Origin of the sequence: Bifidobacterium intestinale (genome assembly GCF_023656765.1) — a bacterium.
GTDB classification, from domain to species: Bacteria; Actinomycetota; Actinomycetes; order Actinomycetales; family Bifidobacteriaceae; genus Bifidobacterium; species Bifidobacterium hominis.
On the sequence record NZ_JAMOKR010000003.1, the window covers coordinates 115,343 to 173,013 of the forward strand.

Consider the following 57,671-nt stretch of genomic DNA (forward strand, 5'->3'; position numbering starts at 1 on the left):
GAGCGCTTCTTGAACTCATCAAGGTCGTTGACCACTTCGGAGCCAAAGAAGGTAGAGCCGTTTTCGAGCGTGGGTTCATAGATGATAACCGTCGCACCCTTGGCCTTGATGCGCTTCATCACACCCTGAATGGAGCTCTGGCGGAAGTTGTCGGAGTTGGACTTCATGGTCAAGCGATACACACCAACCACGGTCTCATGTTCCTTGCTGGCATCCCATTCGCTGTTGGGGCCATAGGCACCAGCAAGCTCGAGTACGCGGTCGGCGATGAAGTCTTTACGGGTGGTGTTCGAATCCACGATCGCCTGGATGAGGTTCTCCGGCACGTCCTGGTAGTTGGCGAGCAGCTGCTTCGTGTCCTTCGGCAGGCAGTAGCCGCCGTAACCGAAGCTCGGGTTGTTGTAATGCGTGCCGATGCGCGGGTCGAGGCACACGCCGTCGATGATCTCGCGCGTGTTCAGGCCCTTCGACTCGGCGTAGGTGTCGAGCTCGTTGAAGTAGGAGACGCGCAGTGCCAGATACGTGTTGGCGAACAGCTTCACGGCCTCGGCCTCGGTGAAGCCCATGAGCAGCGTGTGGATGTTCTCCTCGATGGCCCCCTGCTGCAGCAGCTTGGCGAACGTCTCGGCCGCCTCGACGAGATGCCGGTCCTCCGGGTCGGTGCCGACCACGATGCGGCTCGGGTACAGGTTGTCGTACAGTGCCTTGGATTCGCGCAGGAACTCCGGGCTGAAGATGATGTTCCTGGAACCGGTCTTCTCACGAATCGACTTGGTGTAACCGACCGGGATGGTGGACTTGATGACCATGATCGCGGTCGGATTCACCTTCATCACCAGGTTGATGACGGCCTCCACCGCAGAGGTGTCGAAGAAGTTCTTCGTGCTGTCATAGTTGGTAGGAGTCGCGATGATCACGAAATCGGCGTCGCGGTATGCGCTTTCACCATCCAGCGTGGCAGTGAGGTCCAACTCCTTCTCCGCAAAGTACTTCTCGATGTAATCGTCCTGGATCGGGGACTTACGGGCGTTGATCATGTCGACCTTCGCAGGAACAATATCCACCGCGGTAACCTGATGATGCTGCGCCAAAAGCGTAGCCAAGCTCAAGCCAACGTAACCGGTACCAGCAACGGCAATCTTCAATGAATCAAAATCCTTCATCTCTTTTTTCATCCCTTCTTGTAAAATGTGTTATGAACTACGTGAATGACTGGAATAGCGAATCGAATGCCCTATTTATCAGAGTCATCGAGGTAGAAGGTCTTGTACCACTCGGCAAATCGACGCAAGCCTTCACGCAGCGGAGTTGAAGGTTTATAGCCAAAATCGCGTTCTAAGGCCGCAGTATCCGCATACGTGACCGGCACATCGCCTGGTTGCATGGGGACCAGCTCTTTATGAGATTCGAAGTCGTAATCTGCAGGAAGCACTTTGGCTCGTAGAAGCTCCTCCTGCAGAATAGTGACGAATTCGAGCAGGTTTTCCGGATGCCCGTTACCAATGTTGTACACCGCATAAGGCGGAACCGGCAGACCATCTTCTCCTGTCTGCTTCGAAGGCGCACCTTGCATCACGCGCAGAATGCCCTCAACAATGTCATCAACATAGGTAAAGTCACGTCGGCAATTGCCATAGTTGAAAATCTTGATTGTTTCTCCTGCGCGAAGCTTATTGGTGAAACCGAAATACGCCATATCAGGGCGTCCGGCAGGTCCATACACGGTAAAGAAACGCAGGCCCGTAGAAGGAATGTCATACAGCTTTGAGTAGGCATGTGCCAACAGCTCATCAGACTTTTTCGTAGCAGCGTATAGGCTCACTGGATTATCTACCTTGTCATCCGTGGAATATGGAACCTTCTTATTGGATCCATATACGGAGGAGCTAGATGCATACACAAGATGATCCACCGGATGATGGCGGCAAGCCTCAAGAATGTTATAAAAACCAATCAGATTCGACTGAATATAAGCATCAGGATGCGTGATGGAATATCGCACACCAGCTTGAGCGGCAAGATTCACCACAACGGTAGGGCGGTATTGCTCGAATACATCATTTACTGCGTCTTTATCTGCCAAATCAGCTTTGATGAAAGTGAACCCTTCATAATGAGAGAGCTGGTTAAGGCGATATTCCTTAAGACGCACATCGTAATAATCATTTACATTATCGAAACCGATAACATGAATCCCCTCAATGGAATCAAGCAGTTGCTTTGCAAGATTCGAGCCGATGAATCCCGCAGCGCCAGTGACCAGCACAGCGGCATTATGCAAATCAATTGTGTTCTTCATTTCTCCTCCTCGACATCCCTTTGCTGGGTTGGAATCTGCAAACAGCGCATGTATAGTTCCCCAAGAGAACGGATATAAAGGCTTTGTTGAGCTCTGCGATTGATATAGTCGCCGCATTCCTGTTGCATGACTGCATATTCATCACCATTGAGTGCTGACGCTTGCAATAGATGGTTTGCCAAATCATCTAACTGCCCGGATTCAAACCTGAATCCGGTTTTCCCTTCCACCACAAGCTCGGGAATTCCTCCGATATTCGCGCCGATTATTGGAGTCTGCGCTGCCAGGGATTCCAAACCTGAATAAGGCATGTTCTCCCGCCATTCGGAGCACAGCACGCTGAAGCGGGCATTGCCGACCTCGCGCTGAAGATCCTCTCCGGTCTTGTAGCCAAGAAGTTTGATACGGCGTTCAGCTTCAGGGCCGGCTGATTTGATGAGATTTTCGATAGCCTGGCGCTCAGGACCATCGCCGACGATATGCAAGGTCCAATTGGCTGGGAGTTTGCTGCCTGCAACCCCACTATTCATCAAGCCTGCAGCCCGCAGGAACGCCCTCACCAATGTAAGGATGCCTTTTTCTTTGGAAAGTCGACCAAAGAACAAGAAATACGGCTCAACGGTATTGAACTTATTCGTGTTGGCTACCTTATGCGCCATGTCCATTTGGCTGGTGGTCAGGAAGTTCTGCATGGCCACGGTTCTGCCGGCATATCCACCCTCATCCAGCTTGTGCTTCATGAATTCACTGGGGGCGATAATTTTGTCGATCTTGTCGTAGGAATGATGGTTCTTCAGGAATTCCGCTTCAAGGAACGCCAGACCACTCTTCGCTTTCGATCCTTTCACACAAGTTTTCTTCACCGCATGGAAGAAGTGACGGTCAAGGCAATCGTCGCAAACCTTGCCGGAACCGTCCACCATCGTGTAAGCCGGGCACAGCAGAATATAGTCGTGCGCTGTATACACCGCCGGAACACGGTGCTTCTTCAAATAAGCCGCATCCAGAATCGACAAAGTGAGCTGGCGATGCACATTATTTATATGAATAATGTCTGGCTGGAATTCTTCGAGCAGCGCCTCAAACTTGCGCTTCGCTTCGAAGGAATACACCAGCGTCGCCGCTTCCTTCACTTTTTTGAACGCGGAAATTTTGCCGACGTAGTCCTTTTCGGATACGAAATACTTGCTCCAATAACTCAGCTCATTGTTTGGGTGCTGCATGGAGAAGAACGCAACCTCATGGCCGAGTGCTTTCAATCCCTCCGCAAGCGCGAAGAAATATGTTTCAGCACCGCCTTTGCGGTAGAAATATTTGTTGACCAGTAAAATCCTCATTTATCTGCTCCTCGGTAGAGCTTGAGGGTCGCTTGAACAACCTTGTCCCAGCTATAGCGACCAGTGATATAGCCGGCCGCGCCGGTCTTGATTTTTCGTACCTTACCCACGTCTACGAGCAACTCACCGAGTTTGTCGGTCAAATCGTTCACATCGCCATGTCGGAACGTGACTCCATGCATCATTCCGGACTCATCACACAGCACATCAGCGCATTCAGCAATATTGGAGGTCAGGCAGCAGCAGCCGTAAGCCATTGCCTCCAATAGGCTCATTGGCATACCTTCCAAATCACTGGGCAATACATATATGTATGCGTTGCTATACAGTTCTTCGAGTTCACGTCCTTCAATAAACCCGGTCAGAATAATGCGCTGATCTCCGGTAGCGGCCTGCTTAATCGACTCGTAGTATTCGGCGGAATCCGATGCGCCGCCCGCGATCACGAGCTTCTTGTCAGTGTCTAATCGCTTGAACGCTTCGATGAGGTAATGCACGCCCTTTTCCGGTACGATGCGTCCCAAGAACAGAATGTAGGAATCCTTCTCCAGACTCCACTTGTCAGCAATCACGTCAGGAGAAACGGATTCTGCCGGCGCAATGCCGTTGGGAATGAAACGTGTCTCCCGCCCGTATGTGTCTTTGAAATACTGCTGCACACCACGGCTCAGCACGATTACCTCGTCCGCGCACGTGGCCGCAGTCCGTTCGCCAAGCTTTAAATACAGAGAGGCGAGCCTGCCCCATTTGGCTCGCTGCCAGTCCAAGCCGTGAATCGTGGCGACCGTTCGAATGCCGGCCCAGTGTGCGAGACGAAGGGGAACGCATGGGCCTTCCGCGTGGTAGTGAATCACGTCCGGCCTTGCTTTGAGGGCCTTCAACGTGGCGAAGAACGAGGACGATAGCGCGGCCAGCCCCTTGGCCTCGATGGTCGTGACGGGCACGACCCGCACACCCTTATATAAATAAGGTGCGTCCGAGATGTTCGACTCGTTGTCAAACTCCGCGCCGGCGACGTTATGCCCCTTGCGGCTATACGCCACGACCTGCTCGCCCAACGCGGCCATGCGCGTGGCCAGCTCGTCCACCACGATCTCGACCCCGCCCTCACGAGACGGAATCCTCTTATGCCCAATAAACGTGATCTTCATGTCCGACACCCTGGAGAAAAATCACGCCAACCAAAAGCTGACATAACGACCGTTATTTGCAATCGATCGACCTGTGGTCGGCATGCGAGTCCCGTCCTTTCCCTCCAAATGAACCCCGAATTGGTGTTTTTTTCACGCGCAACGCGAACCGCGCAGGAACTGCCAAACCCCGTTCATTATCTGCCAAAGTCAATTTTGGCATCCCCCTTAGACACACCCAGCCCCCCTCGCGCACTTAGGGGGTTATTCTTCACGGGTTTCCATAAACACTTTGCTTGTTCGTGACTTAAAAACTGTGTTTGAAATCTGATCCTGTCGGTTTTCCAGACATTTCTGAATGAGAAAAAAGAGGCCTTTCGCTGTTTGTGGTGGGTGGTTTGGGTGTGGGGTGATGCCGGTCGGGTAGGTTGGAGGCATGGACACCTCTCACCTGTTCACCGCCGCGCTCCAGTTGCAGTCTCCCTGGAAGGTCGGATCCGTGGATTTCAGGGACGCGGGAGACGGCCGTCAGGAGCTGCACATCGTGATCGGTTTCGAGCCCGGTGCGCTTCCATTGCCCCGGGACGGGCTGCCGGGAGGACGCCTACCCGGTGCATGACACGAGGGAACGCGTGTGGCGGCATCCGGACTTCTTCCAGTACAAGGCGTTCATCCACGCCGGACTGCCCCGCGTCACCTGTCCCGTGCACGGGGTGAGGACGGTGTCCGCCCCGTGGACCGGGCCCGGCAGCGGGTTCACGCTCCTGTTCGAGGCGCGGGCCGTGGAGATGGCCCGCCACCTGCCCGCCGGCACGCTCGCCGGACAGGTCGACGAGACCGACACCCGCCTGCGGCGGTCCGTCGCCCGCTACGTCGACGAGGCGAGGAGGCTGGAGGACCACACGGGAGCGGAAGCCGTCGGCATCGACGAGACCGGCCGCAAAGGCCACGACTGCATCACCGTGGTCGCCGACTTGGTGGAACACGACGCGACCGACGTGGCCCCCGGCAGGGACCCGGCCACGGTCGAACGGTTCGCCAGGGATTTCATGGACCACGACGGAGGCCCGGAGTATGTGCGTCCGGCCGCCTGCGACATGAGCCTGGGTTTTCCGGAAGGGCATCCGCGAGCATCTGCCCCATGCGCGGCGGATCGTCGCCTACTTCGAGCACCCGTGCCAACGCCGTGCCCGGGGCGTCGACAGCGTCATCCAGAACGTGAAGAAACGGGCCCGCGGCTTCCGCAACATGGACTGCTTCGCCACCATGACCTACCTGGCCTGCGGCAAACTCGGCCTCAAAGCCGTCACCACCACCTGACCATCACCCACCACAAACAGCGAATAGCCCTCTTACTCTTAGCCTGGAAAGACAAATCATCCATGCAGTGAAGGCACCTTCTTCTTAAGAATGATCTTGTCGTCGGCCACGTCCTTGAGGTGCTTGCCGTACGGGCTCTTGCCGTACTTCTCGGCGGCCTCAAGCAGCTGCCCGCGGGTGATCCACCCGTTCTCGTACGCGATCTCCTCGGCCACCGCGATGGGCAGGCCCTGCGCACGCTGCACGGTGCGCACGAACTCGCCCGCCTCATACAGGGAATCCATCGTGCCCGTGTCCAGCCACGCATAGCCACGACCCAGCGTACGCACGTTCAGGGAACCATCCTCCAGGTACATCCTGTTCAGATCGGTGATCTCCAGCTCGCCGCGTGCGGACGGCTTCACCCGCTTGGCGAACTCGACCACACGCTCGTCGTAGAAGTACAGACCGGTCACCGCGTAATTCGACTTCGGATGCTTCGGCTTCTCCTCGATGCTCACGGCCTTCTTGTCCGCATCGAACTCGACCACGCCGTAACGCTCCGGATCGTCCACGTAATAGCCGAACACGGAAGCGCCCCCGCCGTTCTCCGCCTTCGCCTTCGCCTTGCGCAGCGTGGCACCCAGTCCGTTGCCATAGAAGATGTTGTCGCCGAGCACGAGCGCGCACGGCTCGCCCGCGATGAACTCCTCGCCCAACAGGAACGCCTGCGCCAGACCGTCCGGGGACGGCTGCACCTTGTAGGAGAATCTCACGCCGTACCGGCCGCCGTCGCCAAGCAGTCGTTCGAAATTCGGCAGGTCCTTCGGCGTGGAGATGATGAGGATGTCCCGGATGCCCGCCATCATGAGCACGCTCAGCGGATAGTAGATCATCGGCTTGTCGTACACCGGCAGCAACTGCTTCGATGTCACCGTCGTCAACGGATACAGCCGCGTGCCCGAACCACCGGCCAGAATAATACCCTTCATAGGGACCCGCTTTCCTCACAGTCGTAATCAGCACACACCAGCTTAGCCAACATACCGTGGAAACAGAAAACCGCGCAGACCATTCTGCGCGGTTTCCCCACTGGAATTGGCGTGTCGACGGCATGTCGCCGCACACGCCAATCGGGCTACCTATCGAGTTCCCCGCCCACGTATTCCCTGAGCGTCTCCTCCCAGTCGGCGGGCGTGTACCCGGCGGCCTCGATTTTGCCGAGCGCCAGCGCACTGTGCACCGGGCGCGGGCTGACCGAGTTCCCCGCGTTCGCGAAATACTCGGCCGTCGAGATCGGCTTGACCTTGTCGCCGTTGCCGTTCGTCAGGTCGAACACCTCCGCGGCGATGTCCGCCCAGCTCCTGACCGCGCCCGAACCGGTCAGGTTATACGTGCCATAGGGAGCATGGCTGTCGAGCAGGTGGAAGATCGCCTCGGCCATGTCCCTGGTGAACGTGAGGCGCCCGTACTGGTCGTCCACCACCGTCACCTGCCCCAGACCGTCGTTCTCATCAGCGACGCGGTTCGACAGGCCCATCATCGTCTTCACGAAGTTGCGGCCCTCGCCGATCACCCAGCTGGAGCGCAGGATGTAATGCTCGGGAGCGTTCGCCACGGCGATGTCGCCGGCGGCCTTCGTCTGCCCGTACACGCCCAACGGGGCGAACGCCTCATCCTCCGCATGCTCCTCGGCGGTCCCGTCGAACACGTAGTCGGAGCTCACGTGCACGAGCGTGATGTGATGGTCCTTCGCCACCCGGGCGAGCAGGGCCGGGCCCTGCGCGTTCGCCTTCCACGCAACCGGACGTCCCTCCGCGGTCTCCGCCCTGTCGATCGCCGTGTACGCGCCCGCGTTGATGATCGTGCCGTACAGGCTCCAGTCGTACTTGTCGTACGCGGCCGGATCGGAGAAATCGAACTCGTCGATGTCCGTGTACTCGAAACCACGCAGACCATGCGCCTCCGCGTACGCGCGGACCGCATGGCCCAGCTGGCCGTTGCAGCCCGTAACCAGAGTGCGCTTCGGCTCCATCGGCCTGGCGTCCCTAAGCATCGGATGATGCAGGTCCGCCTCGGAGCGTTCGGACTCCTCCAACGGAATCGGCCAATCGATGTCCAGTTCCGGGTCCGCGAGGTTCACGAACGTGTACGTCTTCTTCTGCTCCAGGCTCCAGTGCGCGTTGACCAGGTACGTGTACACGGTCCCGTCCTCAAGCGCCTGGAAGCTGTTGCCCACGCCACGCGGCACATAGATCGCCTTGCTCGGGTCAAGACGCGTCGTAAACACCTGGCCGAAGCTCTCGCCAGGCCTCAAATCCACCCACGCACCGAAAATCTCACCGGCCGCGATCGAAATGTACTTGTCCCACGGCTCCGCGTGAATACCTCTGGTCACGCCCTTGACCGCATTGAAACTGATGTTGTTCTGCACCGGACCGAAATCAGGCAACCCCAACGCGGTCATCTTCGCCCGCTGCCAGTTCTCCTTGAACCAGCCACGGTTGTCGCCGTGCACCGGAAGGTCAAACACCAACAGGCCCGGGATGTTCGTCTCCGTGACCTTCAGTTCCTTCTCGAATTCAAATGCCATACATTCCCCTTAATCCCTGGCTCCCCTCTCCGAGGGGGAGCTGTCGCCTTAAGGCGACTGAGGGGAGCCACCAAACGGTAGAACTCCCCTCTATCTACTCACTGTCCCTGCTGCTTGTACTTGGCTTCGGTAGCGGCCTTCGCGGGCTCCCACCAGGCACGGTTGTCCGTGTACCACTTGATGGTCTGCTCCAGACCCTTCTGGAAATCCGTGTGCGTCGGCTTCCAGCCGAGCTCGGTCTGAAGCTTTGTGCTGTCGATCGCGTAGCGGCGGTCGTGGCCGGGACGGTCCTTCACCCAGTCGAATGCGTCAGGATCCTGGCCCATCACGGTCAGGATGTCACGCAGCACCGTGATGTTGTTGCGCTCCCCGTTCGCGCCGATCAGATACGTCTCACCCAAGCGGCCCTTGGTCAGGATGGTCCACACGCCCGTGGAGTGGTCGTCCGTGTGGATCCAGTCGCGCACGTTCTCCCCGTTGCCGTACAGCTTCGGGCGCAATCCCTCGAGGATGTTCGTGATCTGGCGCGGGATGAACTTCTCCACGTGCTGGTACGGGCCGTAGTTGTTCGAGCAGTTGGAGATGGTGGCACGGATGCCGAACGTGCGGTGCCAGGCGCGCACCAGCAGGTCGGAGCTCGCCTTCGTCGAGCTGTACGGGCTGGACGGATGGTACGGGGTCTGTTCCGTGAACTTCGCCGGATCGTCCAACGCGAGATCGCCGTACACCTCGTCGGTGGAGACGTGATGGTAGCGCACATCATACTTGCGGGCCGCCTCCAGCAGGCGGAACGTGCCCTCCACGTTGGTCTTCAGGAACGGCTCCGGGTTCGCGATCGAGTTGTCGTTGTGGGATTCCGCCGCGTAGTGCACGATCGCGTCATGCCCCGGAACGATTTTGTCGAGCAGCTCGGCGTCGCAGATGTTGCCGTGCACGAACTCCACGCGGTCGCCCAGAATGCCCCTGATGTTCTCCAGGTTGCCCGCATACGTCAACGCATCCAACACCGTCACATGAACGTCGGGATGATTGTTGTACACGTAATGCACGAAATTCGACCCGATGAAACCACAGCCACCGGTCACAATGATGTTACGAGGAGTAAACACTTCATCAGTCATACGGGCAATCATAGCGTTGCGGCCGTACGGGACCTGATGGCCCGAATTCAATTTGTAAGTGCAACACTCCGATCATCGGATTGAAGAAATTCGTATCCGATGGCCGGAGTGTGGTTTCATGTCTGCATTACTTGCGTTTTGCGTCTACGCAGCTCAAGAAAAGGACGGAAAATACTAGTTGTGCAGACGAGACGACCGCAGACGGGCCGCTGCGTATACGCAAATTGCGGAAGCGATCACCAGTAGCAGCGAGATGATGGAGAGCGCCTGCACTGCGGATCCGGAGCGAGGCATTTCCGGCTTCGCTGGCTTTCCTGGATCGCCGGGTTTGCCAGGTTCTTCTGGCTCTTCTGGCTCTTCTGGCTTGGCGACGGCTTTGATGGTTGCCGTCACTTGGGCGCTTACGCCATCATGATCGGAGGTACGCAACTGTGTGCCTGCTCCCCCACTCGGGTCGGCAATGCCACGCGAAGAAGCTCCGTTCGGCATCCCGGAAGACCGGACCGCATTTGCATCCGTAAAGTCTTCATCCGACGTGTTGCGCACGGCGGTGATGGTGATGTTCTGGCTCACGGCTTCGAAGGCTTTCCTCTTCCCAACCGCTTGCATTGCGCGATCGATCTGATCGTTCAACACCTGCAACTGGTCACTATCCACCACAAGACGGTAGTCGGCAATGCCGTTCAGTTGCGTTCCTGTCAAGGTCAGTAGGTCGTCAGCACTCAGCTGCTGAAGGCCGCTCGCCGGATCCAATTCAACCGAAGTCTGCTTGCTGGAGATCGCCAGATCGCCGACATGGAACATTCCGTCGCCCGTACCGTCACCGCTAGTATCGTCTGGAATCAGCCCAAGCGAGTCAGCCAAGTACGGCGCAAGATTCGACGAGTCGGAGAACGAGCCGCTCAACAAGGCGAGCGTGTTCAGTCCAGCTGGAATCATACCCCGGTATTCGCCACCGCGAACGGTCACATAGCCAAGATCTTTAGCGTCATCCAGCAAGTTGAATAGCGTCGGCGCGGTGAACGTTCCGCCCGAAAAACTGCCTTGCGCGGAAGTCTCATCCGTTTCGGCGAAGCGCATCAGCGTCGCATCTGAAGTGAACGTGCCACTTTCCACGCGCAATGCGCCACGGCAATTGACCGCAGGGCGGCTTCCACCAGCAACCGTTCCCGGACCGACAATGGTAAGCTGCATGTTCGCAGGCACAGTGATCGCAGCAAGCCCGGCAGCTCCACCGGATTCAGCGACTTGCAGCGCATGCCCGTTCAAGTCAAACGTTACGCTTCGCACGCCTCTCGATGGCGTAATCGTAACGCTTTCCGTCACGTCGGCCAGCAATGTGACCGTCGTGTTCTTCAATGTTGTTCGGCCGATCGCCTCCTGCACGCTCGCGTAGGTTGCGTTGCCCACTTGCGCGACCGCCTGAGATTCGGCGGCATCGGCAACCGCATCTGCAGAGAACAGCAACGCTCCAAACAGCGACGCGATCGCGAAAACAGCGGTCAGCACCACCGAAACCAAATACTTGCTTTTTGCTTGCGGACACATGTTCGCCCGCTTCTCATGACTGCGCATGATTATTTCCTTGTATAGGTTCTGTTGCATATTTCAATCCGCACCGAAGTGCGTGGGACCACCCTCAGCTGTGAGGGATGACGTTACAGAAATCATGGCGCCATGTTGCATTAATTATCTCACAATGCGCAAAGGAAAGCAAATTACATATTTTGAAAATCCAAATCTTATATGAGATATATCAAAAGACAATCTTTAGTTATAGTGGACCTCATCACATAAGTTGAATCTGTTTCACATGAGTATTACAATATTCCCCATAAAAATAAATTCATCATATAAAATGAAAAAAAAATACGTATGACAAATAATTGTTTCCCATCAAGAAGCAAGTGAGGCTGAATCCAAACAAGCAAAGCCATGGCTAAAAACAGCGCGGTCGCAACCAAACAAACTCCACCACACAAAAACACATCCCCCGCCTGCACAAGTCAGGAAATACAAAAAGAGCGCTCCGGGAGGGAGCGCTCTGATTTGCACGACGATTCGTGCGAAAAGTACTGCGGAATTTAGTAAGATCCGGTGCCGCGGAAGACCACGAGCACGGTTTTTGCGAGAATCGCAAGATCGCCTGCAATGGACCAATTTTCGATATAGGAAACGTCCAGATATTCGCTCTGTTCCTGCGAAAGATCCGAACGGCCAGAAACCTGCCACGGACCGGTAATACCAGGCTTAACCAGCAGTCGCGCGGAATAAAGGGAACCATAGCGGGCAACCTCTTCCGGTAAAGCCGGGCGAGGACCAACCAAAGACATGTCGCCCTTCAAAACGTTGAAGAACTGTGGGAATTCATCCAACGAAGTCTTACGAATAAAACGACCAACCTTCGTAATTCTCGGATCATCCTTCATTTTGAAGATGAAACGATCGGTCTGTCCATTTTCTTCGGCAAGTTTCTTCTTCAATTCTTCCGCATTGGTAACCATGGAACGGAATTTATACATGGTAAACGGCTTGCCATGCAAACCGATACGCTTCTGCGAGAAGAAAATCGGACCACCGTCATCAAGCTTGATGGCGATCGCCGTACCCAACATCAGCGGCGAGGAAATCAGCAGCGCGAAAGCCGAACCAACGATATCCAGCAGGCGTTTAATCACGTACGTCGTATTCGTATACTGCGGCAAACTTGCCAGCAATACAGGCTGTTCGACGGTATTACGCAAGTACAGTCGGTGACCGCTCACATCTGCCAGAGACACGGCCAACGCAAGCTCCATGCCAAGGGATTCGACCGCAAGCGAAATGCCATGCAGCATTTCGGAATCACGGGAAAGCACGTCGGCAACGTACACTTCCTGTGCACCCAAGCTTTCGCACGTACGCGGAAAAGCGGCATTGAACGGGATCACCTTCAGTTTGTCGGCACCTTCAATGGAAGGATCAGGGTCGAACGGCGTGACCACATAAGCGTCTTTCTCATTACCGTCAACTTCGATCGGACACACGGCAATCGGCGAATAACCCCAATTGGAGTAGTCCCGCATGGTACGCAACGCACGATTGATACCGTCGGAAGAGCCGATCACCACGGTCTTATACTTGCAGGCGCCCTTCTGACGGCTGCGATGCTGCCACTGACGCATCTGCCAACGGGCGATGACTTCTAGGAAGAATGCAATGATCGGAGCGACAATAAGCGCGGTTCGCGGCAAGGAAAGATTGAAAATAAAAGCAAGCGAGCAGTAAGTGATGATGGTGAGCAGCGACGCGTTGATGATTTTCGCATACAACTCGTAGCCTTCCGCCATCACATGACGATGGTACGTTCCAGCAAAAGTGAGGCTCAACACCCAGATGAGACTGAAGCAGATGAGGAACAGCCAGAACGGCATGGCCCCATTGATGGCATTATATGCGGCATCATTGGCCCAAAGACTGATGGACAGCGAAATCAGCATGACCGCAAGATCGACCATCACCAGGCAAATGACAAAAAAATAACGCCATGCGGGCACAACCTGACTCCGCCTGCCCTTGCGCCTCTCATCTTCACCAACGGAAAATGGCGTGTTCGAAAACGTCATCGGCTCAAACTGAGGGCTGTTGTTTTGCGACTGATGCCGCTCCTGCTTCTGATCCTGACGACGAGAGTCAGAAGAAACGATATGGATTTCCTGGGTTCTCACTACTTGATCCGAACCCTGCTCAGAGCGGCGGAAACCGCTTTGCATGACTTTTCTCCCTCTACTAACCACATCGCCCTCCCCCGAAAAGAAGGGGGTTCCCTCTATGAAGAGATAGTATCATAAGCCCTGTTAAAAAAGCAGACCCCCAACTCGCCTTTGCGGTTAAATTACTATTGGAAACACTTGCTTTTGAGCAGATAACGCGAAACGCGTGGCAAGAACGGATGAAAAGTTGGTGTCCGTTTCACGAACGTGAGATTACATACGCATATACCCGCATATACCCGCATACTCACCCATACTCACCCTGTTGCAAGATGACTTGTCTAGCCTCTTGCTTGACAATTTGACCGTTTGCCGGCCGCCTGTTTGGCTGCTTAAGCTGCCTATAGAACTGTCTAGCGACCTTCAATCAACGGGGTCTGACGAAGGGTGAGCGGCTCATCCGTATCCGGGGCGGACTGCACGTGCACGGTGATCTCATAGGATTCGCCGGGCTGCAAGGTCACATCGCCTACGCCCACGGTCAGGCCATTATGCAAAGTCACACCCTTGTAATCGTCGGCATTCTGAAATTTCCAATCCACCAAACGACCGTTCGCAGGCGCGTAAATGAACAATGCCGTCTTGATCTGGCCCTTCGGAACGATATTTCCGCCACCAGTCACATATTCCGCTTCGGAAGCCGCTTCTTCCGCCGTCATGGTGTTCTGCAACTTGATATGCACCGTATACTGGTTCGCGCCGTTTCGCGCGACCTTCTGGAATTCAGTGGTCACTTCGCGATGCAAATACCAGTCCATTTTCGACTCGGTTTCGTCGGAAATATACACGCCGACCTGCGGTTTTGCACCTTCCGTAATCAATTTGCCGGAAATAGCGGAATCGGCAATCAGATTCTGCTCATCCTCATGCGCGCTCCACACCATCACGTGCCCCTGCTCAACAGACGTGGAAAGCGCCTTGACATACGATTTGAAATTGCCCGCATTCTGCATGATATGGTCGAACGCAGCTTGCGCGGCAACCGCGAAATACTCGTCCGTCTCCTGCGGAGCCATGCGCGCATACACGTCATGCAGCAACGTTTGGGCAGTATTCGCACCATCCAACGTCGAACCGTCAGGCATGGCAACGCCACCGGTCACCGCCAGCATGTTCTGCAGGAACAGCGGATCAATGGCAATCACACCATCAACCGCAACGCCATACTGGCGATTCCACATGGCGCTCACAATCTCGCCGGTACGCGGAAAATCAGGCGTGAAATTCACGTCGCGAATATCCTTGCCAAGCTTGTCGGTAAACAGCAAACGTTCCTCGGCAGTCAAATCCACAACCGGCTCGTCGGCATTCTGAATTTCCGAATCGGAAACGAACGGTTGCAAGCTCACGTGACCACTCTGCACCGTGGCCAGACCGAGTGATCCTGTAAGACCGCCGGACGGGCGCGCCTCCGCATTCGTTTGCGCAAGAATCAAATAATTGCGCGGAGCATCATTCGCATGGCTTTCCGTACCCAACATGCTTGGCAACACCCGCACGATGGAATTCAAGGAATGCACCATGCTGTCAAGTTTTTCGCAATACGTTTCCGCGGTTTTCAAGGCGTCCGCGATCTGCGCGATATGCGGGGTTTTCACGGCTTTCACGGTTTTCACTTCCCGCGTGGCCTTGTCGATTGTATCGTCCGCGATTTGGAGCGGCCGTTGAGACGCTTCCAATCCGGAAATTTCAATCGTGCCATTTTCCACGTGAACATTATTCAGATCAATATTGTCGGCCGCCTGCAATAATTGCGGCAATGCCTGCGACGAAACATTCTCCATGGCAGCCACCATGGTACGCACGGCGGAAATATCATCGCCCGCATACGGTACGACCGACGCCAACTGCCAGAGCGGCGAAGACGTCTGCTTGTAAGCCTTGCTCACGTGATCGGAGAACGTGTTGACCTGTTCCTCACGCTTGGATTTGTCGGAATCGACGATTGTCTGCTGCAAGCCTTGCGCACTCGACACCGCCTGCCGCAACTCGTTTTTCGCCTGCAACGCCGACCATACGAACGCGCCGGCGAAAACGGCAAGGACTGCGATTATCACGAGCACGCCGATTAGGATCTTGCGACGGCGACGTTTGCGCTTGATTTGGCGAATATGCTCGGCGCTCATGCGGCGGCGCACGCGGCGGGAATGCGGGGCGGCTGAGCTGGAGCCGGCGCTGGCGTCGGAGTCTGCGCTGGCGGTGGCGTCGGTGCCGGATTGCGGTTCCTCCTGACGGTCCCGTTCAGGATGGACACCGAATTCTTCAGGCTGGTCAGACGCGCCGTTCATATTCCGTTTCGCTCCCTAATTGTTTGCAAGCACTTCGGATTCCCCAGTGTAATAGTAGGGGGAGTCGACGCAGCCTACGGAGCAATAACGGGGTAAACGGAAGTATTACCGCTCACAAATATCTGAAGCACGCATGTAGGATGACGCCTTCACAAGAGTGTCACTATATGGACACTTTCCGGCATTTAAAATCGTTCTGATACGTTCATCCGATAATCTATAGGTTGCAAAACGGTGCTTAACAAAAGAGGCAATCATGAGCGAAGAAGCAATACGAGAAGAAGTGGCGCAAGCTGTGGAAGTGGCCGCAAACAAGGCTGCCGAAGAGGAAATCAGCAAGCTAACCGAATTCGAAAGTGCCATCGACGAAACGCTCGCCTCCGGATATTTGGACGACACGCTAACAGTCACCGACGAAGACGGCGTGGCACAGGTACTGCCGGTACTTGATTCCGAGCCGATCTCCCACTTGGTGGAAGGCCTTGAAGCTGTGGGCGGTCGTGCCAACGTGTTCGTGCACACCAGCGCCGGCGTGGTGGCCCTCAGCGTGGTGGGATACAAGCCCAACGAGGAAGAATAGCCGTCGCAGCATGCGCAGCTAGACGGCACGCATGCGGTTGAGGGCGCGCTGCACGGTTTCATGGGTGGAACCGGCACCCTGGCCGCGCACGCCGAAGAACACCATCAGCACCATCACGAAGCAGATTGCCGCACTGACACGAAGCGCCCACTGAATGCCGAACACGTTGGCAGCCGCATACACGGCTTTTTTGCCACCGAGCGCAGCCCAACGCAACGAAGTGAACGTCTCCATCAGAATAACCAACACCGGGGCGCCAATCGCGCCCGCAATCTGACGAACCGTATTCGTCACCGCGGATCCGGCGCTCACCTCTTCCGGTTCCAAACAGTTCAGCGACCATGTGGTGATCGGCATCAACACGAAACCCATGCCGATCTGGCGCACAAACTGCCAAATCGATACCCACCAAATCCACGAGGTCATGGAAATCAAACTCATCATGACCGTGCCGAAACACAAAGTAATCGTGCCGACCAACGCCACCGGGCGTGCGCCGAAACGGTCAAGCACTTTGCCGCCGAAAAACTGCGAAATGCACTGGCCGAGCGCGCCGGGAAGCATCACTAGGCCGCTAATTGCAGCGGAATAGCCGCGGCAATCCTGAATATACAGGGGCATGATCACCATAATCGAACTGAACGCGAAGAACGAAAGCGCGGCCGTTATCGTGCCAACAGTAAAACTACGATTCTTCAACACGCTCAAATTCAGCAACGGCGGCTGCGCTTCAGGATTTTCACTCTGCCTGCGAGCGCCATGAATCTGGCGGAACACAAACCAAATAATTCCCGTGATACCAATCAACATTGGCAGCCAAACCATCGGATTTGCAAACGAATACGATTCAATATTCGTAAAGCCGAACATTAAGCCGCCAAAGCCGAAAACAGACAGTCCAACAGAAAAAAAGTCAGCCTTCGCGGTTTTATCGTTCTCACCGAAATTATGCAATCCAAAATAGGCAAGAAGCAGCGAAATTACGCCGATAATGGTCAACGTGAGGAAAATTGAACGCCAACCGTTCAAATCCGTCTGCACGCCGCCAAGCGTCGGGCCGATCGCCGGAGCCACGCTCATCGCCATGCCAACCGTACCCATTGCGAAACCACGGCGAGACAGCGGATAAATCGAAAACACCGTGATCTGCAACACCGGCCACATCACACCCGTGCCAACCGCCTCAAGCAAACGCCCGATCAGCACCATCAAAAAAGTTGGACCAAGCCAAGCGAACAGTGAACCGATCGTGAACACGACCATGGAAACAAGCACGATTTCGCGCGTCGAAAAACGCCTCGTAAGGTATGCCGTAAGCGGCACCATCACGCCCATGACCAGCTGAAAAATCGACGTCAGCCACTGACCGGTCGTAACGGAAATACCAAAATCGCTGACAATCGTCGGCAACGCGGCGCTTAGCTGCAATTGCGTGAAATTACCGACGAACGTAATAAATGTAAGAATCGCAATGGAAATGAACGCCGTGCGCGTTAAATGACCGTTCTGATACGATTCCTCGCGAATAAGCGCTCGGGACATGTTCCGCTTCGCTGACATCAATCACCTTCTCCACATTCAAACGCAAAAAACTATATGACAGCCCATATGACATGGATGCTTGAGGACTGCGAAATTGCGCTTACTGAGTGGATTGTGAGGCAGCGTGGCGGCACATGGCAGCATTGCGGCACATGGCAGCATTCCGGTGGCGTTCCTCTGGATATTCGCTTACGAATCCCTGTTTTTGTCATTTCGGGGTAACACTCCCCCATTTAGAGGCATCATGACACGCAAAACGGTAGGCAAGTTTTCGGCGTAGGCAGTGCCGGAGGGTAATGATGACAATTAGAGCCATGTTCCACATCTGCATGGAGTTGTGGGGCATTTTCATATGCCTGATTTGCACAGGCGGAATTCTCATTGCCACACCACAAAAACCAGACGCACTCGCATCAAAATACTTATGCAGATCGCCTGCATGCTTCTTCTTGGAGCCGACGCGCTCAGCTAGTATTTTCTCAACAATCCCGGAGAAACCGCATACTACATGGTGCAACTCGTTAATTTCTCCGTATTCTGCATTAATTATATTTTCATGAGTTTATTCACAACCTATATTTGGTTGACAGTAAGCAACCATAATCATCGCAAACCAGCCGCATTGTATGCCGTCTACGCATTGTCCGCAAGCGGAATTCTTTTACTCATCATCACACAATTCACTGGTCTTTTCTACTATTTCGATGACCACAATCGTTACCATCGCGGTAACTACTATCTTCTTTCGCAGGCAATTGCGGTCTTGGGAATCGCATTATGCCTCTTCATGTTGATCTCATATCGCAAGAATCTTGATCGCATTATTTTCCTTTCCATGATGTCGTTCTTCGTGCTTCCGGTATTGGCGACCATCTACCAAGCACTGGCATACGGTTTTTCATTGCAATGTTTGGCGGCCGTAATCCACACAGAAAACGGGATGTGCATCAGGAGCGGCCGGAAAGTGTGAGGAAGACGAGAATCACATTAAGCGCAACAATCAGCGAAACAACTACCATATTGATCGCGAATTTCACCGGACCATCCACATAGTCGCCCATTAATGAGCGATCGTGAGTGTATTTCATCAGCGGAATGATCGCGAACGGAATACCGATCGACAGTATCACCTGCCCTATGATCAGCGCCTCCGTCGGATTCTTCGCAAACCACAGTACAATCAATGCCGGCACAAGCGTCACCACGCGGCACGCCCACATCGGCGCTTTGACCCGCAACAGTCCATGCATAATTTCGGCGCCGGCATACGTGCCGACCGATGTGGAGCTCAGGCTGGAAGCCAACAGTCCAATCGAGAAAATCGTGCCGATCACAGGGCCCAGAGCGGCTGCGATGGCATGCTGCGCGCCTTCGATCGAATCAGTGCCGGTCACGCCATACAGCGAATTCGCCGCGAGAATCAGCAGCGCCAGATTCACCGTGCCGGCCAGAAGCAACGCCCATACCACATCGACCTTGCTGCCATGCAGCAGCGTCTTGATGTCGGGCTTCTTTTGCCCCGCGGAATAATGGTCATTGACGAGTGTGGAATGCAGGTAAATCGCATGCGGCATCACCGTGGCCCCCAGCATCGAGGCGGCCATGAGCACGGTCGCGGACCCTTTGAAACGCGGGATCAAGCCCGTTGCCACCTGCGTGGGATTCGGCGGGTCGATGAAAAGACCCGCGATGAAGCCGAACGTGATCACCAACAGCAGCGCGATGATCATCTTCTCGAAAAGACGATGCGTAGGCCCCTTCTGGAAAATCAGCAACACCGTGGAAATCGCGCCGATAATGCAGCCGCCGACGAACAACGGCAGACCGAACAGCAGTTTCAGTGCAATCGCTCCGCCGATCACCTCCGCCAGATCCGTGGCGATGGCGATCACTTCAGCCTGCATGAAGAACATGAACCGGCCGGCATCCCCCAGACGTTCGCCCAGAATCTCCGGCAGACTCCGGCCCGTGACGATGCCGAGTTTGGCTGACTGGTATTGGATGAGCACGCTCATACAGTTGGCCAGAACGAGCACCCATACCAGCAGATAGCCGTATGTGGCTCCGGAAGTAACATTCGCAGCCACGTTGCCTGGGTCCACGTATGCCACAGCAGCCACAAAAGCGGGGCCGAGGATGCCGGCGAGCGCGTGCCCGTAATGCTGGTGAGATTGTGGTTGCGGAGTAGTCATTGCATTCTTTGAATCCATATTGTCCTCCATATCCGCGCAACGTTATAGCGCGCTTACCTGCATGGAATTGTTACGGCCGTTACGCCTCCCGCTAAACTGGTGTGGAGAACATCGCATATTCGATTCAAGGGGTTGTTTCCATGGCTACTTTCCATACTCCGATGGTTACGCTTTCCGACGGCAATCTGATTCCGCAGATCGGTTTGGGCGTACTGCGCATCGACGATGAGGGCGTTACTCCCGTAGTTGAGAGCGCGCTGGAAGCCGGCTATCGGCACATCGACGGTGCCGCGGGATACAACAACGAGGCCGGTGTGGGGCGTGCGCTACGCAATGCGGGCTTCACGCAAGGCAAGCATCGCAAGAATCTGTGGGTGACCACGAAGCTGCGCGATTCGGAACAGGGGTACGATTCCGCGCGCAAGGCGTTCGACCGGCAGCTGGGTCTGCTGCAGCTCGACTACGTGGACATGTACATGCTGCACTGGCCGACGCCGTTCAACTGGCGTTCCGGCGAAACGTGGAAGGCATTCCAGGAGTTTCGTGCGGAAGGCCGCGTGCGCACACTGGGCGTGTGCAATTTCATGCCCGAACATCTTGACCGCTTGTATGAGGAAACCGGTGAGTATCCGGCCGTCAACCAGATCGAACTGCACCCGACCTGGCAGCAGCGCGAGGTTGTGGAATACTGCAAGGCGCACGGCATTGCAGTGGAAGCGTATTCGCCGATGGCCCGCGGCGCTGATTTGAACGCTGGAAATGGCACGATCGAACGTATCGCAGCCGCGCACGGGGTCACCCCGGCACAGGTGATTCTGCGCTGGCATATCGAAAATGGAACAATCATCATCCCCAAGTCGACGCATGCGGAACGACAGAAGCAGAATCTCGATCTGTTCGGTTTCGCGCTTGCTCCTGAAGAGCATGCCGCGATTGACGCGCTTGATGGTCCGACGCGCGCAGGTCATGATCCGATGACGTTCACTTACGCCTGATATTCCCAATTCCGCAATTTCAGTGTGTTGCATGTATTATTTCAATACTTATGGCACGAAAGAATAATCGTAATTCTTATAATTATCGGAATATTGAGCAAGATGTGCGTGATATTCAGCGGGCTGGCAAACGGTTCAAAAAAAGTTGGATTAATGCTGACGGCCCGCTAGAACGCATTCTCATTCTGCTGGTCGTCGTTGCGGTAATCGGCGTCACTATCGGCATGCTTCTGCCGAAAGTCAATCCGACCGTAGGTGAGATTACCGGCGAATACACGGCAACCGGCACTGCCGCGGAAACGTTGGAAAAACTTACGGTCGATGACAATCCCAGCAAAGCCGGATATGATCGCGACGCGTTCGGATTCCGAGAAACCGACGACGACGGCAATGGTTGCGACGTACGCGAAGATGTGCTCGCCCGCGATTTGACGGACGTGCAATATAAGAACAGCCGCAGCTGCCAAGTTGCGTCGGGTACACTCGATGACCCATATACCGGTCAGACCATTCAGTTCGTGCGCGGAGTGAAAACGTCTTCGGCAGTGCAGATCGACCATGTGGTCGCGTTGGAGAATGCATGGCAGTCGGGCGCGAACACGTGGGATCATACGAAGCTGTACCAATTCGGCAATGACATGTACAATCTGCTGGCCGTGGATGGGCCGGCGAATCAGCAGAAGGGTTCCGCTTCGGCCGCATACTGGCTGCCGACGAACAGCGAATACCGTTGCGATTACGTGGCTCGGCAGATTGGCGTGAAAGACAAGTACGGACTGACCGTCACCACGCAGGAAAAGCGAGCGATGCTTGCCGTGCTGCACGGCTGCCCCGCACAGGAATTGCCGGCAAATTGAAGCTAATTCCTGTCTGAACAAGTCCTGTTCTGCGTCTGCGCAAGTCCGGAATTGGCCTTGAAATCGGAGTTGTGCAGGCGTCAGGTCAGCTACACGCGAGTGGTGGCGCGGGCGATCACGTGCGACTGGGTGGTGATGCAACTCGGCTCCAGCACACGCGTGCCGTCGATCCGGTCGAGAATGCGGCTGACCGCAGTCGGCGCGATCCAGTCGAGACAAGAATCCATGGTGGTCAGCGGAGGCTGGAAATATGCGGCTTCTTCAATATTGTCGAAGCCGATCACCTGCATCTGTTCAGGCACGGAAATGCCGTTCGCAGCCAAAGTGAACAGCGCACCCAACGCAAGCTGGTCATTGAATGCCACAATCCCGTCGAAAGGAATTCCGGAATCGATGAGCTGTTGCGTAATTCGAGCGCCGGAGCCGATCGTCCAATCCTGGCCCGTGTTCATCACCAATCGCGAATCGAATTCGATACCTCGCGCGGCGCATGCTTCGAGCACGCCGCGGAGTCGCAGTTGCGCATTGCCTTCCACTGCTTCACGCACGGAATCGATATGCTCCGGTTCGGTTCGCGATCCGACCACCGCGAGCCGGGTTGCGCCATGGTCGAACAGGTATTCGGCTGCGAGTCGGGCTTCCTGAATATCGTCGGGGGTAACGTGGTCGGCTTTGCCGTGTGTGGAACGCGCGCCCACGCATACGAGCGGATAGTCCACGTCCAAGTCCGCCGCTTCAAGGTTTTCGACTTCGGAGATCGACAGGATCATGCCGTCCGAGACGGTGGTGTTGAAGTTGCGCAGGAGTGATTGCGCTCCTTGTGCGGATCCTTCGGCGTAGGTGGTGACGTATACGGAGTAGCCGTAGCCGCGGGCCGCGGCGATTACGCGGTTGGCGAGCTCCGACAGGTATGGGGCGGTCAATGTTGGTACGGCGAGTGTGATGAAACCGGTTTTGCCGCGGTTGAGATTGCGCGCGGACACGTTCACGCGGTATCCGAGTCGGTCGATGACTTCCTGGACTTTTTCTCGCGTGGAGTCGGTCATACGGCCGGAATGGTTGATCACGTTGGATGCGGTTTTGAGTGAAACGCCTGCCTCTTCGGCCACGTCTCGTAGGGTGACGCGTTTTTTGTCCGGCTTCGGCTCCGGCTTTGACTCGCCCATGTTCATCTCCAGGATCGTTCGATATGCCGATGAAAGTTTACCAGTTATAGCAAGCCCGCCACCTGAAGTTTCAGTATGGCGGGCCTGGGTTATGTGAGATTGCATGAGATTGCGTGAGGTCACGCAATCAATCACACGGGATCACGCGCGCTTTACGACGAGCACACCGTTGCGATGCACGGTATAGCTGCCCGCCTGCTCCCCTGCTTCCGTTTGGAACAGGTAGACCGGCTCACCGTCGATGCCCTGCAATGCGATTTCTTTCTTGCCTCGCGGAAGGTAGAAATCGAAGGTTGCGTCTGCGGACTTGCGTACGGTGTGCAGCACGTCGGGATTGACCGGATCCGTAGAATCTTCCACGATATTGGCGCTCACGAATTGCGTGAGATCGGCCACGTTGAGATCGCATCCGACGAAATATGCTTCGCCGGAACCGTACGGATTGCGGGTGATTGCGGCGGTGCCGTCGAGTTCCCATTCGTCGGCTTCCTCGCCTTCGTAGGTGGCCAGCACTTGCGCGCGTTCGCCGTCGACGTTCACGTCGTTCTGCCACAGGCGAGTGACCGCTCCGGAACTCAAACGAATCTCAGCGGGCTCACCTTCGGCTTCCGCACCGAGAATGTTGAATTCTTCGCCGCGAATGCCGAGCATTTCGCGCAGCAGGCCGTCTCCGGCTCCCGGGTATCCGCCGAGCCAGGTGTGGAAGTTTTCGTCGATCAGTCCGGTTGCGTAGCCGATGACCACACGGCCGCCTGCGGCTGCGAAATCGGCCAAACGCTGCGTGTCTTCGGCGCTGAGCATGATCACGGTCGGCAGTACGACGGTCTTGTATGCGCTCCAATCGTATTTCAGCGGCACAATGTCGGCGCGGGTGCCGGCGTTGAGGAACGCGCGGTACCAGTCGCGCACGTCGTGCCAATGGTTGAGTTTCATGCTTGGCAGGGTTTCGGAGCGTGTGGCCCATTCGGATTCCGCGCTGAACAGGATCGCCGTGTCGGAGAGTTCCAATTCGGTGCCCTGCACGCCAGCGTCGCCGAGGGTTTTCAGCGCTGCGCCCAGTTCGCACACTTGGCGGAACAGTTTGGTGTCTTCGCCCGCGTGGGGCACGAGTGCGGAGTGGAAGGATTCGGCTCCGAATGCGGAGGCACGCCACTGGAAGAAGTTGATGGCGTCGGCGCCCATGGCCACGTGCGCGATGGAGTCGCGTACGGTTTCGCCCTTGCGCTTGCGTGCGTTGAGCGGCTTCCATTGCACGGCCGAAGTGGAGTGTTCCATCACATACCACGGCTTGCCGAGTGCGAGGGAATCCATCAGAGCGTCGGAGCAGAACAGCTCGTCGATATGGGATTCGCCCTCGTGGAAGTAGTGGTCGTTCGACACGAAATTGACTTCTTCGGCCCAGTCGGCATAATCCATGCAGCACTGGTCGGTGGAGACCATGAAGTTTGTGGTGAACGGCTTGTCGGGGCAGATTTCGGCGATTGCATCACGTTCAGCCTTGTAGAAGTCGAGCAGCATATCGTTGCCGAAGCGTTCGAAATCAAGCTTTTGACCGGGGTTCACCATGGAATCGGCACCCATGAAGCGCGGGATGAGCACTTCGTGGAATCCGTTCATTTCCTGACCCCAGAAGGTAGTGCCCCACGCCTTGTTGAGGTTTTCGATGGTGCCATATTTACGCTCGCACCACAGGCGAAATGCGTTGAGCGCGTTGTCGGAATAGTCGTAACGGTTGTTCCAGCCGTATTCGTTGCCCATATGCCATGCGGTGACGTACGGGTTGGTGCCGTAACGTTCGGCCAGCTTGCGGCACAGGGTGAGCGCGTATTCCTTGAATACCGGGCTTGTTGGGCTCCAGGATTGGCGGGATCCAGCATTGACGGGGTGACCGAACTTGTCTTGCGGAAGCACTTCCGGGTGCTTTTCGTACAGCCACAGCGGTGCAGTTGCGGTTGCGGATGCCAGGTCAACCGCAATGCCGGCTTTGCCAAGCTTGTCGATGATACGGTCGAGCCAGCCGAAATCCCAACGGTTTTCTTCCGGCTGAATGCGATCCCAGCTGAAAATGGCCACGGCCACGGTATTGACACCGGCCTGTTTCATGAGGCGGACGTCTTCGTCCCACACGTCTTCCGACCACTGGTCGGGATTGTAATCACCGCCGTATGCGATGCCTTTGCCGTTGTCGGTCAGCAGTTCCGGCCATTTGAAGGGCTGGCGATTGGGGTTATCGGAGTTACTGGTATGGCTAGGTTCTTTGGATTTGTTGTTTTCCTTGCTCTCATCATTGAAGATCCGCACATTCTCACCTTTCCGAACATACTTGATACAACTGTGTATCTATTGACAATACTTTATAATAGATACTTCTGCAATTCTGTCAATTTCGATTGCGTGTCCGATAGCATTCCCATACACGAAAAAGTCAGATTCTCCGCATTCTTCGCATACGACAGGCCACCTTTCTCCACGGAAGCGGCGTGCTCAACGCAATCGGACGTCCCAACTTGCGTGCACGGATGGCGGCGATATTCATCGCAAACGCAGCACGGTGCGGCTCATCCGACAAATCAAGCTGAGTAACCGAGACGACCGTCCATCCCATGCTTTCCAACTGTCTGCGCTTCCATGCGTCACGACGCCATTGCGTCCGGTCCGTGCGGTGATGGTCGCCGTCATACTCGATGCCGATCAGCAATTCCGGATCGGCCAAATCGAGCGTAATCGCGGCGCCATTATCGAATGAGATTCCCGGAACAGTGTAATTCGATGTGAAACCCCACAATCCGTAAGAATATAAACAAAGCCTCGTCTGCGTCTCTTTAGGTGAATCGCTGCGCGAGTCCATCAACGTAAGCGCGTCGTAACATTTTGCCTTGCATTGAAACGTCTCATGTTCCACGAAATCACGCAACTTCGACTCGGTGGTCCTGCCATGTCGAATCATCGATTCCCCCAATTCCGTCAATCCGTCAACCTGCGTGCCTTTCGCCATCAACGCCCATGTCGTTTCCGCATTCAGGACTCCAATGCCATCAGTCGTATATCGAATATGCCTTGAATCAAGCCCCGACCAGCAATGCACATAAGCATCCGGCGACGAAAGACGACTCAATCGGGGGTCCGAAACGGTGACATGTAGCTTGTCCGAAACAAAATTCGTTTGCGACGGCCGTTCGACCTTCCACATATCGACAGCCGAAATATGGCTGACTGGACCAAGCAACACAGCCTCACGGCACGCTTTCCAAGTGATGGACTGCCTTTCTTCAAGGGATCGAGCCATCAAAGGTTTGTACATCTCATTCATGTTTCGACGGTATTGAAGCACATTCGTAGTTGTCCAGCCGAACCGGGGTTGTGGTCGGAGAATGCAAAAACGCGCGATAAAGGCGTGTCGGCTGTGGATAACCCATGGCAGAATCCATTTGGGTCAATGAATGTGGATATTCCTGTGGATTGATGTGAGTCTATTTCTGAGCAAGTTCCCCATTTTCGGACGGGTTGCGAGCTCATCGGAAAATCCACGCATCAGTTCTGAATGCAAGGCGAATGGCTACCTATGACTTTTGTTGCCCCTCCTACGCGAAAAAGTCGAAAATGGTAAAAAATACGGGACCTTTCACAAACGGGGGTATAAAATCGGCTTAAAGTCGTTTGAACAGTGCCCCCGTATGCGAAAAAGCCAGTTTCCCGCCTGGAAATTCGACTCTTTCGAAATAGACAAGGCAGCCAAGGCATGCCCAGAGGCATCGGAATCCCGAGGATATCTCCGAAGAGGACCAGAGAGTCCCGAATAAACCCAGATAAACCCGAACAACCCGCAAACCACGTATAAAAACGGCGGCTTCCAAAACAATACCCTTGAAAGCCGCCGATCGCTTGGTCAAGCCACGACATGGACCACAGGCTACGGATTTACAGGCCCAAGAACAGCTCGTGAATGCGGGTATCGTCGGTCAGTTCCGGGTGGAACGCCGTAGCGAGAATGTTGCCCTGGCGCAAGCCGACCACATTGCCGTCGACCGACGTTTCGACCGTGGCCCGCTCGCCAACCTCAGCCACGAACGGTCCACGGATGAACACCAGCGGGAAATCCTTGAGCACAATAGACTCGGAAGCGGCACTTTCCGGAACGCGCTCCCCCGGCGCAACCGAAATGGCGAAATCGCCAGTAGCGGAACCGAAATCGGCGGTCGCAGCGAACGAACCAAGCTGACGTCCATACGCATTGCGGCGCACGACCGCATCCAACGCGCCAAAATAGACGTTCTCGTCGTTATCGAGACGACGAGCGAGCAAAATCATGCCCGCACATGTGCCGAATACCGGCTTTCCAGCGGCGATATGCGCGGCGATCGGCTCAAACAGGCCGGTCGAACGCAGCAATTTGCCCTGCGTGGTGCTTTCGCCGCCAGGCAGAATCACGCGGTCGATCGAATCGTCGAAATCCTCGGCGGCACGCAGCAGTTTCCACGGCGCACCAAGCCGATCCAGCATCGCGGCGTGCTCGGCGAATGCCCCCTGCACCGCAAGGATGCCGGTCACGCCATGCTGTGCGGAAGCCGCACCTTCGGCAACGTCAGTCGATTCTTCCTTCGAAATGTATTCAACGGCAACAACCATCGGATCTCCTTACCTGAACCATCGCGAATCATGCGAAACGGGCTGCGCGCGGCGCGTCGAACAGACATGCCGACAGCCGCACGCAGCGCACAGCGCACGAAAATACAGCGCAATCACTCGCCGCGGGCGGCCATGATGGTTTCGATTTCGTCTTCGTTGATGCCGACCATGGCCTCGCCGAGGTTCTCGGAAAGGCGGGCGAGCAGGTCGGCGTCCTGCCAATTGGCGGTGGCCTGCACGATGGCAGCGGCACGCTTGGCCGGATCTCCGGACTTGAAGATGCCGGAGCCGACGAACACGCCTTCGGCACCCAGCTCCATCATGAGCGCGGCATCGGCCGGAGTGGCCACGCCACCGGCAGCGAAGTTGACGACCGGCAGACGGCCGTTGTCGTGCACGTACTTGGCGAGATCGTACGGCACGGCCAGCTGCTTGGCGGCCTCGTACACTTCGTCGTCGCGCAAAGAGACGAGCTCGCGGATCTGCTTGTTCATGGTGCGCATGTGGCGCACGGCCTGGATCACATCGCCGGTGCCCGGCTCGCCCTTGGTGCGGATCATGGACGCGCCCTCGGCGATACGGCGCAGCGCCTCGCCCAGGTTCTTAGCACCGCACACGAACGGCACGTCGAACTGGTTCTTGTCGATGTGGTACACGTCGTCGGCGGGGCTCAGCACTTCGGATTCGTCGATGTAGTCGATTTCGATGGCCTGCAGAATGCGGGCTTCGGCAACATGGCCGATACGAACCTTTGCCATGACCGGAATGGACACGGCTTCCTGAATGCCCTTGATCATGGCAGGATCGCTCATGCGGGAAACGCCGCCGGCAGCACGAATATCGGCCGGAATACGCTCAAGCGCCATCACCGCGCACGCGCCCGCATCCTGTGCGATCTTCGCCTGCTCCGGGGTGGTGACGTCCATGATCACGCCACCCTTGAGCATCTGCGCCAGATTCTTGTTCAGTTCGTTCCTGTTGTTGGCCATCGCCAGCCTTTCGTCGAATCGTATTCCACCCTTCTGCAGAGCGGATATCTCTTGACACAGATACTAACGATTTTTCGTTACAAAATCATGTGAACTGAATATTTGCACGTCTCAAAAAGTTGCTTTTCTTAAATTCTGACTATCATTTTCATAATTGTTTCATTTTCTTACGATTTCGATTCCGCCGACGATTCCGCAATTTCGTTCGCTTTTCTTGCCTGATATGCGCCATTCGCTTTCGATTCGCGCGCACGGCTCCTTTCGACCGCACTTTCGATGCACGCTATAAGAAATACGAATGACGCATGATTTTCATACGACCACATTGCGGACGGGGGTGCAAATGGATTCGCGTATTGCGCACTACATACGCAGTATGCGATCAGCGATGCGCATGGTGGAATCGCGGTGCGACACCAGCACGACGGCGCTCCCCCGCTCAGCAAGATCATTGATCGACCCGAGAATCACCGACTCGTTATAGGCGTCAAGACGGCTCGTCGGCTCGTCGAACAGCACCAAATCGGCGTCACGAAGAAACATGCGGGCCAATCCGATGCGCTGTTTCTCGCCCTCCGAAAGGCGCCCGCCCAACTCGCCGACCTGCGTATCCAAGCCGTTCGGCAGCGCATCGACCAGTTCGAGCGCGGACGCCTTGGCGAGCGCTTCGCGCAATACGGAATCGGGAATGGCAGACGCTGCGGAATCGGCAGAATCGCAGGCAATAGCGAGATTTTCGCGAATCGTTCCGTTGAACAGATACGTCTCCTGCCCCATCATCGTCTGCACACGGCGACGCCAGCCAGCGTCAACCTGAGGCAATGGAATATTCGACAGCGAAATCGTGCCGGAATCCGGATCCCAGTAGCGCATCAGCAGTTTCAACATCGTTGATTTTCCACGCCCGGACGGGCCTTGAATACCGAGAATGCCCTGCCGTGAAACATCGAGTGAAACATGGTCGAGCACCGGTTGCGAGGCGATGCCGGCACCTTGTTCGCCGGAGGATTGCGCTTCCGCGGAGCGTGCCGGACTCATGCCAGTCGCATACTCCGACCGCCCGTTTGGCGTGCGTTCGCCGGAAATACGGGCGCCGGATCCATAGCCGAATGTGACGTCGCGCATTGTCATGCCTTGATATTCCGGGCGTTCGGCACCCTGCTCAACCACAGCGGGAACCTCATCCATCAATGCGAACAGGCGACGTGCCGAAGCAAACGTTTGCGTCAAATTCGCCGGCAGCGCGCTCAATGCAAGCGTCGGACCAAACGAGCTGACAAGCAATACAAAAGCCGCAACCAGCGCAGGGGCGTTCGAATCCGCGGAACCCATCCAAATCAGGCCTTCCGGCATATCGGCGGCAGTGGAAACCACGGTGCACAACGTCATCACAAGGAAAGCTGCAATTGCGGTAAACAGCATCACCAACACCGCGCCCAATCCTGCAAAATCGCCATTCTTCGCACTCAATCGTAAACGTTTGCCCCACAATGAAAGAGTGCGCCGCGTGATGGAAGCGAGCCGGGCATCGCCTTGGCCGAAGCGGATGATTTCGCCGATACCGCGCATATCGTCAAGCATTTCGTCGTCAAGGGCGGCGGATTCCTCGCGGAGTTTCGGACCGACGCCTCGCACCGCCGACGCGAACAACTTTGGCAGTATGACGCCGACGGTGAGGTGCGCGATGACCAACGTCACAGCGAGGGGTGCGCTTAGGGTGAGCAGTGCGAGTGTGTAGACGACGGTGGTCACAACGGCGATGACGATCGGGCTGATGGTGTGTGCGAAGAAGATTTCCAGCAGTTCCACGTCGGTGGTGACCAGTGCGATCAGGTCGCCTTTGCCTTTGCCCGCAAGCTTGGCGGGGGCGAGACGGCGCAGGGCTGCGAAGGCTTTCGCACGGAATAGCGCAAGCAGACGGAACGCCACGTTATGGTTCATGAACTGTTCAGCGTAACGCATGCCGCCGCGGATCAGCGCGCACACGGCCATGGCTGCGAGCGCCGCGGGAACGCTGAGGTTCCAGACCGGCGAGCCGACTGCGGCGAAGGCCGCCGCGATGCCGAACACCGGCAGGAAAGTGGCGGCGAGATGGCCGAGCGTGCCGCAGACGCACGCGACGATCATGTACTTGCGCTGCGGCCCAACCTCTTTGAGCAAACGCGCAATCACCCGCGCCGTCGGCATTGCCTTCGCGTCCGATTCTGCCGAATCGGACATACGAACGCCCGTTTTCGCACCCTGTGCGTCCGTTTCTGCAGAATCGGACACTTGGAGACCCATTTCCGCACGCTGCGTGACTGATTCTGCAGAATCGGACGCTTTAAGTGCGTGGGATGCAGAGGTGGAATGGGTTGCGTTATTGCGTAGACCTACGTTTTCCACGGTTTGCTGGGCTTGGAACAGTTTGGCGTATGTTCCGTTGGCTCGCATGAGTTCGGCATGTGCGTCCTGCTCCGTCACGCGCCCGCGTTCGAACACCACCACATAATCAGCGTCGGCCGCATTCGCCATGCGATGCGTCACCATGATCACGGTTTTGCCGCGATCGGCAAGCGCACGAATGGTTTGCAGAATCAGGGTTTCGCTTTCCGCATCGACGCTGCTGGTGGCTTCGTCGAAAATGTAGACGGCAGACTCCCGCAGCAATGCGCGAGCGATGGCGATACGCTGTTTTTGGCCTCCGGACAGGTTGCTTGCGCCCTGTTCGATGGCCAGGTCAAGTTCTTGCGATTGTGCACGCACGAATTCGTCGATATGTGCTGCTTCCAGCGCTTGCCACAGTTCGTTTTCGGTGGCATCCGGCTTGGCCATCAGCAGATTGTCGCGCAACGTCCCTGCAAAAAGGTGGCTTTGCGCCGCCACGATGGCGATTTCTCTCGTAAGGGATTCGATGGAAAGATCGGCGATTTGGTACCGTTGCGTCGGGTTATTTCCTGCGTTTCCGGGCCGCAGCCACATACATCCTTCATATCCGGAAAGATTTCCGGCGAGCAGTTCGACGGCGGTAGATTTGCCGGATCCGGACGGACCGACGATGGCGGTCACCTGCCCGCGCCGCGCAGTGAAAGAGACGCCATGCAATGCGACGACCGAACCATCGTCATCTTTCGGCATGCCTGTTTTTCCGGCACCAACCACACCGGATTTTTCCCCGGTTTCCCCGGTTTCCCCGGTTTCCACATCCGCCACAGCCGTATCCGCAGCCACGTCCGCATATCGGAACGACACGTCATCAAAGCACACGTCCACACCGTTATCGGAAGCGCCGAATTCCGGCATTCCCTGCATTCCGTGCGCAGGAATCGGCGTATCAAGCAATGCGAAAATACGCTTGGTTGAAGTCATGCCGTTCATCGCAACATGGAAGAACGACCCCAATTGGCGCAGCGGAATGAAGAAATCCGCGGAAAGAAGCACTATCAGCAGCACGCCGGCAAGCGGCAATGCGGCACCGCTCGCATACTGCCAGATCGCCACGCCCACGCCGGCCGCGGCACCCCCGTATGCGACGACGTCCATGGCGGTAAGCGAGCGCAATTGAATTTGCAGAACATTCATGGTCATTACGCGGAATTGTTCCGCTTGCTCGCTCATTTTCTTGGCGGCATGCGCATCGGCGTCAAAAGTTTTCAGCGTTTCAAGACCTTGTACATTGTCAAGAAACACAGATCCCATGTCGGTGTATTTTCCCCAATATTTTTTGAATACTCGGGCTGCGCGCATTGCGACCATGCCAACAATCAATACAATCAACGGCGCGCATACAAGCAATGTAACAGCCGTCGGCATATTAATCGGCGCAACTATAAAAAATAACGTTACCGGTGCGAGAATCGCATAAAACAGTTGTGGTAGGAATAATTCGAAGAAGCTTTGGATTTGTTCAATGCCTTCACCGGCAGATTGCACCACATCGGCAGTACTGATATGTTGCGAATACGACGGTCCAATCGCAAGCATTTTATTGAATAATTGTTCACGCAAAGCGAGTTTGACACGCTCGGCCGCTTCTGCGCCGAAATAGGCCGCGGCGCGCATCATCAGAAAACGCAGAACCGCACAGACCACAATCGCCAGCACGCATCCGATATACGTTTCCGCACTGAATCCGCCGTAGCCAAGGCCGACGAACATGCGGGAAAGCAGGCCACTATCGCCCATGGAGAACATTGGATCGAACGCCGATTCCACCACGGCAAGCACCGGCGAAAGCATGACCACCACCGTCACCACGAATACGACGTTGGACAGCAACCCGATCCATTGGCAGAACACTTTCGCCGCAACCAACCTCCCCACGCCGGGAGCGAGGGAAAACAGCCTCTTGTCAAACATAAACACCTTCCGTCCAATGAGCGCGCTCGCGTTGCCAGCTCGCCTACGGCCCAAAGCGCAATCGCCATGCATCCAACGAACGAATCGCAACAGGCCAATACGGGAAAACCGGTGCGTGGCAAACCGTTTTCAGCCTATCCAAGGCAGCTCGCAATCGTCAAGGGCGCATTGCATACAGCGAACCGTCGCAATCGAATTGCCATAATCGACCTCAAATCAGCAACGTTGAAAAGAGAAAGGCTGGATGTTCGCCGTTGAGCAGGCAGCCCTCTGACGCAAGGGGTAAATTGCGTCACTCGTGAGTGTACTCGATAAAAATCGCTCGCACCACCATTTCTTCGCATTTCGCTGATTTTACCGTCGTTTCGGGGATATTCGGGAAGCATGGCAACACCCCCGCAACCGTTACGTCAAACTTTTTTTGAACAGACACAGCGCGACACCCATCGTTTGACTTTTGACGATTTTCAATCGTTTGTCAGTTCATACAAAGTTGCTCAAATATTTCTTGTCGCTTCTCACAATGCAGACTTACGGACCCGTAACTTACCATATACGAGGTGCGCAAGGGGTAGGAAACGCGGACACACGGTTTGTATCGCTCCCGCACGCATCACAAGCAGAAATACGCGGAAATAACGCAAAAACCGCGAGAAAGAGAACGCTTCATGCTCACCGAGTACACCACCCCGGGAACTTCCGTTGAGGTACGCGACGACGAAACCATCTACTCCCTGCTCACCGAACGCATCGAACGCACCGGAGAAAGCACCATCATCGCGGAACGTAAAACCGGTCCGGGCAAATGGGTCGAGGTGACCACCGGCGAATTCCACAATGACGTGATCGCCGCAGCGAAAGGCCTCATCGCATTCGGCATCAACAAGGGCGATGCCGTCACCATTTTCTCCACCACCCGTTACGAATGGGGTGTGCTCGACTTCGCGCTGGCCGCAATCGGCGCGGTGAACGTGCCGATCTACGACACCGATTCCGCGGCGCAGGCCGAACGCATTCTCAACGATTCCAGCGTGAAGCTCGCCATCGCCGATGATCGCGAACGTTTCGACCGCTTGGATTCCGTGATCGACCACTGCCCGAACCTGCAGCACATTCTCATGCTCGACTCCAATGCGATGGGCGCGTTGGAAGGTATGGGCGTGACCGTTTCCGACGAGGAGCTCGAGTCGCGTATCACGTCGGTGAAAGCCGACGACCTGGCCACCATCGTATACACCTCCGGTTCCACGGGGGCTCCGAAGGGCGCCGAACTTTCGCACCGTAATTTTGTGAGTATCACGCGCGCAGGCAGCATCGCATTGCATGAGATAATTCTTGACGATCAGCCGCGTTTGCTGCTGTTCCTGCCGCTTGCGCACTGCTTCGCGCGTTTCATTCAGTATGCGTCGATCGCTTCCGACGATGGCGTGGTCGGCTACCTGCCCGACACGAAGACGCTGCTTCCGGACGTGCGCTCGTTCGAACCAACGTACCTGCTGGGCGTGCCGCGCGTGTTCGAAAAAGTGTATAACGCGGCCTCCCGCAAGGCTGGCATGGGCTGGAAGGGACGCCTGTTCCTCAAGGCAGCCGAAGCTGCACGCGACTGGTCTCGCATGCAACAGGCCGGAGAACGTCCGACCGCCAAGCAGATCGCACAGCATCTTTCATATGAGGCTTCCGTGTATCGCGCCGTTCGCGGAGCGTTGGGTCCGAAGATCAGGTTTGTTGCCTGTGGTGGTGCTCCGCTCGACGTGTCACTCGCACACTTCTTCAACGGCATTGGACTGCCGATGATCCAAGGCTACGGCATGACGGAGACCGCAGCACCGTTCGCCGCGAACCGCGTGACAGACAATGTGATCGGCACCGTTGGCCAGCCTGCCCCGGGCTCGTCGATTCGCATTTCCGAAGATGGCGAACTGCAGGTGAAGGGCCCGAACGTGTTCATGGGATACCATAATCTGCCGGAGAAAACCGCTGAAGTGTTCACCGAAGATGGCTGGCTGCGCACCGGCGATTTGGCAACGATCGATGATGAAGGCCGTATTACGATTACCGGACGCAAGAAGGATATTATTATCACCGCCGGCGGCAAGAACGTTTCCCCGATTCCGATGGAGCAGGAGATTGCAAAGTGCCCGATTGTGGAGCATGCGGTGGTTGTCGGCGACAATCGCCCGTTCATCGGTGCGCTGATTACGCTGGATCCGGAAGGATTGGCAGCTTGGCTGCCGTCCGTAGGATTGTCTGCAGACACTCCGCTCGACCGCATCGCGACCGCCGCTGCCGTACATGATGAGATTCAGAAGTATGTGGACAAGGCGAACGCAACGGTTTCGCGCGCTGAATCCGTACGCAAGTTCGTAGTGCTCGACACCCAGTTCACGCAAAGCAACAAGTGCCTGACTCCGTCACTGAAAGTGGTGCGTCCGGCAGTGAACCGCGTGTTCGCCAACGTGATCGATCAGCAGATCTACAACGGCAAGCGCTGAATCGCATAATGCATAAACGCGTGGGGTGCGAGAGAATATAAACGTTCTCTCACACCCCACGCTTTTGTTCTGTCTGTACAACTTTCGAGGAATACAAACGAGCGCCGGCGATCGGAATTAATCCGACCTGCCGGCGCTCATATGGCAGAGATTAGTGATGAATCCAGAATGTCTAACGACACTCCATCAGCCATTGTCAGTAAAGCGACAATCAGTGACGGTTCCGTCAGTGCATAACGCGTGCGGTAACGGTGCGGCAGAAGGCGAAGGCGTACGAGGGTACGTCGAGTCTTCTGCCGTGCCGTTAACGCTCCGTTATGTCAGTGACGGTTGTTGAGACGGTGGTACATTTCGGAGATCTCAAGGTCGCGCTCGAATTCTGCGGCCTTGGTATTCGCGTCGATGGTGGCGAGTTCGACACCGGCGATGCGGGCGAAGTCTTCCCAAGCCTCGCGGCCGACGGAGGTGGTCATGCAGGTGTGGTGGGATGCGCCGGAACGCAGCCAGCACTCGGCGGAGGTCTTGAGGTCCGGCTGCGGCTTCCATAGGCCACGGGCGCACGGCAGCTGCTTGAGTTCGCCAAGCGGCTCGACCACGTCAACGAGGTTCATGGTCAGGCGGAAGCGTTCGCGCACGTCAGACATGGACACGACGACGGCGTCCTTCTTCGGGGCGACGGTGAAGACCAAGCGCACCGGATCGGCCTTGCCGCCGATGCCGAGCGGATGGATTTCCAGCTTCGGCTTGGCGATGGTGCCGACGGACGGGGAGACTTCGAGCATGTGGGAGCCCATGATCATCTCGTTGCCCGGGGTGAAGTTGTAGGAGTAGTCCTCCATGAGGGAAGCGCCACCTTCGAGGCCGTAGCCCATCACTGCACCGATGCGCACGAGCACTGCGGTCTTCCAGTCGCCTTCGGCGGAGAAGCCGAAGCCGTACTCGGACGGGAAGCGCTGAGGGCCAACGCCCGGCAGCTGCGGGAGGGCGCCCAAGTCTTCGAAGTTGTCGACGCCGGCGGTGCAGCCATTGGCGCGCATCATGTTGACCATGGCGGCTTCTTCCTTGGCCGCGATGAACAGGGAATCGTACTTGGCGTCAAGCAGAGCCGGATCAACGTCGTACTTGGCCTTGTAGTCTTCGATGATGCTCTTGACCTGATCGTCCTTGACGGCTTCGTAGGCTGCGACGAGCTCGTTGACGGCCCAAGTGTTGATGGATGCGCCGAACACGCGCTCGGCTTCGGTCTTGTCGCCTTCGGTGACGGCCACGTTGCGCATGTTGTCGCCCCAACGCATGACCTTCATGTTGTTGGAAGCATCCCAGCCGGCGCAGGCGCGTGCCCAAGTGCCGATTTCTTCGGCAACGGCCGGATCGGTGTAGTGGCCAACCACGATCTTGCGGTTGATGCCCAGACGGGTCAGGATGTAACCGAACTCACGGTCGCCGTGTGCGGCCTGGTTCAGGTTCATGAAGTCCATGTCGATGGTTTCCCACGGGATTTCGAAGTGGTGCTGCGTGTTGAGCTGCAGCAGCGGCTTGGTGAGCACTTCGAGGCCGCGGATCCACATCTTGGCCGGGGAGAAGGTGTGGCACCAGGTGATCACGCCGATAACGTTCGGGTTGGCAGAGGCTTCTACCATGAAGGCCTTGACGCCGTCGGAGGACTTCAGGGTCGGCTTAAGCACCACCTTGACCGGGATCTTGCCGGTTGCGTTGAGCGCGTCGACGATTTCGCCGGACTGCTCGGCCACCTGACGCAGCGCTTCCTCGCCGTACAGATCCTGGGATCCGACGCCGAACCAGACTTCCTTGCCTTCAAACGGGTTTTCCATTGCCATTTGATTGTTCCTTTACTTCGTTGTTTATGGAGTTTTTAAATTATTATTTCGATTGCGATCGCTGATTTGCAGCTCAGTGTTGTCCGTAGACGTTGGTGTAACGGTCGTTAAGCTTGTCGATGTCTTCCTGGGCAATCGGGATGATGTCGCCGATCTGCTTGGCGGCCCACATGGTGCGGGCGACCTCTTCGGTCATAGCGGCCGCCTTGACGGCGCCTTCAGCATCCTTGCCGATGGTGAACGGGCCATGGTTCTGCATGAGCACGGCCGGGGACTTCGGATATTTCTTCAGGGTTTCCACCACGCCTTCGCCGATGGCTTCGGAACCGATAAGACGGAAGGGACCTACCGGCACCGGACCGCCGAATTCGTCACCCATCATGGTCAGACCGCAAGGAATGTTCTGACCGGTGGCCGCCCATGCGGTGGCGTAGGTGGAGTGGGTGTGCACTACACCGTAGACGTCGGGCATGTGGCGGTAGATGTAGGCGTGGGAGGCGGTGTCGGAGCTCGGGGCTTCGGAACCGTCCACCACGTTGCCGTCGAGGTCGCAAACGACCATCGAGCTCGGGGTGAGGTACTCGTAACGCAGGCCGGAGGGCTTGATGACCATCAGGTCGGCGGTGTGCAGACGCTGGGAGACGTTGCCGGCGGTCCACACCACGAGGTTCCACTTGATGAGCTGCTCGTGCAGGGTGGCCACGACTTCGCGCACCTGCTTGACTTCGGCGCGTACTTCCGGGCCGTAATCAGCCAAAGTTGCCATGATATGTTTCCTTTCTACAAAACTTACTTGGTTTCCAAGGGAATATTTGCGATTGCCGTGTGCTCAATCGGCAGTCCCTTGCGGAAGCGATCGAAGAATTCCTCGAATCCTGCAACGTCGTTTTCGTCCGGATTTTCCGTGGTGGAAGCTGCATCTGCGAATACGCGAGCGTCAAGGAATTCGTCGAGCGGCTGATCGGCGTGCCACAGGTAGTCGGCGAGTACGGCCATGCCCCATGCGCCACCTTCGGCTGCAGTAGACATCACCTTGATCGGCGTATCGAATGCGGCTGCGAGGATCTTCTGGGCAACCTTCGGGGTGGTGAAGATGCCACCGTGACCAACGAGGGAGTCAACGGCAACGCCTTCGTCTTTGGTCATCACGTCCATGCCGATCTTCACCGGGGAGAAGGCGCTGAACAGCTGGGCGCGCATGAAGTTGCCGAGGCTCATGCGGGCTTCCGGACCGCGTGCGAACAGCGGACGGCCTTCGGGGAGTCCTGCAAGGAATTCGCCGGAGCGGAACGGGTAGTTGATGAGTCCGCCGCAGCTGGAATCGACGTCGTCTGCGATGGCGGCGCGGAACAGCGTGCCATACAGGGTGCCGGCGTCGACCGGAGTGCCGATCGCGGCTGCGAATTGGCCGAACAGGCCAACCCATGCGTTGAGGTCGGACGTGAAGTTGTTGGCGTGGCTCATGCCTGCAAGATCGCCAGCCGGAGTGGTGACGAGGTCGACTTCCGGATGCAGGCGTTCCAGCTTGTGTTCGAGCACGACCATGGCGAAGATGGAGGTGCCGGCGGAAACGTTACCGGTGCGCACACGCACGGAGTTGGTGGCCACCATGCCGGTGCCCGCGTCACCCTCCGGCGGGGCGAAGGTAATGCCCGGCTGCAGCGTGCCGGTCGGGTCGAGCAGCTTGGCGCCCTCCTCGGTCAGCGTTCCAGCAGGAGTGCCGGCGACCAGCGGCTCCGGCAGCAGGTCGGCGAGTTTCCACGGCTGGGCTGCGACTTCCGGAATCGCGTTGAACTTCTCGATGAATTCGGTTTCGTAGGTGTGCGTGGTCGGGTCGATCGGGAACATACCGGATGCGTCGCCAACGCCGAGCACCTTCTTGCCGGTGAGCTTCCAGTGCACGTAGCCGGCGAGGGTGGTGAAGAAATCGACCTTGCCAATGTGCTCTTCGTCGTTGAGCACGGCCTGGTACAGGTGTGCGATGGACCAGCGTTCCGGAATGTTGTACTGGAACAGTTCGGAAAGCTTCTCGTGCGCTTCGGAAGTATTGGTGTTCTGCCAAGTGCGGAACGGCACCAGCAGTTCGCCGTTCTTATCGAAGGCGAGATAGCCGTGCATCATGGCGGAGAAGCCGATGCGTCCCACGCGGGTGAGCTTTTCGCCGTAGGCGTTTTCGACATCTTTGGCGAGCGCCGCGTATGCGGTCTGTAGCCCGGTCCAGATTTCTTCCTGCGAATAGCTCCACAGGCCGTCTTCCAAGTGGCTGGCCCAGCCGTAGTCGCCGGCTGCGATGGTGGTGTACGTGTCGTCGATGAGCACGGCCTTGATTCGGGTAGAGCCGAATTCGATGCCCAGACTCGTCTTGCCAGCGCGGATTTTCTCGGCGGTCAGCGCGATGCGATCGTCAAGTCCCTGCTCTTGCGCCATAGTTTCAAACTCCTTGCATCCGAGCGCCTCACAACCACATTGTCGACGGAATGTTAGCGCTCACTGTTAACGCTCACTATTCTAAACAGAAAATGGCGACTATACAAGTTCGACGTGTCACGCAATCGTCAACGTGCTACCAGCAGATCGTCAGCCGATTTTCTTGATATACCGGCATTGCGAAATCCGGCAATCGCAGCACATGCGGCAAAAAGAGATACGAGAATCGCAGGAAATATTCAGCGACGGCTGGCGGTGCCCAAAGATGTACGCCCGATCACCTTTGCGGAAATCAGACCAACGCCATGCTGCGACGAGGCGAACGAATTCTCATCGCCCTCCCCCAGCAAAAACAGCGTCTCACGCATAGCGGCAATGCCGAGCTGTTCAAAATCCGGACGAACCGTAGTCAGCGGCGGGTACATGTTGTCCATGGCGGGCATGTCGTCGAAGCCGACCAAGCTCACATCCTGCGGAATACGCATGCCATGCTCGTGCAGCGCGCGAGCCACGCCAACAGCCTGGCTGTCGTTCGCACACACCATGCATGTCGGCAGATTTCCGCCGGTTCGACCGATATTTTCAAGAATATGGTTCATCTTGCCGTACGCTTCGGTCGATTCCCAGGTTTCGCATTGCACGGTGACGGAACTCACCGTATTGGCCGCGCACAGCTTATTCCACGCCATCAAACGCGTGGCGGCGTCACGCCATTCCTTCGGACCTGCGAAATAAAGCACGGAACGATGCCCATACTCAACCACCAAATGCATCACGTCGGCCATGGCAGCCCACTGGTCCACGCCCACAACGGACACGCGGCGACGGTCAGCGGGCTTCATCAGGCGCAAACCGTCTTGCACACTGACATTGCCATGCGTGGAGGTAACGATCACGCGCGGCTGCGTAATCTGCGCACGGCAGGCGGCAGAGAACATAACATCCGTCGGTGTGAGGAAAATAAACGCGTCCACGTTCATCTCATCGAACGTCGAGCACAATTCGTCGAATTCCGTCTGCGAGCAGAGCGCTTCGTGCACCATGCTCACCGACATGAACAGGCCATGCTGCCTCGCCATCGCCTCAATCGAGGAAATCGCGGAGATCGGGCCATAAAAACGCTGCCCACCCGCAATCAAACCGATAGTGCGGGATCGATGCGAGGCGAGCGCACGCGCGGAATTGCTGGGGCGGTAGCCGAGCGCATCGATGGCCTTCTGCACTTTTTCGCGGGTCGCGTCAGACACGTCGGGGGAATGGTTGATCACGCGCGACACCGTTTGATGGCTGACGCCAGCCATTTTCGCCACTTCGAACATCGAGGGGCGTTTGTTCGCCGCATTGCGCTTGCCTGCCATGCTCCGTCGCCTTCCGCACACTACCGTTGTTACTTTCGACTATTCTACACGCAACCCCGGTTAGCGCTAACAGCGGCTATTTTGCAGCCATTTGCGCGAGTCGCGCGGCGAAATTCGGCCAGTCGGTACGCATGGCGGTCAACAGTTTACGATTGGGGACTTCCTCAATCGGCACCCATTCGATTTCCATGCTTTCGTCGTCGTTGGCCTTCGGCTCTACGCGGTGCCCCGGCTTTTCGAAAGCGAACACGGTGGTGTAGGCCCACGGGCCGTGATCCTCGCAATACGAGCCGACCACGTCGATATCTTCCGGCGTGATGTTGGCTTCCTCGTACGATTCGCGCAGCGCACCCTCGATCGGGCTTTCACCGTCGGCAGTGGCACCTCCTGGAATGCCCCATGTGCCACCTTCCGCGCTCCACACCGCGCGATGCTGCATGACAACATGCGTCACTTCGCCGGTCTGTTCGCTTCGGCGGGCCAGCAGCACGCCGGACGCGCCATTGGTGCCCCAATGCTTGCGGCCGCAATCGCAATCAATCCAACCATCACCCGGCTGATGCACGTTTTCCTTGGGAGGAAGCGGTTTTGCGGCACCGGTTCGCGAATCGTGTTCAACGTTCGGTTCTTGATCGGCTCGCGTCACATTCCACAGGTCCGTCCATTCCACACCGAGTTCGGCGGCCAAGCGGCGCGCCAGCGGAAGGCTCAAGCCGATAATGCCGTGCGGATCGCCTTCGATGGAGTCGATGAATGCTCCCCCAAAACCTTCGAGCGTGAAGGAACCAGCCACCTCCAACGGCTCTCCGGTGGCGATGTACCGTTCGATATCGGTGTCGGAATACTCGCAGAAATGCAGCGTGGCCCTGCTTGCGCCTCGCGCGATGCGCCCGGTGGCGAAGTCGATCAGGCAATGTCCCGTCCACAATTCGCCGGTGGCGCCGCGCATGGCGCGCAGCCGTTCCCGCGCCACGTCAGCGCTATGCGGCTTGCCATAGCATTCGCCGTCAAGAAGGAACATGGAATCGCAGCCGAGGATCAACGGACCGACTTTCGCACGGGTCAGGCTCGGCTTGCCATCAACGAAATCAGCAATCGATTCGGTGATCGTAGGAATGGTGACTCCCGAAAAATCGCGGGTCTTCACATCGGAAGCAGACTGCACTTCGTCCGCACGCAACGTAACACGATGATGTTCTAAAGATTCGGAATCTCCAGTATTTTCAGCATTATTTGAATATTCGGAAGATTCAGCAACGGCTTTCAGCGGAAATCCGACCACACGATCGCCGTGCGCAGCCGCGGCGGTGGAAGCAACGTTACGATACGCCTGATGCACGGCTTCGGCTTTGGCCGTAGCGAGAATCATCACCCGCTGTTCCACGCTCAGATCGCTTACGGCAACGCCCATGGCAGCCGCTTCGCGCTCAAGCGCTGCCGGCTCGTCCACGTTCGATACGCGAATCGTGGGGCAAATGCCCGCCGAGAAGAGCACATCACGGCGAGGCTTGGATTTGGAAGCGAGAATCAGCGGAATGGAGTTGTTCATGCGCGTTCCACCTGCACACCCTTGGTGTCGACGCCCAAATGCAGCACACGCCAATGGCCGGAAGCGAGCTCTTCGGAAGCAAGCTGTTCCAACTGTTCGCGGGCGTCGCCATGATGCAGCACGAGCACGCATGGGCCGGCGCCGGAAACCATGGACGCGAAACCGCGGGAACGCAGCTTTTGGATCAGCGCCCACGACGACTCCATCAAAGGAGCGCGATACGGCTGATGCAGACGATCCTGCGTGGCGGCGAACAGCAACGCGTTGACGTCCTGACGCTGACCAGTCGCCAGCATCGCAGGATTCATGGCGGCCGGCAGCAGGCTCACGCGAGACACATTGTGCACGGCATCCTTGAACGCCAGCTGACCCGGCAGCGCCTGACGCGCCTTTTCGGTGGACAGTTCATAATCCGGCACGAACACGGCTGAGGTCAGATCGTCGGCAACACGATAGTTGATGGTATGGAAGCCCTTGTGCAACGGCTCGCCACCTGGAATCGGCACGGAACCGACGCCTTCGGGGGTTTCCATGTCCCAAGACATGGTGAGCCCGCCGTACACGGCCGGAGCCACGTTGTCCGGATGGCCTTCGATGGCCGCAGCAAGCTCAAACACGGCATCACGGTTGAGTTCGTCGTCCTGCGCGAAGGCGGCCGCGGCTGCGATGCCCGCCACAATGGCCTCTGCGGAAGAGCCCATGCCTCGTGCCTGAGGAATGTTGTTGTGAGCCTGAAGAATGAAGCCCACACGGCCCAGACCAAAGGTCTGGCATGCGCGGCGGAACGTGGAAACCACCAAGTGGGTTTCGTCACGCGGGAGAGTATCGGCGCCTTCGCCTTCGATCATCACCTGAGCCGCAGTGTTCACCGGATCGGCGCTCAGTGTGAATTCAAGTTCGTCGTGGTAGTCCAGAGCAAGTCCGACCGTATCGAAGCCAGAACCAAGGTTGGCGCTGGTGGCCGGAACACGTACGCGTACTTTACGAGTAACTGGAGTCATCTCTCGTCGTCCTTCGTCACATATTCTTTACAAATGTAGCACCGTATACCCGAAAGGGTACAAGAGTCAAATTCAAGCCCATAATCGGCAGGTAATTCAGCAAACAATCGGCAAGCAATTGCCCAACACAGCAGCCGGAATATGAACAAAGAGACGGCTGCCCAATCGCAACGATTTGAGCAGCCGTCTCATGACTGTTAGTTAAGCACGCGGAGGATGGAAGGCTCTCCGACCACGCAGTCGAGTGCACACACGTCTTCCACGGTTTCGCGCAGGGTCAATTCGTCGGTCATGTGCGTGACCAAGCGCAGCTGCTGCAGTTCGCCATCATAACCCGGATCCTTCAGCGTAGGCTTGAGGTCCTGGTTCACACCATTGATGGACACGCCATGCTCGGCGAACTTGGCCGCAATGGCTGCCAGCACGCCCGGATTGTCGTGAATCACGAAACGCACGGCGAACTCGGCCTTGGAAGCCTCGATCGGAGCCTTCTTCAAATCCTTATACAGCGGAATGGCCGGGCCGGTGCAGCCCTGTGCGATGTGACGAGCCTCGGTCACCACATCGCCGACCACCGCGGAAGCGGTCGGAGCGCCGCCAGCGCCACGGCCGTAGAACATGAGATCGTCGGCCGCTTCGGCCTTCACAAACACCGCGTTGAAAGAGCCGTGCACAGAAGCCAGCGGATGATCGTTGGAAATCAGCGCCGGATACACGCGGGCAGACACGCCGGCCTCGCCGTTCTCCACCACGGCCAACAGCTTGATGACCTTGTTTTCGGAGGTTGCGGCGGCAATATCGTCGGCGGTGATCTTGGTGATGCCCTCAACAGACACATCGTCGATGGTCACGTTGGTGTGGAAGCCAAGCGTGGCCATGATGGCCGCCTTGTTGGCCGCATCGTAGCCCTCGATGTCTCCGGTCGGATCGGCTTCGGCATAACCCTTGGCCTGAGCGTCCTTCAACACGTCGTCAAAGTCGAGGCCCTTGGTGGTCATTTCGTCAAGAATGTAATTCGTAGTGCCGTTGACGATGCCGAGCATACTCGTCACCTTGTCTCCGACGAGGGATTCGCGCAGCGGCTTGAGGAACGGAATCGCACCGCCCACGGAGGCTTCGAAGTAAATGTCAACGCCCTTGGTTTCGGCGGCCGCATAGATTTCCGGACCATACTTGGCCAGCAACGCCTTGTTGGCGGTGACCACGGAAGCGCCGGATTCGATGGCCGCAAGCACGAACTTGCGGGCCACGCCGGTTCCACCGATCAGCTCGACCACAATGTCGGCATTGGTGGCCACGCTCATGGTGTCGGTGGTCACCACGGACTTGTCGATCCACGGGAACGGGTCGGTTTCCGACGGATCAAGGCAGGCGACGCCGGTCAGTTCGATCGGTCGACCGATGCGTGCGGCAAGCTCTTCCTTCTGCTCCACCAGCAGGCGTGCGGTCTGAGAGCCGACCGTGCCCGCGCCCAACAATCCAACGCGAATCGGCGCAACATCTTCCTGTGCCAAGGCATCCTCCCTTGAATGTGAAGTATTGGTGTAACCCTGCCTATTGTACGGTCCCGATATGACGTAAGACCGCGAAATCATACGAAAATGGACGGTTTCTGAGCTTTGCCCCGAAAACCGTCCATGCTGCATCCATGCTGCGTCCATGTTGCGTCCGCAATTTGAGACGAATCGCCATGAACAATACGAAACACGAGCGAAACGCCACGAATCGCTATTCGCTCACATCCCAATCCAGCAGATCGTCGACCGTCTGACGGCGGATCATCACATGCGCATCTTGCTCGGATACGGCAACAACCGCAGGAATCAGCGCCTGATTGTAATTGCTGGCCATCGTGCGACCGTATGCGCCCGTAACAGGCACCGCAAGCACGTCACCGCGCTGAATGTCGGCAGGAAGACGCACCTCGTTGACGAGGATATCGCCCGATTCGCAATGCATGCCGACCACACGGCACAACTTGGTTTCGCTGGAACCCTCACGATTGGCGATTTTCGCAGTGTAATCCGATCCGTACAATGCCGGGCGAATATTGTCGCTCATACCGCCGTCAACAGACACGTACACGCGTTCCGTAACCGGATTTCCGGCCTTGTCTTTCGCGTTTCCGGCAAGCTGAACCGGCTTGACCGTGCCCACGCGATACAAGGTGACGCCGGTCGGAGCGACCGTCCAACGGCCAGGCTCGAACGAAATGACCGGAGCGGGCATGCCAAGCGCGCGATTCACGGCGGTGACCGCATCGGCAAGGCGGGCAAGTTCCGTATCGAGATCCATGGAATCCTCGCCATCGGTGTAGGCCACGGAATAGCCGCCGCCCAAGTCAACCTCCGGCAGTGTGTATGCGTCGGTGGCGTAGAAGGTCTTGCGCAGCAGCATCATGCGCTTCGCGGCCTGAATGAAGGCGTCCGCATCGTGAATGTTCGAACCGATATGCGAATGCACGCCGACCAGTTCGAGCACGTCCTGATGGCGGTAGATCTCCTTCAATACGGCGAGCGCGGGACCATCAGCCACCATGGTCATGGCTTCGGCGAGTTTGCGGTCGCCTTCGGAAACCTTCTCGTGGCTCATGTCGTACGGGTATTTGATGTCGTACTGCAGCTGGCGTTCTGCGCTTTCGCTTTCGCCTAGGCGTGCGTTCGAGCCTGCGGGGGTCACGTCGGTCAGATCGTCAAGCACGTTCAGCTTGCTCGCATCGGCACCGGCCGGCAGCAAGGCGACGCCGAACTTCTGGTCTTCGTGCGCGGTAGACACGAACTCGTGACCGCCCGCATGAATGCCGGACGTAACACGCAACATCACGCGAGCGCGCTTGCCGAGACGCTTGGCGATTTCGGCGATACGGGCCGGCTCGTTCGGCTCGTCCACCACGATTTTGGCGAAGCCTTCGGTAATGGCGAGTTCGATTTCCGCATCGGACTTGTTGTTGCCGTGCAGCACGAGTCGTCTTCCGGGAACGCCTGCGGCAAGCGCGATACGCATCTCGCCCATGGTGCAGGTGTCAATCAGCATGCCGGATTCGGTGACGATGCGGCAGATCTCCTTGGAAAGCAGTGCTTTCCCGGCGAAACTGACGTGGGTTACGGTGTTGTTGAACGCATTTGCCGCGGACTTGACGAATTTAGTGGCACGGGCTCGCACGTCATCAGTGTCGATAACGTAGAGCGGCGAACCGAATTCGTTCAGTAGGCTTTCGGCAGTGCGGCCATGGAACGTGATTTCACCTTGTTCGTTCACGTCGGAGCCGGCCGGCCAGATGGGGGTGACTGCCATGGCGATCACATCCGGTCTGGGGCTGCGACGCCAAGCAGGTCAAGACCTTCGGCGATAACCGTCTTGACTGCGTCATTGAGCTTCAAACGTGCAGCCGCACGAGCCGGTTCCGGAGCCTTGGCAATGCGCAGAGCTTCGGCCTGTTCGCCGCGAGCTTCCGGATCGGTGAGTTCCATAGGCACCACGCGTTCCACGTTGTACCACTTGTGGTAGGTGGCTGCGAGATCTTCCAAGTAGTGGGCCACACGATGTGGGGCGCGCAGGTCGCCGGCTTCGCGCAGCAGGGCCGGCCACTGGGCGAGCGCGGCAAGCACTTCGCCGTCGGCGGCGGTGTCGAGCAGACTCACGTCGGCACCCTCGTAGGTGATGTTTGCTGCGGCTGCATTGCGGTCCACATTGCAGGAGCGGGCGTGCGCGTACTGCACGTAGTACACCGGATTCTCGTTGGAATGCGAAGCGAGCAGGTTCAGGTCGATATCGACCGGGGAATTGTAGTCGGTGCGTGCCAACGAATAACGAGAAGCATCCACGCCGATAGCGTCGGTCAGATCGTCAATGGTCACCACATTGCCGGCGCGCTTCGACATGCGCACTGCCTTGCCGTCCTTCAGCACGTTGACAAGCTGTCCGATAAGAATCTGCATGTTTTCGCCAGGTTCGTCGCCGAATGCGGCGCACATGGCCATCATGCGGCCGATATAGCCGTGATGGTCGGCACCCAGCATGTAAATGGCGATATCTGCCGGATCATTGTCACGATGGCGCTTGTTGCGATAGTAAGCAATATCAGCTGCGAAATACGCGTAGTTGCCGTCGGACTTGATGATCACACGATCCTTGTCGTCACCATGCTTGGTGGATTCGAACCAGGTTGCGCCATCCTTTTCGTAAATGTCGCCGCGTTCACGCAGATCGGCGATCGCCTTGTCGACTTCGCCATCGGAATACAGGCTGTTCTCATGGAACCACACGTCGAAGTTCACACGGAAATCCTTCATGGATTTGCGGATTTCGTTGAACATCATCGGCACTGCACGCTTGCGGAATTCCTCACGTTGTTCGGAATCGCCTTCACCCAACGGATTGCCATCGTTGTCAGCGCCACCGTCGACGCGCGGCAGGTCGAGAATCGCAATGCCGTCGGCATTGGCCTCATCGATGACGCGACGCGCGATCTCATCGATATAAGCACCCTTGTAACCGTCGATCGGGGTTTCCTCACCGTGAGCGGCCGCAACCAGCGACTTCGCGAAACGATTGATCTGCTCGCCATGATCATTGAAATAGTATTCGCGCACCACCTGGGCACCGTTCGCCTCAAGCACGCGGGCCATGGAATCGCCGACCGCAGCCCAACGGGTGCCGCCGATATGGATCGGACCGGTCGGATTGGCGGAAACGAACTCAAGATTCAGGGTCTTGCCGGAAAGATGGTCGTTCTTACCGTAGTTCGTACCCTCGTTGAGCACGGTGTCAACCACGGCAGCAGCGGACGCGGAATCAAGCACAATGTTGATGAAGCCGGGGCCGGCCACTTCCACGGACTTGATACCATCGGCATTGGCAAGTTCCGCAGCGAACAATTCAGCGAAATCATGAGGCTTCATGCCGGCTTTCTTAGCCAGCTGCATGGCCGCGTTCGACGCCCAATCGCCGTGCGCGCGGTCCTTCGGACGCATGACGGCGAATTTGGCCTGTGGAGGGATGAGATCGGTGGTCAAGGTGCCAGCCTTGCCTTCATTCACAAGGTTATTGGCAATATTGAAAATCAGTTCACTAAGCGCTTCTGGACTCATTCCTCCAAGTCTACCGATTATGCAGACAGAATCAGCCTTGCGTATCGCCCCGCGTATCATCCTGCAGTTTGCCATGCTTCCTGTGCCAGGCCACTGAAGCGTAATAGCCGATATAGCAGATCGCAACGAACGGAATCATATACAGCAATGTAGAGCGCTGCGACGGATCGCAAATCACCAAAACCAATGCGCCAATGCACATCACAATCGCAGCGATCGGCACGAACGGAAAACCGGGGGCACGATACTTCAAATCGTCAACCGAATGGCCTTGAGCAAGCCACTGCTTGCGGAAACGCAAGTGGCAGACGGAAACCGACGCCCACACCACCAGCGTGGCCAAGCCGGAAACCGCAACCAACGCCAAATACACCGTCGAAGCGGCAACCACGGAAGACAGCAACGCCAACAGCGATCCGGCCATACTGAAAAACACCGCGAACACGGGCACACCATGGAAATTCGTCTTGCCGAGCGCGCGCGGAATCATACCCTCCTGCGCAAGCGACCAAACCATACGCGAGCACACATACAAGCCGGAATTCGCAGCGGACAGCACCGCCGTCAACACCACGAAATTCATCACATCGCCGGCAAACGGCATGCCGATCGACTGGAACACGAGCACAAACGGACTCGCATCGACACCCGACTGATGCCACGGAATCAGCGCGGACATCACCGCGATCGAGCCGATGAAGAAAATCGCAAGACGCAACACCGTAGTATGCACGGCCTTCGGAATCGCCTGCGCCGGATCCTTCGTCTCCCCCGCCGCAACACCAACGACCTCAGTGCCCGAAAACGCGAACACCACCGTCAGCAGCGTCGAGAAAATCGGGATCACACCATTCGGGAGCCAGCCGTCATCATAGAAATTCTCAAACAGCGGAGCATGATCGTAACCGGCAATCGGAATCGCACCAAACATGGCGAGCAAGCCGACCACAATGAACGCGATAATCGCGAACACCTTGATGGACGCAAACCAGAATTCCGACTCGCCATACAGTCGCACCGACAGAATATTGAGCATGAACACCACTGCAATGAACGCGGCGGACCAAATCCACGCGGGCGAATCAGGAAACCAACGTTGCATCAGCAGACCAGCGGCCGTGAATTCCGAAGCGAGCGCCACCGCCCAATTCAACCAATACAGCACGGCGATGGTGAACGCGGTGCCGGGGCCGATGAAACGCTTCGCATACAGGTGGAAACTGCCGGCATACGGCATAGCCACCGACAGTTCGCCGAGGCTGAGCATCACAAAATACACAAGTATGGATCCGATGCCATACGCGATGATCGCGCCAAGAGGGCCGGCTTGGTGAATCGTGTAGCCGGAGCTGAGAAACAAGCCAGTGCCGATCACGCCACCCAGCGAAATCATGGTCAGATGGCGAGTTTCCATCTTACGTTCAAGACCGCCCTGCTCGACTTCAGCGGATTCAGCGGCGTCAGTGCCTGCAGTAGATGCGTTGACTTGCGATTCGGTCATGCGCGACTGCTCCTTCATATTTGGCTGGGCGCGTTCTTGCGTTTGCATGCGTTTGCACAATACCCAAACGCATTACTATACGGAAATCGGTGGAAACATGTTGCCTGCTGTTCACTTTTGCGGCAATCATGAGGTTGCATAAACAAAACAGGCTCGCATGCAGCGTAAGAAACCGCATACGAGCCTGAAAAGGAATTCCCTGGAGATTTGCAATCAGCGCACTGAAATCAGAGCACAGCGATGGCGTCGATCTCGACGAGAGCGCCCTTCGGAATGTTGTTGCCGCCGAACGCGACGCGGGCCGGCTTCACGGAACCGATGAAGGCCTGCGCGTACACGTCGTCGATCTCATGGAAGTCTTCGACGTTCTTCATGTAGATGGTGGCACGGCAGACGTGCTCGATGCCTGTGCCTGCTGCGTCAAGAATGTGCTTGATGTTCTTCAGCGCCTGGGATGCCTGCTCGCCGGCAGTTTCGCCAGCCAGTTCGCCGGTGGCCGGGTCGATGCCCAGCTGGCCGGAGACGAACACGAAACCGTTGGCCTTCACAGCCTGGCTGTAAGCGCCCAGCGCCGCCGGGGCTTCAGAAGTCGCAACCTCTTCCATCTTCTCGCTCATAATGTTTCTCCTTTGAAGAATGTGTTATTGCATCTTGCTTGCGTTCAGGCCGCGGCAAACCACGACAACGCAATCTCAAACAATCACTGTACCCATGGAATCGACGCGCATTGTCCCATGTTCCAAATACCGGCTCAGCGCCCCGGCCCTTCACATGTCTTTGTGGTGGGCTTGATGGGGATCGAACCCACGACCTTCTGTTCCGGAGACAGACGCTCTATCCACTGAGCTACAAACCCGTGCGTCAACCTACTTTACACTGCCTTGAGATGAAAGCGACACTTTTTACGGAAAAATGGTCTTTGAATCTTAATCATCATGTTGGCAAAGTAAGTCTGAATGGGTTTTCGGCAACATACCCAACTATGAAGGGGAGGTGACGAGTATAGAACGGGGAACGAAGAGTATTACGTCATAATTTGCGGCACAATAACGTCATTTACCGCGTATTTTCCACTAGACTGAGAATATGGTTGAGGATTCAGGCAGAAATATAGGCGATTTCGAATACATGCGCCGTTTTTTCTGCCGTGCTTTGCCAACGCAGTTGGATGACAGCGACAGTCCGACATTAATCGTGCAAAGTTATTACGTTCATCAGGATAATTACGCGTTGCGCGTACGATTGAAAACAAAGTCCGTTCGCATCGCCATGACTCCGGACCTCGACCCGCTGGCCGTGCTCGAAAAGTATCGCGACGAATTCCAGCTTGGATCAGTCACCGTGAAGGGGCCGTCCGTAGGAGGCACGCGCTATGAGGCGAGCCGAGACTTGGATTCGCGCATCGCAGGAGAGCTCATCAAACGCGGCGGACACGTAACCATCAAAAACCGTTTCACCGACTGGATCGACGAAGATGGCTGGAACATCGACGTATTCGGCGGCACCAACGCTCCCCTGATCATTGCGGAAGCGGAACGTATCGGACCCGTCACCAATCTGGTGATCCCGAAATTCTGCACCACCGAAATCACCGACCAATCGCGGTTCAGCAATGAAGGACTTGCAGCGAATCCATATTCACGATGGAAATCCGAATTCGAAGCCGAACTGGAAGCGGACGGACCGCAATTCCTTGACTATTTCGGCACCAATCGTATGGAATAAGTCTTTTTTTTTTAAAAAAACAACCGTAGGCCGTAAAGAACGATTTGGTTGTCAGCCTACGGTTGAACGGTACCCAAAACGGTATCTAAGTCAATAAACGTATCAGTACATAAGCGTGGCGAGGCGACGGCGGGCGCGCTTCAACCGCTCGTCAGTCGACTCGGGAATCGTGAAATATTCCAGCAGACGCTTGCGCACCGGTTCAATATCAGCCTTGTGACCGGCCGCAACGAAATCCAGCAAACGGTCGAACGCATCCTGAATCTGACCGCCGATCATATCAATGTCAGCAACGGCAAGCTGCGCTTCAACATCATCAGGGTTGTCGGCAGCGGCGGCACGTACCTCACGCACGTTCGCATTGGCGGAACGGGCCAACAGCAACGCCTTCGCACGCTCGCGGGCTGCGCGGGCATCGTTCGGATCGGCTTCAAGCACCTTCTCGTACGCGGCTGCGGCACCAGCGTAATCGCCCTGCTGTGCCAGCATATACGCCTCCTGATGCTCCGGAGGCACCTCCTGAGCGCCGGCGGCGGAATTTGCCGCATCGGAATCCGGATCGCCCGAATACGGCGCGGAACCGGTCACGCCAGCCTGCTGTGCGGCAGCAACCAGATTCGGAATCGCCGCGTCCACGATCTGCTGCATTTCCTCGGCAGACGGCAAGCCCTGCAGAATCGGCATCGGGCGGCCGTTGATCAACGCGAACAACGCGGGAGCACCCTGCACTTGGAACGCTTGCGCGATTGACGGATTCGACGCGATATCAATACGAGACAGCTGAATCTGGCCGTTTAACTGGTTCACGGCATCGCCCAACTGGCGTGCCATGTCGAACAGGCGATCATCGGTCGGCACCCACAGCAACAGCAGAATCGGGAACGTGGCCGACGTCTGCACCATGGCCTGAAACGTGTTCTCCGTGGTGTCGATCACGTAACCCCCAGCGGCCGGAGCGCCTCCAGCCTGCCCCGGTTCGGCCTTCACCTGATGCTTCAACGCTTCAAGATCGACGGCCCCCGCCAAGGAAACTCCCGGATTAAACGGCCTTTGACCTGCCATGCTTGCCTCCTAAATATCAACAATCAACAACATTAAGCGCCCAGCGCAACACGCATCGCAAACGTTCGCCCCAAGCTTACGCGCAATCGCGCAATCGCGACGATTACAGCGCCTCAACCCTGACCGGCTGGCGTTCGGAACCGACTGAGGTAATCTTCTCGCCGGAATTTGCCGGAGGCACGTACAGCGCGATCACATTCACATACGTGGTTTTCATGGTGCTGGTGGCTTGACCGTTGCCAAACAGCGCTTTTTCCGCATCGGAAGCGGGCTGCGATTCACGTCCGGCACCAGCGGAACGCGTCCATTCGGAATTGATCTGCGCCACTACCAAGTCGCCACCATCCGCGGAACGCATGACGCTGATGGCACCGTCAACCGGCGTGAACACCTGCTGCTGCGATCCCTCGTTCAGCTCCATGGCCTTCTGCACCTGTTCGGTCAGATCGGCAAGCTTCGTACGCAAATCATCGTCGGCGAACTGCTGCGCATACTGGCTGGCCGCACCATTCTGCAACACGTCGGCATATGCAGCGACCGCATCCTTCGGGGTCATGACCAGACCGGTGTCTTTTTCCGTACCCTGCTCGCTGCCGGTCTTGGAAATCTCGAAACTCGGCATCTTCACGCCCGAAAACAGTCGCGCCACACCCCACAGCTTGTAGTTTTGGCGTGCGGAATCCTGACGGAACACCAGCAGACGCTTGGATTGCTGGTCGTCCGTGGTGGAAGTAATGGAAAACACCGAACGTGGCCATCCACTATCTGTGGAGATCACAGCCTGCGCCAGACCGGTTGGAATCGTGGTCTTGCGGTCAAGATTGCCCGTGACCTGCGCCACATGAAGTTCGCTTGTGCGAATCTCAAGTTCCGGCCCCTCCAAAATCGAGCCGAGGGCGTCGATATTGCGGTCGTTATTGCACTGGTCAAGCGTTGTGAGAATATCCGTACGGATGGTTTTCTCCTGCTTGGCGGTCAGATTCGGCGCATCCTGACGTTGCGTGGTTTTCGGCTGCGGCAGCTGCCCCTCGCATCCGCACATGCCAACGACCATTCCCAATGCGAGCACGGCCGCCGCGATTGCGTTGAAACGCTTCTTCATCACTTGGCCTCCTCGTTGTCAGATTCGTCTGATTCGTTGTTTTCGGATGTTTCGTTGGATTCGGATGTTTCGTTGGATTCGGATGTTTCGTTGGATTCGGATGTTTCGTTGGATTCGACCGGCTCGGCCGTTCCGGCCGTTTCGTTGACCTCGTTGGACACGTTAATTTCGCCGGATACCGCGAATTCTGAAGATCCCGAGGACGCTACGGACGCACTGCTTTCCTCTTGTGCGAGACGCGCGAAATATGCGGCAAGCTCGTCTGGCGAGATCACGGAAGTCTGTTCGAAATCGTCGTTTTCGTCAACGCCACCAGTGGCAGCATTCTGCTGGTCGGCAACCAAATTTCGAGCGGAAGGATCGACAATCGTAGGTTGCGCCGTCTCGTTCTGCGTATTTTCCGAAACGGTCGCACGATGGCTCGCATGGCGACGACGCGTACGCTTCGACCCGCTCTTTTCACTACGGGCGGCACTCGCTTCGGCGTTCTTCACCCATGCGGCAACCTCATCATCGTCTCCCTGCGTGGAACCGATGCCATCAACCATGGCAAACGCGCGCTTATTGCGACGCTTATGCGGAGGCATGGCGAACACGGAAGCCGAAAGTACCGCAAGTATTGCCAGCAATCCGCCGGAAAGATAGAACGGCATGGCGAAATTCAGTAGCGAACGACGGGTCCAGTCAAGCACGACCGAGCCTCCCTTGCGATCGCCGTAATCGATGATCGCAACGGAATCCTCGGCATTATTCGTATTAGCACCCTTGATCTGCATGTCAACGGAACCGGCATTGCATTTGACTGTGCGCCACATGTCGGAATCCTGGAACGCGACTTGGCCTTCGGAATTATCAGCAGTGCCCTGGGCCGTGGCCTTCAACGTGGACAGGGTGGACCAGTCAGACAACCCGGTGACGCGCACGTATTTGGATCCCGCGATCCATCCGGCAACATCACGGGCGGAACCGATGGCGATGCAAACGTTCGCAGATTTGTCTCGGGACTTCGCCGAAATGGTGACGCGATCATCAACCAATTGCAGCACATTCGGATCGGTGACCACATACTGTGGTCCCGTGACCGTGGCGGACGCCGAGACCTGTGTCGAGGGCTTCCAGATCGTCGCGTTCAAGACGCCAAGCACGATGCAAGTAATGGCAAGCAAACCGAAAATAGGCGTGACAATGCCGCGCATGATCTTGGCGTGTCGCGTGGGACCCACCTTGGACTGCGGCTTTTCCTGTTCTTCCTGCAATAAAGTCATAGCATTCACCATTCTACATTGCCCCTCTGCAAAAGCCTGAAAAAACTATGAAAATCAATGATTGCCACTAAGGTGGAATCTATGCGCAAATCTACTCTTTTCAAAGCCGTCGCAGCCGCTTGCACAACGATCATGTGCCTGGGATTCGCGGCATGCGGAAGTTCCAACGCGAAGTCAGATTCATCTTCCGATTCGTCATCGTCTTCCTCCAACTCCTCGTCGAAGATGAACCAGATTGCCGGCGTGACCGCCACGGGCAAGCCCGGCGAAAAGCCGACCGTCTCCTTCAAAACCCCTATGACGGTAGAAGACAACAGCTACGTCGTACTGCAGAAAGGCAACGGCAACCAGATCGAAGACGGCGACCGCATATGCACGCAGGGTATCGCCATCAATGTCAAGGACGGTTCCGAGTTGGCGAGCACATGGGAGAAAAACACCCCCGATTGCTCCACGGTGGTCACTTCCGACACCAGTCAGATGACTGAGAATTATTACAACATTTTCAAGGATCAGAAGCTTAACGCCACGATTGCGTTCGGCGTGAACGATTCGAATTCCGCTGGCACGTCGTATTTGATGGTGCTCACGATCGTGTCAAAGTCGAAGGATCTGACGAAGGCAACGGGCACGAAGGTGCATGACGTGCCTGCCGATCTGCCGAAAATCACGCTTGCGAAGGATGGCAAGCCGTCGATCGACATGAACGGTTACAAGGGTTCCGACACGTTGGTTTCGCAGGATTTGATCAAGGGCGAAGGTGCCGAGGTCAAGGATACGCAGACCGTAGTGGCGCATTACACCGGCTGGCTGCTGGACGGCACGCAATTCGATTCCTCGTGGGATCGTGGCAAATCCTCCACGTTCTCGCTTGACGGCGTGATCAAGGGATGGAAGCAGGGTCTTGCCGGCCACACCGTCGGCTCCCAGGTGCTGCTGGTGGTGCCACCGAGCCTCGGCTACGGCAGCGAGGCGAAGGATAAGATTCCGGCGAACTCCACGCTGGTCTTCGTCGTCGACATTCTCGCCGCCTACTAAAACACCACGTTTCGTGGGCCAAAGCCTTGCCCACGAGGAGCGAATGCGGCAATGCATGTGTGGCAAGGCGTACCGCGGAAAGGCGTGCAAAAGTACGTCGACCGAGGTACCGCCTTGCGCGGCCTTCGCAACAAGTTGCTCACTTCGTCTACGGGCAGTCCTCCGGATTGTCCGTTATACGGCTCAGCGCGACGACACTCCGTTGCCGCTCGCTAGGCTTGCATCTAAAAGAGTCGTAAGGAGTCGTCTTCAGTGCCCTTCATTTCGTCATAGTCGAGGATCAGGCAGTCGAAGCCGCGGTCTTGGGCGAGCACGCGGGCTTGCGGGGTGATGGTCTGCGCGGCGAAAATACCACGTACGGGGGCTAGCAGAGGATCGCGGTTGAGCAGTTCGCAGTAGCGGGTGAGTTGCTCAACGCCGTCGATACCACCGTTTCTCTTGATTTCGATGGCAACATGCTTGCCACTGGCGTCAATAGCCATGATGTCGACCGGCCCAATGGCAGTCGGATATTCACGGCGCACGAGCGTCGCCCCCTCACCGATGCGTTCGATCTGTTCAGCCAAGTATTTTTGCAGATGGTCTTCGACGCCATCTTTGATCAGTCCTGGATCTTCGCCCAAATCGTACGTTTCATCGGAATAAATATGCTGTAAGGTCACTTCGAGCACGTCATTGGATTTGTCTGCCGAAGCACGGATGACTTTCTGCGGCACTTCCGTTTCGGCATCGTCATCGGCATGATCCGGAGTGATGTCTTTGATGGTGCAGGGCGCCGCCATCCAATTAAGCGGCTTGTACGATCCGAGTTCGGAAAAAATCAGCAGACTGTTGTCGGCTTTGATGAGCAGCACTCGCTTGGCGAGCGGCAAGGACGCATTCAAACGTCCGGAATATTCGGCAGAGCAATCAGCAACAATAATTCGCACGAGGCACTACCCTACCATGATTGCCGTAAGCCCCGAATCTGTGATAAATGCAATCTTTTTTGATCAATACCGTTTTTGAAAAGAAAAACGGCCTGTCTGCCGCAACTGCATCAATCGCAATCATATGCGATTGCTGCAATCACAACAGACAGACCGTCAGAAGTATGCTACCGAGTGCTACTCGGCCATC

Annotated in this window: 40 protein-coding genes, 1 tRNA gene and 2 pseudogenes (2 of these 43 running past the window's edge); 8 read left to right on the forward strand and 35 right to left on the reverse strand. The window is 56.7% G+C overall.

Annotation, left to right across the window (positions count from 1 at the left end):
* The 4 genes from NBH13_RS05185 to NBH13_RS05200 form a co-directional block, all read right to left on the reverse strand.
* Positions 1-1,145: the 5' portion of a nucleotide sugar dehydrogenase gene (locus NBH13_RS05185; RefSeq protein WP_250779273.1), read on the reverse strand. It extends 88 nt beyond the left edge of the window; 1,145 of the gene's 1,233 nt are visible here — the first part of the coding sequence; its start codon is at positions 1,143-1,145; its stop codon lies off the left edge, out of view.
* Positions 1,146-1,234: 89 nt separating this feature from the next.
* Positions 1,235-2,299: an NAD-dependent epimerase/dehydratase family protein gene (locus NBH13_RS05190; protein WP_032744860.1), complete on the reverse strand. Its 1,065-nt coding sequence runs from the start codon at positions 2,297-2,299 to the stop codon at positions 1,235-1,237.
* On the reverse strand, positions 2,296-3,636 hold the full coding sequence (locus NBH13_RS05195) for a glycosyltransferase (protein WP_250779188.1): 1,341 nt from the start codon (positions 3,634-3,636) through the stop codon (positions 2,296-2,298). Before NBH13_RS05195 ends, NBH13_RS05190 begins: the two co-directional genes overlap by 4 nt.
* A complete protein-coding gene (locus NBH13_RS05200; protein WP_240821812.1) occupies positions 3,633-4,787 on the reverse strand; it encodes a glycosyltransferase family 4 protein in 1,155 nt (384 codons plus the stop codon). Before NBH13_RS05200 ends, NBH13_RS05195 begins: the two co-directional genes overlap by 4 nt.
* Positions 4,788-5,202: 415 nt before the next feature.
* Here NBH13_RS05200 and NBH13_RS05205 point away from each other — a divergent pair.
* A pseudogene (locus NBH13_RS05205) lies at positions 5,203-6,086 on the forward strand (transposase).
* Between the two features lie 56 nt (positions 6,087-6,142).
* On the opposite strand, the gene rfbA reads toward NBH13_RS05205, so the two are convergent.
* The 6 genes from rfbA to NBH13_RS05235 all read right to left on the reverse strand — a co-directional run bounded on the left by rfbA (position 6,143) and on the right by NBH13_RS05235 (position 15,819).
* The gene (gene rfbA, locus NBH13_RS05210) at positions 6,143-7,057 is read right to left on the reverse strand and encodes a glucose-1-phosphate thymidylyltransferase RfbA (protein WP_099595028.1); all 915 of its coding nucleotides are present in this window, start codon (positions 7,055-7,057) and stop codon (positions 6,143-6,145) included.
* A 146-nt stretch (positions 7,058-7,203) separates the two neighbouring features.
* Positions 7,204-8,658, reverse strand: a complete 1,455-nt coding sequence (locus NBH13_RS05215) for a sugar nucleotide-binding protein (RefSeq protein ID WP_250779189.1) — start codon at positions 8,656-8,658, stop codon at positions 7,204-7,206.
* A gap of 98 nt (positions 8,659-8,756) precedes the next feature.
* A complete protein-coding gene (gene rfbB, locus NBH13_RS05220; RefSeq protein WP_250779190.1) occupies positions 8,757-9,779 on the reverse strand; it encodes a dTDP-glucose 4,6-dehydratase in 1,023 nt (340 codons plus the stop codon).
* Between the two features lie 174 nt (positions 9,780-9,953).
* On the reverse strand, positions 9,954-11,354 hold the full coding sequence (locus NBH13_RS05225; RefSeq protein WP_250779191.1) for a hypothetical protein: 1,401 nt from the start codon (positions 11,352-11,354) through the stop codon (positions 9,954-9,956).
* 509 nt (positions 11,355-11,863) lie between these two features.
* Entirely contained in the window at positions 11,864-13,531 is a 1,668-nt protein-coding gene (locus NBH13_RS05230) for a sugar transferase (RefSeq protein ID WP_250779192.1), read from the reverse strand.
* 353 nt (positions 13,532-13,884) lie between these two features.
* Positions 13,885-15,819 (reverse strand): DUF4012 domain-containing protein, encoded by a 1,935-nt coding sequence (locus NBH13_RS05235; RefSeq protein ID WP_250779193.1) that lies wholly within the window; start codon positions 15,817-15,819, stop codon positions 13,885-13,887.
* A gap of 256 nt (positions 15,820-16,075) precedes the next feature.
* On the opposite strand from NBH13_RS05235, the gene NBH13_RS05240 reads away from it, so the two are divergent.
* Positions 16,076-16,399: a hypothetical protein gene (locus tag NBH13_RS05240; protein WP_180753373.1), complete on the forward strand. Its 324-nt coding sequence runs from the start codon at positions 16,076-16,078 to the stop codon at positions 16,397-16,399.
* An 18-nt stretch (positions 16,400-16,417) separates the two neighbouring features.
* On the opposite strand, the gene NBH13_RS05245 is transcribed toward NBH13_RS05240, so the two are convergent.
* Complete coding sequence (locus tag NBH13_RS05245; RefSeq protein WP_250779194.1) at positions 16,418-17,959, reverse strand: MDR family MFS transporter; 1,542 nt, start codon at positions 17,957-17,959, stop codon at positions 16,418-16,420.
* A 538-nt stretch (positions 17,960-18,497) separates the two neighbouring features.
* Between NBH13_RS05245 and NBH13_RS05250 the strand changes: the two genes are divergently transcribed.
* On the forward strand, positions 18,498-18,911 hold the full coding sequence (locus tag NBH13_RS05250; RefSeq protein WP_180753747.1) for a hypothetical protein: 414 nt from the start codon (positions 18,498-18,500) through the stop codon (positions 18,909-18,911).
* Here the strand turns inward: NBH13_RS05250 and NBH13_RS05255 are convergent.
* On the reverse strand, positions 18,889-20,151 hold the full coding sequence (locus NBH13_RS05255; RefSeq protein ID WP_250779195.1) for an Nramp family divalent metal transporter: 1,263 nt from the start codon (positions 20,149-20,151) through the stop codon (positions 18,889-18,891). The genes NBH13_RS05250 and NBH13_RS05255 overlap by 23 nt on opposite strands.
* A gap of 122 nt (positions 20,152-20,273) precedes the next feature.
* Between NBH13_RS05255 and NBH13_RS05260 the strand changes: the two genes are divergently transcribed.
* Together NBH13_RS05260 and NBH13_RS05265 are read left to right on the forward strand one after the other, a co-directional pair.
* Positions 20,274-21,128: an aldo/keto reductase gene (locus NBH13_RS05260; RefSeq protein ID WP_250779196.1), complete on the forward strand. Its 855-nt coding sequence runs from the start codon at positions 20,274-20,276 to the stop codon at positions 21,126-21,128.
* A gap of 50 nt (positions 21,129-21,178) precedes the next feature.
* Positions 21,179-21,985 (forward strand): HNH endonuclease family protein, encoded by an 807-nt coding sequence (locus NBH13_RS05265; protein WP_250779197.1) that lies wholly within the window; start codon positions 21,179-21,181, stop codon positions 21,983-21,985.
* Between the two features lie 89 nt (positions 21,986-22,074).
* Here NBH13_RS05265 and NBH13_RS05270 read toward each other — a convergent pair whose 3' ends face one another.
* The 6 genes from NBH13_RS05270 to NBH13_RS05295 form a co-directional block, all read right to left on the reverse strand.
* A complete protein-coding gene (locus NBH13_RS05270; protein ID WP_250779198.1) occupies positions 22,075-23,151 on the reverse strand; it encodes a LacI family DNA-binding transcriptional regulator in 1,077 nt (358 codons plus the stop codon).
* A gap of 141 nt (positions 23,152-23,292) precedes the next feature.
* Positions 23,293-25,347 (reverse strand): beta-galactosidase, encoded by a 2,055-nt coding sequence (locus NBH13_RS05275; protein WP_250779274.1) that lies wholly within the window; start codon positions 25,345-25,347, stop codon positions 23,293-23,295.
* Positions 25,348-25,576: 229 nt separating this feature from the next.
* Positions 25,577-26,437, reverse strand: a complete 861-nt coding sequence (locus tag NBH13_RS05280; RefSeq protein WP_250779199.1) for a putative endonuclease domain-containing protein — start codon at positions 26,435-26,437, stop codon at positions 25,577-25,579.
* Positions 26,438-27,069: 632 nt separating this feature from the next.
* Positions 27,070-27,777 carry a pyridoxal 5'-phosphate synthase glutaminase subunit PdxT gene (gene pdxT / locus NBH13_RS05285; protein ID WP_250779200.1) on the reverse strand — a complete coding sequence of 236 codons (708 nt, stop codon included), beginning with the start codon at positions 27,775-27,777 and terminating at the stop codon, positions 27,070-27,072.
* Between the two features lie 113 nt (positions 27,778-27,890).
* Complete coding sequence (gene pdxS, locus NBH13_RS05290) at positions 27,891-28,766, reverse strand: pyridoxal 5'-phosphate synthase lyase subunit PdxS (protein WP_004223372.1); 876 nt, start codon at positions 28,764-28,766, stop codon at positions 27,891-27,893.
* Between the two features lie 363 nt (positions 28,767-29,129).
* Positions 29,130-33,104, reverse strand: a complete 3,975-nt coding sequence (locus NBH13_RS05295; protein ID WP_250779201.1) for a thiol reductant ABC exporter subunit CydD/CydC — start codon at positions 33,102-33,104, stop codon at positions 29,130-29,132.
* Positions 33,105-33,772: 668 nt separating this feature from the next.
* Between NBH13_RS05295 and NBH13_RS05300 the strand changes: the two genes are divergently transcribed.
* Complete coding sequence (locus tag NBH13_RS05300) at positions 33,773-35,596, forward strand: AMP-dependent synthetase/ligase (RefSeq protein WP_250779202.1); 1,824 nt, start codon at positions 33,773-33,775, stop codon at positions 35,594-35,596.
* 320 nt (positions 35,597-35,916) lie between these two features.
* Here NBH13_RS05300 and araA read toward each other — a convergent pair whose 3' ends face one another.
* From araA to NBH13_RS05360, 12 genes are all read right to left on the reverse strand, one after another.
* On the reverse strand, positions 35,917-37,434 hold the full coding sequence (gene araA, locus NBH13_RS05305; protein ID WP_065441009.1) for an L-arabinose isomerase: 1,518 nt from the start codon (positions 37,432-37,434) through the stop codon (positions 35,917-35,919).
* A gap of 73 nt (positions 37,435-37,507) precedes the next feature.
* Positions 37,508-38,200, reverse strand: a complete 693-nt coding sequence (locus NBH13_RS05310) for an L-ribulose-5-phosphate 4-epimerase (RefSeq protein WP_003833806.1) — start codon at positions 38,198-38,200, stop codon at positions 37,508-37,510.
* 23 nt (positions 38,201-38,223) lie between these two features.
* Positions 38,224-39,861, reverse strand: coding sequence for a xylulokinase (locus NBH13_RS05315; RefSeq protein WP_250779203.1), 1,638 nt, complete (start codon positions 39,859-39,861; stop codon positions 38,224-38,226).
* Positions 39,862-40,100: 239 nt separating this feature from the next.
* Positions 40,101-41,219 carry a LacI family DNA-binding transcriptional regulator gene (locus NBH13_RS05320; protein WP_144171231.1) on the reverse strand — a complete coding sequence of 373 codons (1,119 nt, stop codon included), beginning with the start codon at positions 41,217-41,219 and terminating at the stop codon, positions 40,101-40,103.
* Between the two features lie 76 nt (positions 41,220-41,295).
* The gene (locus tag NBH13_RS05325; protein WP_250779204.1) at positions 41,296-42,768 is read right to left on the reverse strand and encodes a Maf family protein; all 1,473 of its coding nucleotides are present in this window, start codon (positions 42,766-42,768) and stop codon (positions 41,296-41,298) included.
* Positions 42,765-43,769: a homoserine kinase gene (gene thrB / locus NBH13_RS05330; protein ID WP_250779205.1), complete on the reverse strand. Its 1,005-nt coding sequence runs from the start codon at positions 43,767-43,769 to the stop codon at positions 42,765-42,767. Before thrB ends, NBH13_RS05325 begins: the two co-directional genes overlap by 4 nt.
* A gap of 197 nt (positions 43,770-43,966) precedes the next feature.
* Positions 43,967-45,283: a homoserine dehydrogenase gene (locus NBH13_RS05335; RefSeq protein WP_144171229.1), complete on the reverse strand. Its 1,317-nt coding sequence runs from the start codon at positions 45,281-45,283 to the stop codon at positions 43,967-43,969.
* Between the two features lie 214 nt (positions 45,284-45,497).
* Positions 45,498-47,063 (reverse strand): diaminopimelate decarboxylase family protein, encoded by a 1,566-nt coding sequence (locus tag NBH13_RS05340; protein ID WP_144171227.1) that lies wholly within the window; start codon positions 47,061-47,063, stop codon positions 45,498-45,500.
* A gap of 5 nt (positions 47,064-47,068) precedes the next feature.
* Entirely contained in the window at positions 47,069-48,859 is a 1,791-nt protein-coding gene (argS, locus tag NBH13_RS05345; RefSeq protein ID WP_250779206.1) for an arginine--tRNA ligase, read from the reverse strand.
* 31 nt (positions 48,860-48,890) lie between these two features.
* Complete coding sequence (locus NBH13_RS05350) at positions 48,891-50,273, reverse strand: amino acid permease (RefSeq protein ID WP_099571814.1); 1,383 nt, start codon at positions 50,271-50,273, stop codon at positions 48,891-48,893.
* A 314-nt stretch (positions 50,274-50,587) separates the two neighbouring features.
* Entirely contained in the window at positions 50,588-50,977 is a 390-nt protein-coding gene (locus tag NBH13_RS05355; RefSeq protein WP_099571774.1) for a Rid family detoxifying hydrolase, read from the reverse strand.
* A 163-nt stretch (positions 50,978-51,140) separates the two neighbouring features.
* A tRNA-Arg gene (locus NBH13_RS05360) sits at positions 51,141-51,216 on the reverse strand.
* A gap of 230 nt (positions 51,217-51,446) precedes the next feature.
* On the opposite strand from NBH13_RS05360, the gene NBH13_RS05365 reads away from it, so the two are divergent.
* Complete coding sequence (locus NBH13_RS05365; RefSeq protein WP_099571775.1) at positions 51,447-52,085, forward strand: CYTH domain-containing protein; 639 nt, start codon at positions 51,447-51,449, stop codon at positions 52,083-52,085.
* Positions 52,086-52,187: 102 nt separating this feature from the next.
* On the opposite strand, the gene NBH13_RS05370 is transcribed toward NBH13_RS05365, so the two are convergent.
* The 3 genes and pseudogenes from NBH13_RS05370 to NBH13_RS05380 form a co-directional block, all read right to left on the reverse strand.
* Positions 52,188-53,147, reverse strand: coding sequence for a tetratricopeptide repeat protein (locus tag NBH13_RS05370; protein WP_099595049.1), 960 nt, complete (start codon positions 53,145-53,147; stop codon positions 52,188-52,190).
* Positions 53,148-53,250: 103 nt separating this feature from the next.
* Complete coding sequence (locus NBH13_RS05375; RefSeq protein WP_099595050.1) at positions 53,251-54,249, reverse strand: DUF8094 domain-containing protein; 999 nt, start codon at positions 54,247-54,249, stop codon at positions 53,251-53,253.
* Between the two features lie 185 nt (positions 54,250-54,434).
* Positions 54,435-55,526, reverse strand: a pseudogene (locus NBH13_RS05380) (hypothetical protein); the annotation flags it as partial.
* 69 nt (positions 55,527-55,595) lie between these two features.
* Between NBH13_RS05380 and NBH13_RS05385 the strand changes: the two are divergent.
* Positions 55,596-56,552 (forward strand): FKBP-type peptidyl-prolyl cis-trans isomerase, encoded by a 957-nt coding sequence (locus tag NBH13_RS05385; protein WP_250779208.1) that lies wholly within the window; start codon positions 55,596-55,598, stop codon positions 56,550-56,552.
* 224 nt (positions 56,553-56,776) lie between these two features.
* Here the strand turns inward: NBH13_RS05385 and nucS are convergent, their stop codons facing one another.
* Positions 56,777-57,481 (reverse strand): endonuclease NucS, encoded by a 705-nt coding sequence (gene nucS, locus NBH13_RS05390; protein ID WP_099571780.1) that lies wholly within the window; start codon positions 57,479-57,481, stop codon positions 56,777-56,779.
* Positions 57,482-57,658: 177 nt separating this feature from the next.
* On the reverse strand, positions 57,659-57,671 hold the 3' end of the coding sequence (locus NBH13_RS05395; RefSeq protein WP_034879774.1) for a F0F1 ATP synthase subunit epsilon. The gene runs 266 nt beyond the window's last position; only the last 13 of its 279 coding nucleotides appear in the window; its start codon lies off the right edge, out of view; the stop codon is at positions 57,659-57,661.

What these genes read in the sequence shown, in the direction of transcription:
- NBH13_RS05340 (WP_144171227.1), bottom strand. Translation starts at nt 47,063, where the DNA reads ATGGCAGTCACCCCCATCTGGCCGGCCGGCTCCGACGTGAACGAACAA.
- NBH13_RS05295 (WP_250779201.1), bottom strand. Translation starts at nt 33,104, where the DNA reads ATGTTTGACAAGAGGCTGTTTTCCCTCGCTCCCGGCGTGGGGAGGTTG.
- NBH13_RS05215 (WP_250779189.1), bottom strand. Translation starts at nt 8,658, where the DNA reads ATGGCATTTGAATTCGAGAAGGAACTGAAGGTCACGGAGACGAACATC.
- NBH13_RS05355 (WP_099571774.1), bottom strand. Translation starts at nt 50,977, where the DNA reads ATGAGCGAGAAGATGGAAGAGGTTGCGACTTCTGAAGCCCCGGCGGCG.
- araA (WP_065441009.1), bottom strand. Translation starts at nt 37,434, where the DNA reads ATGGCAATGGAAAACCCGTTTGAAGGCAAGGAAGTCTGGTTCGGCGTC.
- NBH13_RS05350 (WP_099571814.1), bottom strand. Translation starts at nt 50,273, where the DNA reads ATGGAAACTCGCCATCTGACCATGATTTCGCTGGGTGGCGTGATCGGC.
- NBH13_RS05190 (WP_032744860.1), bottom strand. Translation starts at nt 2,299, where the DNA reads ATGAAGAACACAATTGATTTGCATAATGCCGCTGTGCTGGTCACTGGC.
- NBH13_RS05310 (WP_003833806.1), bottom strand. Translation starts at nt 38,200, where the DNA reads ATGGCAACTTTGGCTGATTACGGCCCGGAAGTACGCGCCGAAGTCAAG.
- NBH13_RS05235 (WP_250779193.1), bottom strand. Translation starts at nt 15,819, where the DNA reads ATGAACGGCGCGTCTGACCAGCCTGAAGAATTCGGTGTCCATCCTGAA.
- NBH13_RS05265 (WP_250779197.1), top strand. Translation starts at nt 21,179, where the DNA reads ATGGCACGAAAGAATAATCGTAATTCTTATAATTATCGGAATATTGAG.
- NBH13_RS05315 (WP_250779203.1), bottom strand. Translation starts at nt 39,861, where the DNA reads ATGGCGCAAGAGCAGGGACTTGACGATCGCATCGCGCTGACCGCCGAG.
- NBH13_RS05250 (WP_180753747.1), top strand. Translation starts at nt 18,498, where the DNA reads ATGAGTTTATTCACAACCTATATTTGGTTGACAGTAAGCAACCATAAT.
- NBH13_RS05195 (WP_250779188.1), bottom strand. Translation starts at nt 3,636, where the DNA reads ATGAGGATTTTACTGGTCAACAAATATTTCTACCGCAAAGGCGGTGCT.
- NBH13_RS05365 (WP_099571775.1), top strand. Translation starts at nt 51,447, where the DNA reads ATGGTTGAGGATTCAGGCAGAAATATAGGCGATTTCGAATACATGCGC.
- thrB (WP_250779205.1), bottom strand. Translation starts at nt 43,769, where the DNA reads ATGACTCCAGTTACTCGTAAAGTACGCGTACGTGTTCCGGCCACCAGC.
- argS (WP_250779206.1), bottom strand. Translation starts at nt 48,859, where the DNA reads ATGAGTCCAGAAGCGCTTAGTGAACTGATTTTCAATATTGCCAATAAC.
- NBH13_RS05385 (WP_250779208.1), top strand. Translation starts at nt 55,596, where the DNA reads ATGCGCAAATCTACTCTTTTCAAAGCCGTCGCAGCCGCTTGCACAACG.
- NBH13_RS05255 (WP_250779195.1), bottom strand. Translation starts at nt 20,151, where the DNA reads ATGGATTCAAAGAATGCAATGACTACTCCGCAACCACAATCTCACCAG.
- NBH13_RS05245 (WP_250779194.1), bottom strand. Translation starts at nt 17,959, where the DNA reads ATGTCAGCGAAGCGGAACATGTCCCGAGCGCTTATTCGCGAGGAATCG.
- NBH13_RS05370 (WP_099595049.1), bottom strand. Translation starts at nt 53,147, where the DNA reads ATGGCAGGTCAAAGGCCGTTTAATCCGGGAGTTTCCTTGGCGGGGGCC.
- rfbB (WP_250779190.1), bottom strand. Translation starts at nt 9,779, where the DNA reads ATGACTGATGAAGTGTTTACTCCTCGTAACATCATTGTGACCGGTGGC.
- NBH13_RS05300 (WP_250779202.1), top strand. Translation starts at nt 33,773, where the DNA reads ATGCTCACCGAGTACACCACCCCGGGAACTTCCGTTGAGGTACGCGAC.
- rfbA (WP_099595028.1), bottom strand. Translation starts at nt 7,057, where the DNA reads ATGAAGGGTATTATTCTGGCCGGTGGTTCGGGCACGCGGCTGTATCCG.
- NBH13_RS05375 (WP_099595050.1), bottom strand. Translation starts at nt 54,249, where the DNA reads ATGAAGAAGCGTTTCAACGCAATCGCGGCGGCCGTGCTCGCATTGGGA.
- NBH13_RS05260 (WP_250779196.1), top strand. Translation starts at nt 20,274, where the DNA reads ATGGCTACTTTCCATACTCCGATGGTTACGCTTTCCGACGGCAATCTG.
- NBH13_RS05230 (WP_250779192.1), bottom strand. Translation starts at nt 13,531, where the DNA reads ATGCAAAGCGGTTTCCGCCGCTCTGAGCAGGGTTCGGATCAAGTAGTG.
- NBH13_RS05225 (WP_250779191.1), bottom strand. Translation starts at nt 11,354, where the DNA reads ATGCGCAGTCATGAGAAGCGGGCGAACATGTGTCCGCAAGCAAAAAGC.
- pdxT (WP_250779200.1), bottom strand. Translation starts at nt 27,777, where the DNA reads ATGGTTGTTGCCGTTGAATACATTTCGAAGGAAGAATCGACTGACGTT.
- NBH13_RS05320 (WP_144171231.1), bottom strand. Translation starts at nt 41,219, where the DNA reads ATGGCAGGCAAGCGCAATGCGGCGAACAAACGCCCCTCGATGTTCGAA.
- NBH13_RS05325 (WP_250779204.1), bottom strand. Translation starts at nt 42,768, where the DNA reads ATGAACAACTCCATTCCGCTGATTCTCGCTTCCAAATCCAAGCCTCGC.
- NBH13_RS05270 (WP_250779198.1), bottom strand. Translation starts at nt 23,151, where the DNA reads ATGGGCGAGTCAAAGCCGGAGCCGAAGCCGGACAAAAAACGCGTCACC.
- pdxS (WP_004223372.1), bottom strand. Translation starts at nt 28,766, where the DNA reads ATGGCCAACAACAGGAACGAACTGAACAAGAATCTGGCGCAGATGCTC.
- NBH13_RS05200 (WP_240821812.1), bottom strand. Translation starts at nt 4,787, where the DNA reads ATGAAGATCACGTTTATTGGGCATAAGAGGATTCCGTCTCGTGAGGGC.
- NBH13_RS05280 (WP_250779199.1), bottom strand. Translation starts at nt 26,437, where the DNA reads ATGGCTCGATCCCTTGAAGAAAGGCAGTCCATCACTTGGAAAGCGTGC.
- NBH13_RS05240 (WP_180753373.1), top strand. Translation starts at nt 16,076, where the DNA reads ATGAGCGAAGAAGCAATACGAGAAGAAGTGGCGCAAGCTGTGGAAGTG.